General features: G+C 71.3%; 35 protein-coding genes, 1 tRNA gene and 2 pseudogenes. 33 read left to right on the forward strand and 5 right to left on the reverse strand.

Annotated elements, in window-relative coordinates; all coding sequences use genetic code 11:
* The first annotated feature begins 115 nt into the window (after nt 1-115).
* The 5 genes and pseudogenes from ACZ4FH_RS33310 to ACZ4FH_RS33330 all read left to right on the forward strand — a co-directional run.
* The gene (locus tag ACZ4FH_RS33310) at nt 116-715 is read left to right on the forward strand and encodes a type II secretion system F family protein (RefSeq protein WP_467309506.1); all 600 of its coding nucleotides are present in this window, start codon (nt 116-118) and stop codon (nt 713-715) included.
* A gap of 245 nt (nt 716-960) precedes the next feature.
* A complete protein-coding gene (locus tag ACZ4FH_RS33315; RefSeq protein ID WP_467309507.1) occupies nt 961-1560 on the forward strand; it encodes a type II secretion system F family protein in 600 nt (199 codons plus the stop codon).
* Nucleotides 1561-1622: 62 nt separating this feature from the next.
* Complete coding sequence (locus ACZ4FH_RS33320) at nt 1623-1820, forward strand: DUF4244 domain-containing protein (RefSeq protein WP_467309508.1); 198 nt, start codon at nt 1623-1625, stop codon at nt 1818-1820.
* Nucleotides 1807-2241, forward strand: a complete 435-nt coding sequence (locus ACZ4FH_RS33325; protein ID WP_467309509.1) for a TadE family type IV pilus minor pilin — start codon at nt 1807-1809, stop codon at nt 2239-2241. The genes ACZ4FH_RS33320 and ACZ4FH_RS33325 overlap by 14 nt, the downstream gene beginning before the upstream one ends.
* Before the next feature lie 17 nt (nt 2242-2258).
* A pseudogene (locus ACZ4FH_RS33330) lies at nt 2259-2627 on the forward strand (Rv3654c family TadE-like protein); the annotation flags it as partial.
* 198 nt (nt 2628-2825) lie between these two features.
* On the opposite strand, the gene ACZ4FH_RS33335 reads toward ACZ4FH_RS33330, so the two are convergent.
* The gene (locus ACZ4FH_RS33335) at nt 2826-5270 is read right to left on the reverse strand and encodes a DEAD/DEAH box helicase (protein ID WP_467309510.1); all 2445 of its coding nucleotides are present in this window, start codon (nt 5268-5270) and stop codon (nt 2826-2828) included.
* 78 nt (nt 5271-5348) lie between these two features.
* Between ACZ4FH_RS33335 and ACZ4FH_RS33340 the strand changes: the two genes are divergently transcribed.
* From ACZ4FH_RS33340 to ACZ4FH_RS33410, 15 genes are all read left to right on the forward strand, one after another.
* Nucleotides 5349-5702, forward strand: a complete 354-nt coding sequence (locus ACZ4FH_RS33340; protein ID WP_003967428.1) for an STAS domain-containing protein — start codon at nt 5349-5351, stop codon at nt 5700-5702.
* A 376-nt stretch (nt 5703-6078) separates the two neighbouring features.
* On the forward strand, nt 6079-6546 hold the full coding sequence (locus ACZ4FH_RS33345; RefSeq protein WP_467309511.1) for an ATP-binding protein: 468 nt from the start codon (nt 6079-6081) through the stop codon (nt 6544-6546).
* Between the two features lie 379 nt (nt 6547-6925).
* Nucleotides 6926-9361, forward strand: coding sequence for a sodium-translocating pyrophosphatase (locus ACZ4FH_RS33350; protein WP_467309512.1), 2436 nt, complete (start codon nt 6926-6928; stop codon nt 9359-9361).
* A 303-nt stretch (nt 9362-9664) separates the two neighbouring features.
* Nucleotides 9665-10276 (forward strand): small secreted protein, encoded by a 612-nt coding sequence (locus ACZ4FH_RS33355; RefSeq protein ID WP_383648546.1) that lies wholly within the window; start codon nt 9665-9667, stop codon nt 10274-10276.
* A gap of 73 nt (nt 10277-10349) precedes the next feature.
* Nucleotides 10350-11885, forward strand: coding sequence for a DUF7059 domain-containing protein (locus ACZ4FH_RS33360; RefSeq protein ID WP_467309513.1), 1536 nt, complete (start codon nt 10350-10352; stop codon nt 11883-11885).
* Entirely contained in the window at nt 11882-12889 is a 1008-nt protein-coding gene (locus ACZ4FH_RS33365) for a helix-turn-helix domain-containing protein (RefSeq protein WP_467309514.1), read from the forward strand. Before ACZ4FH_RS33360 ends, ACZ4FH_RS33365 begins: the two co-directional genes overlap by 4 nt.
* Nucleotides 12890-13012: 123 nt before the next feature.
* A complete protein-coding gene (locus tag ACZ4FH_RS33370; RefSeq protein WP_467309515.1) occupies nt 13013-14119 on the forward strand; it encodes an ABC transporter ATP-binding protein in 1107 nt (368 codons plus the stop codon).
* Complete coding sequence (locus ACZ4FH_RS33375; RefSeq protein WP_467309516.1) at nt 14116-14907, forward strand: ABC transporter permease; 792 nt, start codon at nt 14116-14118, stop codon at nt 14905-14907. Before ACZ4FH_RS33370 ends, ACZ4FH_RS33375 begins: the two co-directional genes overlap by 4 nt.
* A gap of 149 nt (nt 14908-15056) precedes the next feature.
* Nucleotides 15057-15932 (forward strand): ABC transporter permease, encoded by an 876-nt coding sequence (locus ACZ4FH_RS33380; RefSeq protein WP_467309517.1) that lies wholly within the window; start codon nt 15057-15059, stop codon nt 15930-15932.
* A 291-nt stretch (nt 15933-16223) separates the two neighbouring features.
* Complete coding sequence (locus ACZ4FH_RS33385) at nt 16224-16421, forward strand: hypothetical protein (RefSeq protein WP_383648558.1); 198 nt, start codon at nt 16224-16226, stop codon at nt 16419-16421.
* A 336-nt stretch (nt 16422-16757) separates the two neighbouring features.
* Nucleotides 16758-19622, forward strand: a complete 2865-nt coding sequence (gene topA / locus ACZ4FH_RS33390) for a type I DNA topoisomerase (RefSeq protein WP_467309518.1) — start codon at nt 16758-16760, stop codon at nt 19620-19622.
* A gap of 156 nt (nt 19623-19778) precedes the next feature.
* The gene (gene tmk / locus ACZ4FH_RS33395; protein ID WP_467309519.1) at nt 19779-23249 is read left to right on the forward strand and encodes a dTMP kinase; all 3471 of its coding nucleotides are present in this window, start codon (nt 19779-19781) and stop codon (nt 23247-23249) included.
* 409 nt (nt 23250-23658) lie between these two features.
* The gene (locus tag ACZ4FH_RS33400) at nt 23659-24864 is read left to right on the forward strand and encodes a DNA polymerase III subunit delta' (RefSeq protein ID WP_383648564.1); all 1206 of its coding nucleotides are present in this window, start codon (nt 23659-23661) and stop codon (nt 24862-24864) included.
* A gap of 125 nt (nt 24865-24989) precedes the next feature.
* Nucleotides 24990-26540 (forward strand): alpha/beta hydrolase, encoded by a 1551-nt coding sequence (locus ACZ4FH_RS33405; protein WP_467309520.1) that lies wholly within the window; start codon nt 24990-24992, stop codon nt 26538-26540.
* 121 nt (nt 26541-26661) lie between these two features.
* Nucleotides 26662-26735: transfer RNA gene (locus ACZ4FH_RS33410), tRNA-Thr, on the forward strand.
* 122 nt (nt 26736-26857) lie between these two features.
* Here ACZ4FH_RS33410 and ACZ4FH_RS33415 read toward each other — a convergent pair.
* Nucleotides 26858-27559: a hypothetical protein gene (locus ACZ4FH_RS33415; protein ID WP_467309521.1), complete on the reverse strand. Its 702-nt coding sequence runs from the start codon at nt 27557-27559 to the stop codon at nt 26858-26860.
* A complete protein-coding gene (locus tag ACZ4FH_RS33420; RefSeq protein WP_467309522.1) occupies nt 27556-31620 on the reverse strand; it encodes a CHAT domain-containing protein in 4065 nt (1354 codons plus the stop codon). Before ACZ4FH_RS33420 ends, ACZ4FH_RS33415 begins: the two co-directional genes overlap by 4 nt.
* 350 nt (nt 31621-31970) lie before the next feature.
* Here ACZ4FH_RS33420 and ACZ4FH_RS33425 point away from each other — a divergent pair, with 350 nt between their 5' ends.
* From ACZ4FH_RS33425 to ACZ4FH_RS33485, 13 genes are all read left to right on the forward strand, one after another.
* The gene (locus ACZ4FH_RS33425) at nt 31971-32801 is read left to right on the forward strand and encodes a hypothetical protein (RefSeq protein ID WP_467309523.1); all 831 of its coding nucleotides are present in this window, start codon (nt 31971-31973) and stop codon (nt 32799-32801) included.
* Nucleotides 32802-32943: 142 nt separating this feature from the next.
* Nucleotides 32944-34008: a hypothetical protein gene (locus ACZ4FH_RS33430; RefSeq protein WP_467309524.1), complete on the forward strand. Its 1065-nt coding sequence runs from the start codon at nt 32944-32946 to the stop codon at nt 34006-34008.
* Nucleotides 34005-37877, forward strand: coding sequence for a CHAT domain-containing protein (locus tag ACZ4FH_RS33435; protein ID WP_467309525.1), 3873 nt, complete (start codon nt 34005-34007; stop codon nt 37875-37877). The genes ACZ4FH_RS33430 and ACZ4FH_RS33435 overlap by 4 nt, the downstream gene beginning before the upstream one ends.
* A 185-nt stretch (nt 37878-38062) precedes the next feature.
* Complete coding sequence (locus tag ACZ4FH_RS33440) at nt 38063-39823, forward strand: recombinase family protein (protein WP_467309526.1); 1761 nt, start codon at nt 38063-38065, stop codon at nt 39821-39823.
* A gap of 832 nt (nt 39824-40655) precedes the next feature.
* Entirely contained in the window at nt 40656-40892 is a 237-nt protein-coding gene (locus ACZ4FH_RS33445; RefSeq protein WP_467309527.1) for a hypothetical protein, read from the forward strand.
* Between the two features lies 1 nt (nt 40893).
* Entirely contained in the window at nt 40894-41394 is a 501-nt protein-coding gene (locus ACZ4FH_RS33450; RefSeq protein WP_467309528.1) for a hypothetical protein, read from the forward strand.
* Nucleotides 41395-41640: 246 nt separating this feature from the next.
* On the forward strand, nt 41641-41847 hold the full coding sequence (locus tag ACZ4FH_RS33455) for an HNH endonuclease (protein ID WP_467309529.1): 207 nt from the start codon (nt 41641-41643) through the stop codon (nt 41845-41847).
* Nucleotides 41848-42597: 750 nt separating this feature from the next.
* Nucleotides 42598-43128, forward strand: a complete 531-nt coding sequence (locus ACZ4FH_RS33460) for a phage terminase small subunit P27 family (protein ID WP_467309530.1) — start codon at nt 42598-42600, stop codon at nt 43126-43128.
* 273 nt (nt 43129-43401) lie between these two features.
* Complete coding sequence (locus ACZ4FH_RS33465; RefSeq protein ID WP_467309531.1) at nt 43402-43611, forward strand: hypothetical protein; 210 nt, start codon at nt 43402-43404, stop codon at nt 43609-43611.
* Nucleotides 43595-44116 (forward strand): DUF6879 family protein, encoded by a 522-nt coding sequence (locus tag ACZ4FH_RS33470; RefSeq protein ID WP_467309532.1) that lies wholly within the window; start codon nt 43595-43597, stop codon nt 44114-44116. Before ACZ4FH_RS33465 ends, ACZ4FH_RS33470 begins: the two co-directional genes overlap by 17 nt.
* On the forward strand, nt 44106-44939 hold the full coding sequence (locus tag ACZ4FH_RS33475) for a helix-turn-helix domain-containing protein (protein WP_467309533.1): 834 nt from the start codon (nt 44106-44108) through the stop codon (nt 44937-44939). The genes ACZ4FH_RS33470 and ACZ4FH_RS33475 overlap by 11 nt, the downstream gene beginning before the upstream one ends.
* Nucleotides 44940-45026: 87 nt before the next feature.
* The gene (locus tag ACZ4FH_RS33480) at nt 45027-45395 is read left to right on the forward strand and encodes a hypothetical protein (protein WP_467309534.1); all 369 of its coding nucleotides are present in this window, start codon (nt 45027-45029) and stop codon (nt 45393-45395) included.
* 11 nt (nt 45396-45406) lie between these two features.
* Entirely contained in the window at nt 45407-45619 is a 213-nt protein-coding gene (locus ACZ4FH_RS33485; protein ID WP_467309538.1) for a DUF7848 domain-containing protein, read from the forward strand.
* A gap of 299 nt (nt 45620-45918) precedes the next feature.
* Here ACZ4FH_RS33485 and ACZ4FH_RS33490 read toward each other — a convergent pair whose 3' ends face one another.
* The gene (locus ACZ4FH_RS33490) at nt 45919-46044 is read right to left on the reverse strand and encodes a hypothetical protein (protein ID WP_467309535.1); all 126 of its coding nucleotides are present in this window, start codon (nt 46042-46044) and stop codon (nt 45919-45921) included.
* 27 nt (nt 46045-46071) lie between these two features.
* Nucleotides 46072-46157 (reverse strand): annotated as a pseudogene (locus ACZ4FH_RS33495) (IS5/IS1182 family transposase); the annotation flags it as partial.

A 46157-nucleotide genomic window follows, 5' to 3' on the forward strand; every position in this document is an offset into this window, starting at 1 on the left:
GAGCGGGCGTGGCCGTCTCCTGGGGTGGTCGGCGGGAAGGCGGGAGTGGGTGTGCCTGCCGATCGGTCTGGCCCTGGCGGTATGCGGTGCGTCTGTGTTGCCGGTGGTGCTGGGGGTGGTCGCGATTCCGGTGGTGCGGCGGTGGCTGCGCGGAAGGAGGCTGCGCCGGGAGGGGGAACGCCGGGCGGATGTCGTGGTCGACCTGTGCGGCGCGGTGGTGGGTGAGCTGAGAGCGGGCGCGGAGCCGGGGCGGGCCCTGCTTTCCGCCGTGCGCGGGGTCGGTGCGGGGGACGCGTCATGGTCCGGGGTGTTCGCCGCGGCGCGGTTCGGGGGCGACATCCCCGGCGCGTTGGGCCAGGCCGCGCGCGAACCCGGGCGGGAGGGGCTCGTGGGTGTGGCCGCCTGCTGGCGGGTGGCCGCGGACGGCGGCGCGGGCCTCGCGGCCGGACTGGACCGGCTGGAGAGCGCGTTGCGCGCGGAGCGGCGCGGACGCGAGGAGCTGAGGGCCCAGTTGACCGGGGCCTGGTCGACCGTCGTGGTGCTGGCGCTGCTGCCGGTCGTGGGCATCGCGTTGGGAACGGCGCTCGGGGCGGACCCGCTGAGGGTGCTGCTGCACCATCCGGTCGGACTGGCCTGCCTGGTGGTGGGCGGAGCACTCGAAGCGCTCGGCCTGGCGTGGGCCGCACGGATCGTACGGGCGGGGGAGGAGCCATGAGCGGTGTCGCTTCGGCCGAAGTTGTCCACAGGGTGGGGACAGCGGCCCTGCTGCTGGGCATGTGTGCGGCGTCGGCCCGTGTGCTGGTCCGGCACCGGACCGGGCGCAGGGTACGGCGACGGGGAGCGGCGCTGTTCTCCGTCGCAGTCGCTGGGGCTCCGGAGGCGGGGCGCGCGCGGCCGATGAACCTGGCGCCGTGTGGAAGGGGGTGGCGGGGAGCGGCTTCGGGTCTCGGGTCGTGGCCGGTGTTGCTGGGCGTGGTGCTGACGGGCTGGTTCCTGATGGGTGGCCTCACGGGATGGGCGGCTGGGCTGCTGGCCGCCTGGGGCGCCCGGCGATGGCAGCGCACCCACTACGGGGAAGCGGCCTCGGCGGAGGCCGAGCGGGCGGCGAGAACGGCCGAGTCGCTGCGGCAGATGCCGATGGCGGCGGATCTGCTGGCCGCGTGCATCTCCGCGGGGGCCGGTCCTCGGGAGGCGGCCGAGGCGGTCGGTACGTCCCTCGGCGGGCCCGTGGGGACGCGGCTGGCCCGTACGGCGGCGGAGATCCGGCTCGGGAGCGATCCGGTCGCCGCCTGGGGGCGGTTCGGCGAGATACCGGGTGGATCGGCGCTGGCGCGCTGTCTGGAGCGGTCCGGAACGACTGGTGCGCCCGCGGCGGAGCCGGTCGCCCGTCTGGCCGGGGCACTGCGAGCCGAACGGGCGAGCGCCGCCCTGGCGCGGGCCCAGCGGGCCGGCGTGCTGATCACCGGCCCGGTCGGGCTCTGCTTCCTCCCGGCGTTCCTTTCCGTCGGTGTGGCGCCCGTGGTGGTCGGACTGGCGGGCGGGCTGCTCCGGACGGGGTGACCTGAAGGGCCGATTCAGAAGCAATTCGTACGGACAACTACGTTTCACGGGGGTTTGAAATCATGCGGATGATCATGTGCTGGGTCCGAGCCACGACGCGGCGAATGCGGACGGACAGCGGAATGACGACATCGGAATACGCCGTCGGAACGATCGCGGCCTGTGCGTTCGCCGCGGTGCTCTACAAGGTGGTGACCAGCGCACCGGTGATGGCGCAGATGCAGGCGCTGCTGAAGGGCGCGCTCGATGCGAAGTTCTGAGCCGGTCGGGGGAAGCGCGGCATGCCGGTCGGCGGTGTCCGCACGGGAGGGCCCCTTCGGCGGTGACGTGCGGCGCCGGGACCGGGGTGCGGTGACGGCGGAGGCGGCCATGGCGATTCCCGTACTGGTCCTCTTCGCACTGGCCCTTCTGTGGGCACTCATGGCGGCATCGGCGCAGATCCGCTGTGTGGACGCGGCACGGGCCGGTGCGCGGGCGGCCGCCCGTTCCGAACCGGAGGCGGCGGTACGAGAGGCCGCCCTGTCGGCCGCGCCCGGACGGGCCCGGGTCGAGGTGGTGCGGGCCGATGGCCTGTGGCGGGTCAGGGTCGCGGCGCCGGCACCCGGCCCCGGTCCGCTCACCGTGACGCTGGACGCGGAGGCCGTCGCCGCGGCCGAGGACACGGTCGGGGCGGCGCCATGACGCGGCTCGGGGAGTTCATGACCGGGCGGCAGCGGACGAGCGGCCCCGTGGTGTCGCGGTGGTCGGGGGCGTGCGGTGAGCGGCGGGACCGGGGAGTCGCGACCGTGTGGGCCGCGGTCACGGCGGTGGCGCTGTGCGCGGTGTTCGCCGTGGTCCTGGCGCTGGGGGAGGCGGTGGCGGCCCGGCACCGGGCCGGGGGCGCCGCCGATCTGGCCGCGCTGGCGGCGGCCGACCGTGCCCTGGAGGGCGCCGAGCCCGCCTGCCGGTCGGCCCGGGAGGTCGCCGAGGCGCAGGGGGCCGAGCTGGTGCGGTGCGCCGTCCAGGGGGAGATCGCGGATGTGACGGCCCGGGTCCGTCGTGGCCCCTACGCGCCCGAGGTCAGGTCCCGGGCGGGTCCGGCGTCGGAGACGCCCGCCGTGCCTCCACCGGCTGTGCCTCCGATCGCCGGGGAACCGGTGGCAGCGTGGGGCGCCCCCGCCCCGGCCGACTCTTCGGGGCGGCGTCTCGGAGGACTGCGGGCCACGGGCGGCCGGTGCCCCGGGGGTCTGCGGCCCCCGGGGGCGGCCGGGTGGGGGCCCGGGACGTCACGCGTGCCGGAGGAGTTCGGTGAGGAGGCGGACGGCGCCGCGCTTGTGCAGCGGCTCGTTGCCGTTGCCGCACTTGGGGGACTGGATGCAGGAGGGGCAGCCCGCCTCGCACTCGCAGGAGGCGATGGCCTGCCGTGTCGCGGTGAGCCACTCGCGGGCGGTGTGGAAGGCGCGTTCGGCGAAGCCCGCGCCTCCGGGGTGGCCGTCGTAGACGAACACGGTCGGCAGCAGGGTGTCGGGGTGCAGGGGCACGGACACCCCGCCGATGTCCCAGCGGTCGCAGGTGGCGAAGAGGGGCAGCATGCCGATCGACGCGTGCTCGGCGGCGTGCAGCGCGCCGCCGAGGATCTCCGGATTGATCCGCGCCGCGTCGAGCTGGTCCTCGGTGACCGTCCACCACACGGCGCGGGTGCGCAGCGTGCGCGGCGGCAGGTCCAGTTTGGTCTCGCCGAGCACCTCGCCGGTGATCAGCTTGCGGCGGAGGAACGAGACGACCTGGTTGGTCACCTCCACGGAGCCGTAGCACAGCCGTCCGTCCCCCCAGGGGACCTCGGTGTCGGTCTCCAGGACGGTGATGGCGGTGGTGTCGCGGGCGGTCGTCGAGTACGGCGGCTGGGCGTCCTCCACCAGGGCGACCGAGTCCTCGAGGTCCAGTTTCCGGACCAGATAGGTGCGGCCCTGGTGGAGGTGGACTGCGCCCTCGTGGACGGCGGTGTGCGCGGCGGACTCGTCGACGGTGCCCAGCAGCCGGCCGGTGCCCTCCTCGACGATCTGTACGGGCCGGCCCCCCTCGCCGCGGATGTCCGTCAGGTCGGAGGCGCGCTCGCGCCGGGTCCAGTGCCATCCGGCGGGCCGTCTGCGGAGCAGCTTCGCGGCTTCCAGCTGCGGCATCAGCTCGGCCGAAGCGGGACCGAAGAGCGCCAGATCGGCTTCGGTGAGCGGCATCTCGGCGGCGGCGGCGCACAGGTGGGGGGCCAGGACGTACGGGTTGTCGGGGTCGAGGACGGTGGATTCCACCGGCTGCTGGAACAGGGCCTCGGGGTGGTGGACCAGGAAGGTGTCCAGCGGGTCGTCGCGGGCCACCAGGATGGCGAGCGCGCCCTGGCCCGAGCGCCCCGCGCGTCCCGCCTGCTGCCACAGGGAGGCCCTGGTGCCGGGATATCCCGCGATGACGACGGCGTCCAGGCCGGACACGTCGATGCCGAGTTCGAGGGCGGTGGTGGCGGCCAGGCCGAGGAGGGACCCGGAGTGCAGGGCGCGCTCCAGGGCGCGGCGTTCCTCGGGGAGATAGCCCCCGCGATAGGCGGCGACACGGGCCGGGAGGGAGCGGTCGACCTCGGCGAGGCGTTCCTTGGCGATGACGGAGATCAGCTCGGCGCCGCGCCGCGAGCGCACGAAGGCGACGGAGCGCACGCCCTGGACGGTCAGGTCGGTGAGCAGGTCGGCGGTCTCGGCCGTGGCCGTGCGCCGGACGGGTGCGCCCTTCTCGCCGTGCAGCTCGGTCAGGGGCGGCTCCCACAGGGCGAAGACCATCTCGCCGCGCGGGGAGGCGTCGTCGGCGACCTCGGTGACGGGAAGGCCGGTGAGGCGGCCCGCGGCGACCGAGGGGTCGGCGGAGGTGGCGGAGGCGAGGAGGAAGACCGGGTCGGCGCCGTAGCGGGCGCACAGACGGCGGAGCCGGCGTACGACCTGGGCGACGTGCGAGCCGAAGACTCCCCGGTAGGTGTGGCACTCGTCGATGACGACGTAGCGCAGGGCACGTAGGAAGGAGGACCAGCGGGGGTGGGACGGGAGTATCCCGCGGTGCAGCATGTCGGGGTTGGTCAGGACGTAGTTGGCGTACTGACGCACCCATTCGCGTTCTTCCACCGGGGTGTCGCCGTCGTAGACGGCGGGCCGGACGCCGTTGCCCAGCGGGGCCGCCAGCGCCCGGACGGAACGGCGCTGGTCGGCCGCCAGGGCTTTGGTGGGGGCGAGGTACAGGGCGGTCGTCCCCCGGCCGTTGGGGGCCTCGGAGCCGTCCAGGAGGGTGCTCAGGACCGGGGCCAGATAGGCGAGCGACTTGCCCGACGCGGTGCCGGTGGCGATCACGACGGACTCGCCGTCGAGGGCGTGCTCGGCGGCGAGTGCCTGGTGGGCCCACGGATGGCCGATTCCGGCCGCCTGAATCGCGGCGATCACTTCCGGACGGATGCGATCGGGCCAGACGGCATGGGTTCCCGCGCGCGGGGGCAAGTGCTCCGTATGAGTGATGCGCGCGGACCGGCCCGCCCCTGCGGCGAGCCGGTCGAGGACCGTGTCGGGAGAGGGGCTGGAGCCCGCGCTCCCGGGCGGTCGACTGGGGCGGTGATTCTTGGCCATCGGCACCGAGTGTGTCACTGGCGAGACGGACAATGGTCCCAAGGCGTCGTGCATGGCTGCCCGTAAGTGATTGAATGCCATCGCGGCTGGCGATCCGTCCCCTGACTCCGTCGGGGAGACCGAGGGGCGACCGCTCGATAGCAAGGTGCTGGAGGATCCGTGGACCTGTCCTTGTCGACTCGCAATGTGTCCGGCCCTGGTGGCGACCGTACGGTCGTCGAGGTCGGTGGCGAGATTGATGTGTATACCGCGCCCAAGCTGCGCGAGCAGTTGGTCGAGTTGGTGAATGACGGCAGCTACCACCTGGTTGTCGACATGGAAGGCGTCGACTTCCTCGACTCCACCGGTCTCGGCGTGCTCGTGGGCGGCCTGAAGCGCGTGCGGGCGCACGAGGGCTCGCTGCGCCTGGTGTGCAACCAGGAGCGCATTCTCAAGATTTTCCGGATCACCGGTCTCACCAAGGTGTTCCCGATCCACACCACGGTCGACGAGGCCGTGGCGGCGACCGACTGACCCACGGCTCGCGGTCGGACCGGCTGTGGAGCCGGTCCGGCGGTGCGGTCGGCACACCGGCCGTTTCGACCGGGCCGCCGGGTGGGCACGGCTGCGTGCCGGCACTCGGCGGGCGGGTTCGGTGCGCCCGCTGAAGGGTGCTCGTCAGCGCCCGTCACCGGTCGCCCGTCACCCGATCGGCGGATTGCGGCCGCATTCCTTCGTGGGTGCGGCGGTCGGTCCGGCACTGTTGCGGTGCGCCCGGCCCGTGTCGGCCGCCGGCAGTCGTCGGCAGGGGCCGCGGGCCGGACGGCAGGGCCTCCCAGGCAGGGCGGCGAACCGGGCGATGCTCCCGGGGCCCGCCGACGCAGACATACGAACGTTCGAGGGGGATCGCATGGCCACCGTTGAACTCCGCTTCAGCGCCCAGCCCGAACACGTCAGGACGGCCCGCCTCGTGGCGGCCGCCGTGGCGCGCCGGGCCGGAGTCGACGAAGCCGTGCTCGACGAGGTCAGACTCGCCGTGGGGGAGGCCTGCAGCCGGGCGGTGGGGCTGCACCGCAGCCATGGCATCACGGCCCCCGTGAAGGTCGTCCTGATCGAGGAGGAGAAGTCCTTCTCGATCGAGGTCGGCGACGAGGTGCCCGGTCCCGGTGCCGACGGATCCGTGTCCGGTGGTTCCGGAAGCCGTGACGCGGCCACCGGCGGCGGGCTCGACGAGCCGGACGCCGACGGCGATGGCGAGGACGAGATGGGCCTGGCGGTCATCAGCGGACTCGTCGACGACGTGGAGGTCAGGTCCGGGGCCGACGGCGGGGTCATCCGGATGAGCTGGCCGAAGACGCCCGCGACCGTCCTGCCCTGAGCGCCCCGCCGGGCGACCCGGGAGGCCCGGGACCGGTCCGCGGCGCTCCGCGGTACGCGATCCCGGGGAATCCGTCCGATGCCGTCGCCGAGGTGGACCGGACGCCGACGCGGCCCGACGGCCGCCCCGAGGGCGCCGACGACCGCCCCTGATCCATTTTCCATGAGGCCCTGCTGAGCAGGGCCTCTTTTCATGAACGCGCTATCAGCGATCATTCATGAATGCGTTGGGCCCATTACTGCATTCGGATCAATGGGCGAACCCGATCAATTGCCGTTCGGTGGACGAAGGCCAATGGTATTTACCGCACACTGTTTTGATCGTGTTCCTCTCCCTACAATCCGTCCACGACTTGAGCGCTGAGCGTCAAGGAGGACGTATGGCGGGGTCCGGCACCACATCACTGGCAGAACCGACGCAGTATTCCGCACTTTCCGACCCATCCGACACTCTGGCTTCCGCGGTACTCACCGATGACAATCGCGTCATCGTGATCGTTGTCGCGGTCGTCGCCGTCGCCGCGCTGATCGTCGCCCGTCTGCTGGTGAGGCAGGTGCTGGCGGCGGGCGAGGGCAGCGAGCGGATGAAAGAGATCGCGGCCGCCGTCCAGGAAGGCGCGAACGCCTATCTGGCACGGCAGTTGCGCACCGTCGGCGTCTTCGCCGTCGTGGTCTTCTTCCTTCTCCTGCTGCTTCCGGCCGACAACTGGTCCCAGCGCGCGGGTCGTTCGGTGTTCTTCCTGGTGGGTGCGCTTTTCTCGGCGGCCACCGGATACATCGGGATGCGACTCGCCGTGCGGAGCAATGTCCGGGTGGCGGCCGCCGCGCGTGAGGCGACTCCGGCGGAAGGCGAACCGGAAAAGGATCTCACCGCCGTTTCGCACAAAGCCATGAAGATCGCTTTCCGTACGGGCGGGGTGGTCGGCATGATCACCGTGGGGCTGGGGCTCCTCGGTGCCTCCTGCGTGGTCCTCGTCTACGCGGCCGACGCGCCCAAGGTGCTGGAGGGCTTCGGGCTCGGGGCGGCGCTGATCGCGATGTTCATGAGGGTCGGGGGCGGGATCTTCACCAAGGCCGCCGATGTCGGTGCCGACCTGGTCGGCAAGGTGGAACAGGGCATCCCGGAGGACGACCCGCGCAACGCCGCCACGATCGCGGACAACGTGGGCGACAACGTCGGGGACTGCGCGGGCATGGCCGCCGACCTCTTCGAGTCGTACGCCGTCACGCTCGTCGCCGCGCTCATCCTCGGCAAAGCGGCCTTCGGGGACTCGGGGCTCGCCTTCCCCCTGATCGTGCCGGCGATCGGGGTGATCACCGCGATGATCGGCATCTTCGCGGTCGCACCGAGGCGTTCCGACCGCAGCGGGATGACCGCGATCAACCGCGGGTTCTTCGTCTCGGCCGTCATCTCGCTCGTGCTGGTGGCCGTCGCCGTCTTCGTGTACCTGCCGTCCTCGTACGCGGAACTGGACGGGGTCTCCGACGCCGCCATCACCTCGCACGGCGGCGATCCGAGGGTCTTCGCGCTGGTCGCCGTCGCGATCGGCATCGTGCTGGCGGCGCTGATCCAGCAGTTGACCGGGTACTTCACCGAGACGAGCCGGCGCCCCGTCAGGGACATCGGGAAGTCCTCGCTGACCGGGCCGGCCACCGTCGTCCTGGCGGGCATCTCCCTCGGCCTGGAGTCGGCCGTCTACACCGCGCTCCTCATCGGCCTCGGTGTCTACGGGGCCTTCCTGCTCGGGGGCACGTCGATCATGCTGGCGCTGTTCGCGGTGGCGCTGGCCGGGACCGGGCTGCTGACCACGGTCGGCGTGATCGTCGCCATGGACACCTTCGGTCCGGTCTCCGACAACGCCCAGGGCATCGCCGAGATGTCCGGGGACGTCACCGGTGCCGGCGCGCAGGTCCTCACCGATCTGGACGCCGTGGGCAACACCACCAAGGCCATCACCAAGGGGATCGCCATCGCCACCGCGGTCCTGGCGGCGGCGGCGCTCTTCGGCTCCTACCGCGACGCGATCGCCACCGCGGTCGACGACGTCGGGGCCTCGGCCGGGGAGATGGGGCTGAGCCTCGACATCTCGCAGCCCAACAACCTGGTGGGGCTGATCCTCGGCGCGGCGGTCGTGTTCCTCTTCTCCGGACTGGCCATCAACGCGGTGTCCCGGTCCGCGGGGGCCGTGGTCTACGAGGTGCGGCGGCAGTTCCGCGACCATCCCGGGATCATGGACCGTACGGAGAAGCCGGAGTACGGGCGGGTCGTCGACATCTGCACCAAGGACGCGCTCCGGGAACTGGCCACGCCCGGACTGCTCGCGGTGATGGCGCCGATCGCGGTCGGGTTCACGCTCGGCGTCGGTGCGCTCGGCTCGTATCTGGCGGGCGCGATCGGCACCGGCACGCTGATGGCGGTGTTCCTCGCCAACTCGGGCGGGGCCTGGGACAACGCCAAGAAGCTCGTCGAGGACGGCCACCACGGCGGCAAGGGCAGCGAGGCCCATGAGGCGACCGTCATCGGGGACACGGTCGGCGACCCGTTCAAGGACACGGCCGGCCCGGCGATCAACCCGCTGCTCAAGGTGATGAACCTGGTGGCGCTGCTCATCGCGCCCGCCGTGGTGCAGTTCAGCTACGGCGCGGACGCGAGCGCGGGTGTGCGGGCGCTGGTGGCGGTAGTGGCCCTTGTGGTCATCGTGGGCGCGGTCTACGCGTCGAAGCGCCGGGGCATCGCGGTCGGGGACGACGACGGCACGGACGGAGGGGACGGAGCCGGTCCCGGCAGGCCGGGCGATCCGGCGGCCGTCGGCTGACCGGACCTCAGGGGCCGGGTGTGTGCGCGTGCTTGACCGTGCGCCCACCCGGCCCTTCCGTTTGCGGGCATCAAAGGAGGGCGCGGGCCCGGGACATGGAGCGCGTCTCGTCGGAACCACCCGCACGAGTGGTGATTCGGGCGGGTGTTCCCGGATCCGGGGGCCGTGTGGGTGAGTTGTATCTCCCTCGTTCTCCTTGGTGCAAATGGCTGCAAAAGCCGATCCATCGGACGCCCGGCACCCGGATGGAGGCCGTTCGCCGTGTAAGTTCCGGGGCCGAGAGCCTTGGAAGGGACCAATCCGGTGAACAAGAAGTGTGCGGCCGCGCTGTCCGGCGGTGCGGTACTCGTGCTGATGCTGTCGGGCTGCGGCGGCGACGACAGCGACGACAAGGTGAACGACTGGGCCAAGAAGGTCTGCGACCAGGTCCAGCCCCAGCTGCAGAAGATCGCGAACGCCAACGCGTCCATCCAGCAGCAGACCGCCGACAACAGCAAGCCCGCCGACGTCCAGCAGACCGACTCGGCCGCCTTCCAGCAGATCTCGCAGGCGTACAAGGCGCTCGGCACCGCGGTCGACTCGGCGGGCCCGCCGCCGGTCGACGACGGCGAGACGACGCAGAAGGAGGCCGTGAAGGAGCTCAACGCCTCCTCCGCGGCCTACGCGGACCTGCAGAAGAAGGTCGACGCGCTCGACACGAAGGACCAGGCGAAGTTCGCCGACGGCCTCAAGGGCATCGCGGACGAGCTGAACAAGATCAGCACCAACGGCGACCAGGCGCTGAAGAAGCTCCAGTCCGGCGAGGTCGGCACCGCCATGGCCAAGCAGGAGGGCTGCCAGAAGCCCACCGCCTCGGCTCCGCCGTCGGCCGGCGCGTCGAAGGAGGCCTCTCCCTCGCCCAGCAAGAAGGCGTAGCGCACGGGCGCACGGCCCGGCCGGACCCGCCGGTCCTGCCGGGCCGCTGCCGTTGTCAGTGGGAGCCCTCACAATGGGTGATGTGAGTAAGACCAGCCTTCCCGCCGCAGCCCACGCGTCCCGACTCCGCGAAGCCCTGCTCGCCGCCGACTTCACCGCCGACGGCCTGCTCGACCTGCTCGGCGCCCCCGCCTATGCCGCGCTCGCCCGCAGCGAGACGGTGCCGGCCCTGCGGGCGACCCGGGGGGACTCCCCGCTCGACACCCTCGTCCGCCTCTTCCTGCTCCAGCGCCCGGTGCCGGCCGAGCGGGCGGCCGCCGTGCTGCCGCTGGAGGAGTGCCTGGCGGACGGCTGGCTGACCTCGTACGAGGGAGAGGTGCGCGCCACCGTCGACGTCCGGCCGTACGGCGGTCCGGACGGCCAGGACTGGTTCATCGTCTCCGACCTCGGATGCGCGGTCGGCGGGGCGGGCGGCATCGGCTCGCGCGAGGAAGGCGTCGTCCTCGGCATCGGCGGGGCCTCCACCACCCTCGCCGGAATCACGGTCCGCCGCCCCGTCGCCTCCGCCCTCGACGTCGGCACGGGCTCCGGCATCCAGGCGCTGCACGCCTCGCAGCACGCCACCAGGGTCACCGCCACGGACCTCAACCCCCGCGCCCTGGACTTCACCCGGCTCACCCTCGCCCTGTCCGGCGCCGCCCCGGCCGATCTGCGCGAGGGCTCGCTGTACGACCCGGTCGCCTCGGAGACGTTCGACCTGATCGTCTCCAACCCGCCCTTCGTCATCTCGCCCGGCGCCCGCCTCACCTACCGGGACGGCGGCATGGAGGGCGACGAGCTGTGCCGGACCCTCGTGCGCCGGACGGGCGACCGGCTCAACGACGGCGGCTACGCGCACTTCCTGGCCAACTGGCAGCACACCGGGGACGAGGAGTGGCAGGACCGGGTGCGTTCCTGGGTGCCGGACGGCTGCGACGCCTGGATCGTCCAGCGCGAGGTGCAGGACATCACGCAGTACGCGGAGCTGTGGCTGCGCGACAGCGGCGACCACCGCACGGACCCGGCGGAGTACGCGGCTCGGTACGACGCCTGGCTGGACGCGTTCGAGGCCTCGGGCACGAAGGCCGTCGGCTTCGGCTGGATCACCCTGCGCAAGTCCGCCGCGGCCGGTGCGGGAGCGCCCTCGATCGTCATCGAGGAGTGGCCGCACGCGGTGGAACAGCCCCTCGGCCCGGCCGTCGAGGCCCACTTCGCCCGCCAGGACTATCTGCGCGAGCAGGACGACGCGGCGCTCCTTGCCGGTCACTTCACGCTGGCCGCGGAGGTCGTGCAGGAGCAGGTCGGCATGCCCGGGGCGGAGGACCCGGAGCATGTGGTGCTGCGTCAGAACCGGGGCATGCGCCGCGCGACACGCGTGGACGCCGTCGGTGCCGGGTTCGCGGGCGTGTGCGACGGCTCGCTGCCCGCGGGCCGGATCCTGGACGCCATCGCCCAGGTGATGAACGAGGATCCGGTGCTGCTGCGCGACCGCACCCCGCAGGCCATCCGGCTGCTCGTCGAGGAGGGCTTCCTGGAGCCCCTGCCCCCGGGCGGGCGGGCGACCGGATGATCCGTATCGAGCTGGACGAGGCCGCGCTCGGCGCGACGCGGATCACCATCAGCCCGCTGTGGGACGCCTTCTGCAGCCTGCACCTGGTCATGCCGCACCGCACGCCCTCCTGGCCCTACGAGGAGTGGGCGGCACAGGCCCGCGCGGTGCTGCGCGAGGACGACCGGACGGAGCCGCTCCGGCTGCTGATCGACGGGCCGGACCAGTTCCCGGACTTCCTGCTGCCGCGCCCGTTCGGGGCGACCGCGGTCGAGACGGAACTGGACGCGGTGCGCGCCACCCCGGCCGCCGTCGTCCGGGCGGGCGTCGCCGAGCACTACGCGGGGCTGGAGGACCACCCCCTGATCCGCCCGTATCTGACGGACCCGGAGGCGGCCTGCGCGGCCCTCGCCGACGCGTACGCGGCGTACTGGGAGGGGGCCATGGCGGCGCACTGGCCCACCATGCGCCGACTGGTCGAGGACGAGGTGCTCATCAGGGCCCGGACCTTCGCCACGGAGGGGATCGACGCGCTCTTCACCGGTCTGGAGAGCCGCGCCCGGTGGACGCCGCCGGTGCTGGAGCTGACCAAGCACATCGACGCCGAGTACCGGGCGGGGGAACGGCGGCTGCTGCTCGTGCCGCTCGTCTTCGCCGAGGGCTGCCGGCTCTACTCCACCGACGACCCCGAGGTGCTCGCCGTCTCCTTCCAGGCCCGGGGCGCGGCGGCGCTCCGCGAGCGTCCCGCCGGACGTCCCGAGGGCGGGGACCGGCTCGGGCTGCTGCTGGGGCGCGGCCGGGCCTCGGTCCTGCGCCAGCTCGGCGGTCCGCTGACCACGGCCGGGATAGCCGACCGGCTGGGGCTGGCACCCAGCACGGTGTCGGAGCATCTCTCCGTCCTCGCCGAGGCGGACGTCGTCACCCGGCACCGGATCGGCCGCAGCGTGTACTACCAGCTCACGGACAGCGGCCGGGCCCTGCTGGCGCTGCTCTCGGGGGAGGACGTCCTGCGCGCCGTCTCCTGAGGGAGGACGCGGGCGGAACGGCAGACGGAGGCGGGGCCGGGTGCCGGGACGGGCGGGCCGCGAGGATTCGGTGGTTCCCGAATCGATGGCGGGTGCCCGGCGGGGGGTCCTAGCGTCGCGGCCATGCTTGCGATCGAGGCGGAGAACCTGCGCCGCACCTACATCAGCCGGACCGGCTTCCTGCGACCGCGCCGGACCGAGACCGAGGCCGTGCGCGGGGTCACCTTCGAGGTGGCGCGCGGCGAGCTCTTCGGACTGCTCGGTCCCAACGGTGCCGGCAAGACCACCACCATCAAGATGCTCAACACCCTGCTGCTGCCCACCTCCGGCACCGCGAGGGTGCTGGGGCACGACGTGGCGGGCGACCCCGTCGCCGTACGCCGCAGGATCGGCTACGTCTTCGGCGGGGACCGGGGTCTGTACGACCGGCTCTCCGCCCTCGACAACCTGCGCTACTTCGCCGAGCTGTACGCCGTCGAACCCCGTGAGCAGAAGCGGCGGATCGCCGAACTCCTCGATCTGGTGGGCCTCACGGGCCGGGAGAAGGAGCGCGTCGAGGGGTACTCGCGCGGGATGCGGCAGCGGCTGCACATCGCACGCGGGCTGCTGCACCGGCCCGATGTCCTGTTCCTCGACGAACCGTCCATCGGCGTCGACCCGGTGGCCGCGCGCGATCTGCGGCGTACCGTCGCCGATCTGCGGGCGGCCGGCACCACCGTGCTGCTGACCACGCACTACATGGCCGAGGCCGACGAGTTGTGCGACCGGATCGCGGTCATCGCCGGGGGAACCATCCGCGCCCTCGGCACCCCGGACCGGCTCAAGGCGCGGGTCCAGGAACGGGGGGTGCTGGAGATCGAGGCGTACGGGGCGGGGGAGGAGCATCTCGACCGGATCCGGAGGCTGTCCGGCGTGCACGGGGTCGCCGCCGAGGACCGGGGCAGCCGACAGGCCGTCATCGTGCAGACGGAACGCGGGGCGGAGCTGCACACGCAGGTGCTGGCCGTGCTGGACGGGGTGCGCGTCGGAAGCGTCGTCACACGTGAACCCACGTTGGAGGACGCCTATATAGCGATCGTGGAGGAGTCCGAGGCGAAGGACGCGGCGGGATCAGGGGCGGAACCGGAAACGGAACCGGAAACGGAGCCGGAAACGGAACTGGAATCGGAACGGGGTGACGGGGCGGTGTCCGTGAGGTCCGGCCGGTCCGGGGGCGGGGTCGCCGTATGAGGCCGGTGCGGGCCTTGCGCCTGATCGTTGTCGGGGTGCGTACCCATGTCTCGTACATGAGCCGTTCACCGATCGAAATCACCTTCGCCGTCCTCGTTCCGCTGGTCTACGCGACGCTCGCCGTCTATCTCTTCCGGGCCGCCGACGATCCGGACCGGCTGCTCACCGCGGCCGTCGGGGCGGGGCTGATGGGGATCTGGTCGTCGGTGCTGTTCGGCTCCGGCGGCGCCGTGCAGAACCAGCGCTGGCTGGGCACGCTGGAGACCCTGGTCGCCTCGCCCACACCGCTCTGGCTCGTGCTGCTGCCGATCACCCTGGCCACCGCCGTCATCGGCACCTACGCCATGGGGGCGACGGTGGTCTGGGGCGCGGTGCTCTTCGGCGTACCGCTGGACTTCGCGCATCCGCTGCTGTTCCTGGCCGCCGTGCCCGTGTGCGTGCTGGCGCTCGGGATGATGGGGCTGCTGCTCGCGGCCACGTTCGTCCTGCTGCGGAACGCCAACGCGCTGGCCAATCCGATGGACGCGCCCGTGTGGCTGCTCTCCGGGATGCTCGTGCCCGTCACCGTGCTTCCGGACTGGACGCGTCCGGTGTCCTGGGCGCTGCCCACCACCTGGGGGTCGAAGGCGGTGCACGCCGCGACGTCGGGCGGGGCCGGGAGCGCCGGGGTGCTGGTCCCGATGGCCGTGGCCGTGGGGCTCGGCACGGCGTACGCCCTGCTCGCCGTGCTCGTCCTCGGGCGCGTCGAACGGCGGGCACGGGCGGCCGCCACCCTCGCCCTCGCCTGAGCCGGGGCCCGCCGGCCCGACCGTCGGCCCGCCACCAGCCCCGCCGTCCCGCCGGGCGGCAGTCCGCCGTCATCGCCTGAGGCGGGGTCGGCCCGCCATCCCGCCGTCCCGCGTTCCTCTGTCGCGTTCACACCAGGAGTTGACCCGTCATGTCTGCCCTCACACCGGTTCCGGCCGCCGCCGCGGGCCCGGAGGTCCCTCCCGCGCCCGGGGGGAACGCCCCGCAGGGGCTCGTCGCGAGGACCGTGTCCGCGCTGCGGCTCGTCGTGGTCGGGGGCGCGCTCTCGTACCGGGCGCTGTTCAACTGGACGACGCCGCCCATGTTCATCGGGACCCTGCTGGTCGGACCGCTGCTGCAACTGCTCTTCTTCGTCTTCCTGGGGCGCCAGCTCCAGGTGGCCGACGACCGCTTCTACCTGCTCGGCAACGCCGTCGTCTCGGCCTCGACCGCCTGTGTGTACGGCGGCACGATGGCGATCGCCAACGAGCGCCGGTACGGCACGCTCGGAGCGGTGCTGCTGAGCCCCCGGAACAGGGCTCCGCTCTGGTTCGGGCGCGCACTGCCGTATGTACTGAACGGCCTTGTCATCAGCGTTTTCACGCTGTCCGTGGCATGCCTGCTGCTGGGGCTGCGGATTCCGGTTGGGGCCCTGCCCGGACTGGGTGCGGTGCTGCTCGCGGCGGCTGCCGGATGCTCCGCCTTCGGGCTGGCGCTGGGGGCCCTGGGGCTGCGGTTCCGCGATGTCTTCCTCATCTCGAACGTGGCCAGTTCCGTACTGCTGCTCCTGACCGGAGCCAATGTGCCGCGAGGGGAGCTGCCCGGCTGGATGCGGGCCGTCGGGGACGTCCTGCCGATGACGCACGCGGCCGAAGCCGCACGCGAGTTGTCCACGGGGGCCGGACTCGACGGCCGGGGACTCGCCGCCGAGCTGGCCACGGGGGCGGGGTATGCGGTCGTCGCCGTCGTCCTGCTCGCGGTGTTCGAACGCGGCAGCCGCCGCCGGGCCACGCTCGACGTGATGTGAGACGCGGTCCCGCCGGCCGTCCATCCGGCCCCGTGCCCCCACCTCGCACCACCGGCCCCGCCCGTACCACCGGCCCCGGCCGCACGCCCGACCCGTCGGTTCACTCGCCCGACCCGCCGCCCGCCCCCGCCCGGCTCGCCCGTTCACTCGTCCCGGCCTCGCCGCCGGATCGCCCGTTCACCCGCTGTTCGTGTCCGCGACGTTCCGCGGTGGGACTCTCCCCGGGCATCGAGCGGCGGCGGGCGGGCGACCGGATCCGGCCGGGCCGCGGGGGACCGGGAGTGTGGGCGTATGGAGAGCGGACCCGCCGTCTTCGCCGGAACGGCGTTCGCGCTGTTCGGCGGCGCACTGCTGTGGTGGACGGGGGCGCGCGCAGTACGCCGCGCGCCGGTGGCGCACGGGGTGAGCCCCGTCGCCTCCACCGTTCTCGCGACTGTGTTCGGCGTACTTTTTCTCGTCCTCGGCGTGTGGTGCCTCACCCGGATCTGAACCGCCACCGTCCCGGCCGCCCCGCGCGGGGACGCCCTCCGCGGCCCCGTACGCCGCTCCGGAACACGCCCGGACCGTCCACCGTTCGCATCCGGCGCCCGCAGGGCGGCCGGGCCCCCGCGAAACCCGCAGGCAGACGCCGTGCGCCGGGCGGACCGAGCGGGCCGGGCGGCAGGAATGGCGGAAGTCGGGTTACCGTTCGAGTGGCCGTTGCGGGCTTTTGCCGTTTGACACGGGGGCGGGTTGTACCGTCACACTCCGCAGCGACAGCACTGTCGGCAGCGTCGTCACGCTGCCCTGAGGCCCACCGAGCGTCGACCGGAGAGAAGAGCGAAGTTGTCCCCGACCAGCGAGACCGCACAGGGCGGCCGCCGACTCGTCATCGTCGAGTCGCCTGCCAAGGCGAAGACGATCAAGGGCTATCTCGGGCCCGGATACGTCGTCGAGGCGAGCGTCGGGCACATCCGCGACCTCCCGAACGGCGCCGCCGAGGTGCCGGACGAGTACACCGGTGAGGTGCGCCGCCTCGGGGTGGACGTCGAGCACGACTTCCAGCCGATCTACGTCGTCAACGCCGATAAGAAGGCCCAGGTCAGGAAGCTGAAGCAGCTGCTGGCCGAGTCCGACGAACTCTTCCTCGCCACCGATGAGGACCGCGAGGGCGAGGCCATCGCGTGGCACCTCCAGGAAGTCCTGCGGCCCAAGGTCCCGGTCCACCGGATGGTCTTCCACGAGATCACCAAGGACGCCATCCGGGCCGCCGTCGCCAATCCGCGCGAGCTCAACCAGCGCATGGTCGATGCCCAGGAGACCCGCCGCATCCTCGACCGCCTCTACGGCTACGAGGTCTCGCCGGTCCTCTGGAAGAAGGTCATGCCGAAGCTCTCGGCGGGCCGCGTCCAGTCCGTCGCCACCCGGCTCGTCGTCGAGCGGGAGCGCGAGCGCATCGCCTTCCGCTCCGCCGAGTACTGGGACCTGACCGGAAAGTTCGCCACCGGCCGCTCCGGCGACGCCTCCGACCCCTCGATGTTCACCGCGCGCCTCAGCGCGGTCGACGGCCGGCGCATCGCCCAGGGCCGCGACTTCGGTCCGGACGGGCAGCTCAAGGCGTCCTCGGCCCAGACCCTGCACCTGGACGAGACGAACGCCCGCGCCCTGGCCGCCGCGCTCGCCGACTCCTCGTTCGCCGTCCGGTCCGTCGAGTCGAAGCCGTACCGCCGCTCCCCGTACGCGCCCTTCCGCACCACGACCCTCCAGCAGGAGGCGAGCCGGAAGCTGGGCTTCGGGGCGAAGGCCACCATGCAGGTCGCGCAGAAGCTGTACGAGAACGGCTTCATCACCTATATGCGTACCGACTCCACGACCCTCTCGGACACCGCGGTCTCCGCGGCCCGTGCCCAGGTCACGCAGCTGTACGGCGCGAACTACCTGCCGGACAAGCCGCGCACGTACGCCGGGAAGGTCAAGAACGCGCAGGAGGCGCACGAGGCGATCCGCCCCTCCGGCGACCGCTTCCGCACCCCTGCCGAGACCGGCCTCACCGGCGACCAGTTCCGGCTCTACGAGCTGATCTGGAAGCGGACCGTCGCCTCCCAGATGAAGGACGCGACCGGCAACTCGGTCACCGTCAAGATCGGCGGCCGGGCGAGCGACGGCCGGGACGCCGAGTTCTCCGCGTCCGGCAAGACGATCACCTTCCACGGCTTCATGAAGGCGTACGTCGAGGGCGCCGACGACCCGAACGCCGAGCTGGACGACCGCGAGCGCCGGCTGCCGCAGGTGGCCGAGGGCGACGCGCTCTCCGCCGACGAGATCACCGTCGACGGCCACGCGACCAAGCCGCCGGCCCGCTACACCGAGGCCTCGCTGGTCAAGGAGCTGGAAGAGCGCGAGATCGGCCGCCCGTCGACGTACGCCTCGATCATCGGCACCATCCTCGACCGCGGCTACGTGTTCAAGAAGGGCACGGCCCTGGTGCCGTCGTTCCTGTCGTTCGCCGTGGTCAACCTGCTGGAGAAGCACTTCGGCCGGCTCGTCGACTACGACTTCACCGCCCGCATGGAGGACGACCTCGACCGCATCGCCCGCGGCGAGGCCCAGTCCGTGCCGTGGCTGAAGCGGTTCTACTTCGGTACGCAGGACGGCGACGACGTCTCCGGTGCCGGCGCGGCCTCCGACGCGGGCAACGGCGACGGCGACCACCTCGGCGGGCTCAAGGAGCTCGTCACCGACCTCGGCGCGATCGACGCCCGGGAGATCTCGTCGTTCCCCGTCGGCAACGACATCAAGCTGCGCGTCGGCCGCTACGGCCCGTACATCGAGCGCGGCGAGAAGGACTCCGAGGGCCACCAGCGCGCGGACGTCCCCGAGGACCTGGCGCCCGACGAGCTGTCCGTCGAATACGCGGAGGAGCTGCTGGCCAAGCCCAGCGGCGACTTCGAACTCGGCGCGGACCCGGTCAGCGGGAACCAGATCATCGCCAAGGACGGCCGCTACGGCCCGTACGTCACCGAGGTGCTGCCCGAGGGCACGCCGAAGACCGGCAAGAACGCGGTGAAGCCGCGGACGGCCTCGCTGTTCAAGTCGATGTCGCTGGACACGGTGACGCTGGCCGACGCGCTGAAGCTCATGTCGCTGCCGCGCGTCGTCGGCGAGGACGCCGAGGGCGTCGAGATCACCGCGCAGAACGGCCGCTACGGCCCGTACCTGAAGAAGGGCACGGACTCGCGGTCGCTCACCTCCGAGGACCAGATCTTCGACATCACGCTCGACGAGGCCCTCGCCATCTACGCCCAGCCCAAGCAGCGCGGGCGGGCCGCCGCCAAGCCGCCGCTGAAGGAACTGGGCACGGACCCGGTGAGCGGTGCCCCGGTCGTCGTCAAGGACGGGCGCTTCGGCGCGTACGTCACCGACGGCGAGACGAACGCGACCCTGCGCACCGGCGACAGCGTCGAGGACATCACCCCGGAGCGCGGCTACGAGCTGCTCGCCGAGAAGCGCGCCAAGGGACCCGCCAAGAAGAAGACGGCGAAGAAGGCCCCCGCGAAGAAGACGGCGGCGAAGAAGACCGCGGCCAAGAAGACCGCGGCCAAGAAGACGACCGCCGCGAAGAAGACGACCGCCAAGAAGACGGCGGCCAAGAAGACGGCCACGACCGCGAAGAAGACGGCCGCCGCGAAGGCCACGTCCACCGAGGAGTGATTCCGGCGGCCCGGAATCCGGGCCTCCGCGTGCGGGCCGGGACAGGACGGTCCCGTCCCGCACGGCCCGCCCGGCGCGGTACCGCCGTGCCGGGGCGGTGGGCGTATGTTCGGACGCGGACCCCGGGCACCGGTCCGGTCCCGATAGGCTGGGCGGATGACGCGAGCCGAGCAGCCAACGGTCGTGAGCCCCACCTCCGACACACTTGCCGCAGACTCACGCGAGCGCGCCGTACGTGCCCTGTTGCGTGTTCCCCCGCTGAAGCGGTTGTGGAGCGCCCAGCTCGTCGGCAGTACGGGCGACGCGCTCGCCCTGCTGGTGCTGGTGTTGCTGTCGCTCCAGGCAGCGGTTCTCGAGGGCTCCTTCGGATCCGGGTACCGCGGGGCGGCCTTCGCCGTCGCCGCCGTCTTCGGGGCCCGGATTCTCTCCACCCTGCTCTTCGGAGCCGTACTCCTGGGGCCCCTCACCGCCCTCGTCGCACCCGGCGGGGCGCTCGACCGGCGCTGGGTGATGATCGGCTCCGACGGTCTGAGGCTCGCCCTGCTGGTCGTCGCCCCCCTCTGGATCGACTGGATGCCCGACAGGGCACTCATGATGATCCTCATCACCGTCTTCCTCACGGGCACCGGTGAGCGCCTGTGGACGGTGGCCAAGGAGAGCGCCGCCCCCGCGCTGCTGCCCGCCCCGCCGATCGAGGGCGCCGCGGTGCGCCCGCTGCCCGACCACCTCGACGCGCTGCGCCGGCTGTCGCTGCGGACCGACTTCGCCGCCGTGCCGGCCGCGGCCGCGGTGCTGCTGGTCGCCACCTTCGTCGGCAATCTGCTCGGATCGGGACTCGACTGGTTCTCGTTCCACCAGGCGGCGCTGGGGTCCTACGTCGCGGCCGGACTGTTCTCGGCCTCGCTGTCGACCGTGTACTTCCTGGAATTCCCCGGTACGCCGACGCCCCGGCCCCGCTCGCCCCTGGAGGGGCTGCGCCGGCCGTCCGCGTCCGGCACGCCCGACCGGGGCCGCACCGGAGCGGTGCCGCTCGTCGTCGGGACCTGCGCGGCGGTCGCCGGGGCGATCGCGGCCGCGGCCGCCGTCGCCGTCCTGCACGCCGTCGACCTGGGGGGCGGCCCCGCCACCCTCGCGCTGCTGATCCTCGCCCTGACCGGCGGCACCGGCGTCGGCATCCGCACCGCCCAGAAGGTGCTGCCGACCCTGTCGCGCCGCCGCCTGCTCTCGCTGGCCACCGCCGTCACGGGCGTCGCGCTGCTGGTGATGGGGCTGGTCCCGGACACCACGACCGTCGTCCTGATCGCCGTACTCGCCGGATACGCGGCGGGCGTCGCCGCGAACACCGGCCATGTGCTCGTCGACCAGGAGACCGAGGAGTCCCGGCGGGCCCGGACCACCGAACACCTCCAGGCCGTCGTCCGGGTCCTGATCGGGCTCGGCGCGGTCGGCGGCCCACTGGTGGCCGCCGCCATCGGCACCCACCGGCTCACCCTCGGCGACTTCGTCTTCGCCCACGGCGGAGCGGCCTTCACCCTGATGCTGATCGGCGCCCTGCTGCTGCCCGTCGCGGTGATCGTCCTCGCCCGGACGGACGACCGGGCCGGTGTTCCGCTCCGCCGCGATCTGCGCGAGGCGCTGCGCGGCGGCGACCCGGCGGTCGCCCCCGCCGCGACCGGCTTCTTCCTCGCCCTGGAGGGCGGCGACGGAGCCGGCAAGTCCACCCAGGTCGAGGCGCTCGCCGACTGGATCCGCGCCAAGGGCCACGAGGTCGTCGTCACCCGCGAGCCCGGGGCGACCCCCGTCGGCAAGCGGCTGCGCTCGATCCTGCTCGACGTGTCGTCGGCCGGGCTCTCCAACCGAGCCGAGGCGCTGCTGTACGCCGCCGACCGGGCCGAGCACGTCGACTCGGTGGTGCGTCCGGCGCTGGAGCGGGGCGCGGTCGTCATCTCCGACCGGTACATCGACTCCTCCGTCGCCTACCAGGGCGCCGGCCGCGATCTGGCGCCGACCGAGATCGCCCGCATCTCGCGCTGGGCCACCGGCGGGCTCGTCCCGCACCTGACGGTGCTCCTGGACGTCGACCCGGAGACCGCGCGGGAACGGTTCACCGAGGCGCCCGACCGGCTGGAGTCCGAGCCGCCCGAGTTCCACGCCCGCGTGCGCTCCGGCTTCCTCACGCTGGCCGCCGCGGACCCGCTGCGCTATCTGGTGGTGGACGCGGGCCAGGAGCCCGAGGCGATCACCACCGTCGTACGGCACCGGCTCGACCAGGTCCTGCCCCTCTCCGAGGCCGAGATCGAGGCCCGCGAGGAGGCCCGCAGGGCCGCCGAGGAAGAGGCCCGGCGCAAGGCCGAGGAGGAGGCCGCGCGCAAGGCGGAGGAGGAGCGGCTGGAGCGCGAGCGCCAGGAACAGCTCGCCAAGCTCCGCGCCGAGGAGGAGGCCCGCAAGGCCGCCGAGGAGGAAGAGGCCCGCAGGCGCGAGGCCGAACGCCAGGCGGAGGAGGCCCGTCGCCAGGCCGAGGAGGCCCGCCGTCTCGCCGAGGAGGAGCGGGCCAGGCTCGCGGCCGAGGAAGCGGCCCGCGAGGCCGAACAGGCCCGGCTGCGCCGCCAGGCCGAGGAGGAGGCCCGGCTCCGCAAGGAGGCCGAGGCCAAGCGGCTGGAGAAGCAGCGCAAGGCGGAGGAGGCCCTGCTGAGGGCCGAGGCCGCCCGCCGCCAGGCCGAGGCGGAGGCCGCGGCCGCGGCCGAGAGCGCCCGTGCCCGTGCGGAGGCCGAGCGTGCGGAGGCGGAGAGCGCTCGTCGCCGCGCGGAGGCGGAGGAGGCGGCGGCTGCTCGTGCTGCGGAGCGGGCTGCCTCGCCGTCGGAGTCGTCCGGGGCGTCTGGGGTGTCCGGGGCGTCTGGATCGTCTGGGGCAGCGGGGGCAGCTGGATCGTCCGGGGCGGCCGGTGCATCCGGTACGTCCGGTGCGTCCGGTGCGTCCGTTCCGGACAACGAGGTGACGGTTCCGACGCCGATCGTCGATCCGGACGCCGTCCGTCGGGACGGAGGCGTGCGGGGCGGTGCGGAGGACCGGGACGGCACGGCCGGCTCGGACACCCTGAAGCAGAACACCGTCGGCCCGAACGAGGTCACCCAGCCGGTGCCCTCGCCGGGGAGCGGTTCGTCGGCGTCCTCGTCGGCGGGCCGGGGCGCGTCGCCGGCCGCCGCCCGGTCGTCGGACGAGGACGAGACGACGATGATCCCCCGGATCTCCGACACCTCCACGCACCCCGGTGCGGCGGACGAGACGACGGTGCTTCCGCAGGTACGCGAGCCGGGCCGGGGTCCGGTCCGGGACAGCGACCCCGCCGACCGGGTGCCGCGCGGCATCTTCCGGGACGAGCACCCGGCGCCCTCCGCGGCGGAGAGCGAGAACGAGCGGACCCGGGAACTGCCGCAGATCACCGACCCGGAGGCCGGGCCGGACGCGGACCGGGACCGGCGCGGTTCCTCCCGCCGGCCGCGTCGCCCCCGTCCCGACTGGGCGGAGGAGACCCCGCTGGACGATCTGCCCTCGCTGGCGGACGAACTGCTCGGCGACCACGACGACGACGGCCCCGAGCCGACGGGCCGGGGACGCCGCAGGCGCTGACGGCAGGCCGGGGCGGCACGCGTGACCGCCCTCGCCCGGCCGGGACGGCCCTCTCCCGCCCTACGGCGGGCGGGGGTCGTACGCCGTTCAGGCGGCGGGGCGGGCCGTCTCCTTCCACACTGCGGGCGGGGACGTCTCCTTCCACACGGCGGGCGCGGAAGCAGACCGGCGCGGAAGGCGGCAGGGGCGAAGGAGACGAGGGCGGGCGGCCCGACCGGACTGTTCGACCGGGCTGTCTGTTCGGGCGGCCCGACCGGACTGTCCGACCCGTCCGCCACAATGGAATCCGGACCGACGAACCCGGACCGACGAACGACGTCACGGCGGCAGCCGGGGCGCGAGCCACCGCGGGACACGCGGCCGTTTCGGGCGGCAGCGGGCCCGCACACCACGGGAAGGGCGGTGACCCATGTCCGTATGGGACGACCTGGTCGGCCAGGACCGCGTGCAGGAGCAGCTCGGTGCCGCCGCCCGGGACGCCGATGTGCTGGTCAGCGCCCAGGCGTCGGGCGAGCCGGTGCCGCCCGGCTCGAAGATGACCCACGCCTGGCTGTTCACCGGCCCGCCGGGCTCCGGCAGATCCACGGCGGCCCGCGCCTTCGCCGCCGCCCTGCAGTGCACGAGCCCGGACCGGGCCCTGGGCGGTGCACCGGGCTGCGGTTTCTGCGACGGCTGCCACACGAGCCTCATCGGTACGCACGCCGACGTCGACGTGGTCCGCACGGACCTGCTCTCCATCGGTGTGAAGGAGACCCGCGAGCTGGTCCGCCGCGCCCAGCTCTCCCCAGCGGTGGGCCGCTGGCAGGTCATCGTCATGGAGGACGCCGACCGGCTCACCGAGGGCGCGGGCAACGTCCTGCTGAAGGCCGTGGAGGAGCCCGCTCCGCGCACGGTGTGGCTGCTCTGCGCGCCCTCGCTGGAGGACGTGCTGCCCACGATCCGCTCCCGCTGCCGCCACCTCAGCCTGCGCACCCCGTCGGTCGACGCCGTGGCCGACGTCCTGATCCGGCGCGACGGCATCGAGCCCGAGCGCGCGGCCGCCGCCGCCCGTGCCACCCAGGGGCACATCGGCCGGGCCCGCCGCCTCGCCACCGACGAGGGCGCGCGCGCCCGCAGAGCCGCCGTCCTGAAGCTGCCGCTGCGCGTCGACGACATCGGGGGCTGCCTCAAGGCGGCGCAGGAGCTGATCGACACCGCCAACGAGGAGGCGAAGCAGGCCTCCGAGGAGACCGACGCCAAGGAGACCGAGGATCTGAAGGCGGCGCTCGGCGCGGCGGCCGGGGGGCGGATGCCCCGGGGCACGGCCGGCGCGATGAAGGAGCTGGAGGACCGGCAGAAGCGCCGCAAGACGCGTACGCAGCGCGACAGCCTCGACCTGGCCCTCACCGAACTGACGGGCTTCTACCGCGATGTGCTCGCCCTGCAGCTCGGCTCCGGGATCGCCATCGCCAACACCGACGCCCAGGACGCCCTGGACCGGATCGTCCGTTCGTCCACGCCCGAGCGCACCCTGCGCCGGATCGAGGCGGTGGGCGCCTGCCGCAAGGCCCTCGACCGGAACGTGGCGCCGCTGCTCGCGGTGGAGGCGATGACGATGGCCCTGCGCGCCGGCTGAGGACGGGATCCACCCCCTCCCCTCCCGCAGCACAGCGCCACGGCCGACGCGTCGGCCGGAAGCGCTGAATCACCCGAAAGAGCAGGGAATCGGGCGAGCCGTCGCCGGACGGTTACGCTCCGGAGATGCACTCCAGGCGCCCGCTCCGTACCTTCGCCCTCGCCCTCGGCACCCTCGGCCTCCTCGCCTCCGGTTGCAGCGGCGGCAGCTCGACGACGGGTTCCCCGTCCCCGGCGCGGGCGGGTTCGGCGTCGCCCTCGGCCGTACCGGAGGCGCTCGAACCGTTCTACGCGCAGCATCTGAGCTGGCGGGACTGCGGTGTCCCCGGATTCCAGTGCACGACGATGAAGGCCCCCCTCGACTACGCTAAGCCCGAGGGCGACTCCATCAAGCTCGCGGTCTCCCGGAAGAAGGCCACCGGGCCGGGCAAGCGCATCGGCTCGCTCCTGGTGAACCCGGGCGGCCCCGGCGGCTCCGCGATCGGCTACCTCCAGGGGTACGCGGCGATCGGATACCCCGCGCCGGTCCGCGCCCGCTACGACATGGTGGCCATCGACCCGCGCGGCGTGGCGCGCAGCGAACCCGTGGAATGCCTCACGGGCCCGCAGATGGACGCGTACACCCAAGTCGACCAGACGCCGGACGACCGGGCGGAGATCGCGAAGCTGAGCGGCGCCTTCGAGACGTTCGCCACGGGCTGCGAGAAGCGCTCGGGCGAGATCCTGCCGCACGTCTCCACCGTGGAGACCGCCCGCGACATGGACATGCTGCGCGCCCTGCTGGGCGACGAGCGGCTGCACTACGTCGGGGCCTCGTACGGGACGTTCCTGGGCGCGACGTACGCCGAGCTGTTCCCCGGCCGCGTCGGGCGGCTCGTCCTCGACGGGGCGATGGACCCCTCGCTCCCGTCGGTCGAGATGAACCGCGACCAGACCGCGGGGTTCGAGACCGCGTTCACCTCCTTCGCGGAGGACTGCGTCAAGAAGAAGGACTGCCCCCTCGGCACCGGATCGGCCGACGACGCGGCGGACCGGCTGAAGCGGCTCTTCGCCGACCTGGACGCGAAGCCGATCCCCACGGGCGACTCCCGCCTGCTCGGGGAGTCCCTCGCGACCACGGGCGTCATCGCCGCCATGTACGACGAGACGGCCTGGCCCCAGCTCCGCGAGGCACTCGCCGGCGCCGAGAAGGGCGACGGCTCCGGCCTGCTCTCCCTGGCCGACAGCTACTACGAGCGCGAGCCCAACGGCACGTACACCAACCTCATGTACGCCAACGCCGCCGTGAACTGCCTGGACCTCCCGCCCGCCTTCACCTCGCCCGAAGCCGTCACCCGCGCCCTCCCCACCTTCGAGAAGGCCTCCCCGGTCTTCGGCCGCGGCTTCGCCTGGGCCGCCCTGAACTGCGCCCACTGGCCCGTCCCGCCCACCGGCACCGCCCACCGCATCAAGGCCGAGGGCGCCGCCCCCATCGTCGTCGTCGGCACCACCCGCGACCCCGCCACCCCGTACAAGTGGGCCCAGTCCCTCGCCGGTCAGCTCTCCTCCGGCACCCTCCTCACCTACGAGGGCGACGGCCACACCGCCTACGGCCGCGGCAGCGACTGCATCGACACCGCCATCAACACCTACCTCCTCGACGGCACCCCGCCCAAGCCCGGCACGAAGTGCACCTGACCCCACCCCACCCCCTCCCTTGACCAGCCCGAACGCCCCCGAACCGGCCTGGTGCGGAGCACCCCCGGAAACTGTGTAGACTTGGCGACGCTGCTGATCGCACCATGGTGCGACAGGGCGTGCCGCCTTAGCTCAGTTGGCCAGAGCAACGCACTCGTAATGCGTAGGTCTCGGGTTCGAATCCCGAAGGCGGCTCGGATCAGCCCCAGGACTCACTCGCCGTGACCTGGGGCTTTTTCATTTATCCGTAGTTTCTGTTCGTCTCGTCTGGCTGATCTGCGTGCGCCGGAGGATTTCCATGATCGTGGGCGCCGCGATTACCGGAAGTCGATGGTTCGCAGGGCAGGGGGTAGTACGGCCCGGTAGGGGATGAGGCCGAGGCGGCGCTGTTTGACGGTCGCGGCCAACGTGATGTGGGCCCGTGCCGGCACACCGGCGGGAACGCGGACGATGAGGGCGAGTGACTCGTCGCCGACCAGGGGGGTGCCACTGGTGGCGCTGAACCGCCACTCCGGGTCGCTGTCGCGTTCGCCCATGCCGACCACGAACAGCTCCTCACGACCGCCCTGTTCCGGCGTGTACTCCACACCGGCTTCGACGAGCATGAGCTTGGCGGTCAACTTCAGTTGGGTGGAAGGCGTCACAGGGAAGGCTCGCTTCTTCGGCGAGATGGACCAGGCGATCGGCTGCAGGTCGGCCGGCTCGCCGGGGGCCTCCAGCCGGATACCGATGCCCGCGTCCACGAAGGGAGTTCCGTCGGGGGAGGGACGGAACGAACAGACCAGGCTGAGGAGCAGGTAATCGTACTGGCCGGCCTGCGACTCCAGGAAGTCCGCCCAGTCCTCGTCGCCCTCGGCGGCCTGCGCGGCGGTGAGGGGACGTACGACCGGGGTGCCCAGTGAGATCCGCCCTGTCAGGGAGGGCTGGGGGGTGGGCGTGCCCAGGAGGAGGGTCGGCACGAGGTCGATGTCGTAGGCCGGTGCTGCTGCTGCTTCGGTCGGCTCGTCGAGAGGGGTCATTCGATGGCTCCGGGGGAGGGATCGGTGGTGGTGCGCCAGTCGCCGATGAAGCAGAAGGCGCCCCAGTCCCGGTAGGCGGGGTGGCGGGCGCGGGTCGCGGACTGGGCGGTACGGAAGGCGCGGCGCCGGTCCGGGTCGGCGGCGAGCTGTTCGTACAGCGTGCCGAAGAATTCGGTGGCCACGCCGGGGGCGACCGGCCAGAGACAGCCGATGATGGCGGCGGCACCGGCCGAGAGGAAGGCGGCGGGCAGGCCATGCAGGTTGTCGTTGATGTCGAAGCGGCCGAGGGCCGACTCGCAGGCGCTCATGGTGACGAGTTCGACGCCGCGCAGGTCGGAGGTGAGGATGTCGTGGGCGAAGACCCGGCCGTCGTCGCCGTTGTCCGGATCCGGCGCCAAATACAGGCACTGGTGCCACGGTGCCCACTCGTTGTGCGACCCGTGGGCCGCCACGTGTACGTAGCGGGCTCCGGGGAGCGCTTCGAGGAATCGGCGGGGCGTGGCAGCCGCCCCGAGAACCTGGTCGGCGTCGCCCATTGAGGTGGCGATCCGTGCGGTGTGGGCCTCCAGGGAGTCCGTGCCGCCGCTGTCGAACGCGAAGGCGGCCAGCGCCTGACGTGGCGAGTGCGAGGTGGGCCGGGCCGGACGGCTGAGGAAGGACAGGCTGGGCACCTGGGTGACGGTCCAGTCGTCGGCCACCAGGCGGCTGTCGGCGGAGAGCAGGTGGAAGGGGAGGTAGTGGAGTGGGCCGTTCGGCCAGACGCACAGATGGGTCTTGCCCTCGTGGAGCCAGGAGGGCAGGGCATCGGTGAACCCGGCCAGGTAGGTGCGGGAGTCGTGGGTGAGGAGCTGCTGGGCCGTGCGGGTCACGTGGCGGTGCAGTGGGTCGGCGGTGATCTCGCGGCGCAGTTCCGCGATCTGTGGGGCCGCGTGCGACACGTTGAGGGTGTGGCCGGCCTTGAACACCCGGTACAGCCCGCCCTCGATGTCCGGGAACACCGTCGTGCGGCAGGAGAGGCCCTCGCGGGTCATCGCCAGCCCTTGCAGGGCCATGACGGGGTTGGCCGAGCCCTGGTGGTGCACCTGGCTGAGGAAGAGCGAGAGCAGCACCGTCTCATCGGGCAGCAGGGCCTGGATTTCGTCGACGTGCAGCAGTGGGAGGTGCGCGGGCTGCCGGGACGTGCGCAGTTCCCGGCTGACCCTGCGATCAGCGGCACGCTGCAGGTTGCGCACTTCGGCCTCGGCATCGCTGTCCGGTTCGGCCTCGCCGGAACCCAGGTAGAACAGCATGGCCGCCTCGGCCCCGCCGGGCAGTTCGAAGTCGGGGAGCGGGCCGGGCAGCGCGGCCTCCTCTAGTTGTGCCCGAGCGAGGATCCGGTCCAGTGCCGTCGTGAACTTCAGCGGGCCCGGGTGGTCCGCGGCGATGGTGAAGTCCATGCCTTTCGCGGCTTGGTGCACTGAGGACAGGACGGAGAGGTCGACCGTGGTGTCGGTCAGTTTGAAGGTCAGCGACTGGTAGAGGTCCCGCAGTTTCCAGTCCACCGTCTCGTCCGTTCCGTGGCGTAGGAACACGGATGCCGGGACCAGCGCGTGGGCCGCTCGATCGGCTTCCCTTCCGTCGCACGCGTGGGCACACCCCAGCCCGGCATCGAGGGAGGCGAGGGCGAGATCGATCTGACCGCACAGGCTGAACTGGAAGGCGGCGGATGCGAAATCCTGGGCGGCGACCTCCGGTTGCTGGTCCCTCTCGGCACGCACGCCCAGGTCATGAGCGAGTACGGCGTCGAGATAGCGCAGCGCGTCGGCGTGCCGCAGGAAGAGCCCCGACTCCAACCGCCGCGCTTCTTCGAGGAGATCGCGGGCAGCGTCACCGGTCTCAGCCGGATCGGCATGGGCCGCGAGATGAATGAATGTCGCCGCGAGTCCGGCGGAGGACCACCCCTCGGCCGATGCGCGGGACCGTACCTCGGCGGCGACTGCGTCCACCGGCACCGGCTCAGGGAAACAGGCCAGCCGGTCGTCGGCGAGGCAGTGCACCTCGCGGGCCCAGCGCAGTCGGCGGTGGGAGTCCAGCGAGAGATCCGGCAGTTCGCGGTCGGCCGCGTCGAGCAGTTGAGCCTGCAGGTCGAGCCGGTGGGCCTCGTCGGCGAGGGTGAGTGCCTCGGCGAAGACACATGAGGCCTCGTGCTCGCCCTGCCGCGACCGGACGGCAGCGAGGGGGACGGGAAGCAGGCCGGGCAGTCCGTCGGGGAGGGCGACTTCGCCGGACAGGTGCAGGATGCGGAGCGTGTACAGACGGGCCAGTGGATCGCGCCGCGGGTCCAGGATGTCGAACGCCTTCCGGGCGGTCAGCAGGATCTCCCGGTCGTACGACTCCTCCCGCATCCCGGCGAGGAAGGACAACGCCTCGGCCAGGGACTTGAGGACTCGCCCGAGCGCATGCCCCGACGACAGATCCGCGGCATCTCCGAGGTACTCGACCGCGGCCGCCGCAGCTTCCGCGGGGGACGGCATGTCCGGGCCCGCGGCGTGGGCGGGGTCGTCCGGGTAGAGGGACCGATATCGGTCCTGACGGTCCCGCCGGACGCCGAGTGCGCTGTCGAAGCCCATCCCCGGCACGTCGCCGAAATAGGGACTGAGGTGCAGCAGTCCGGCAGCGAAGAGGGTCTCGGCGAGCTCGTCGGTCTCGTCGCGTTCGCGCAGTACTTCGATCTGAGTCCGCACGGTGTCGTGGGCGCGTCGGAACAGCATCCCGTCGGGACGCCCGACCAGGCTCAGACGCGCGGCCTCGACATACGCGTCGGCAGCCCTCCACCAAGGGCTCTCGGGCACCGTTCCCCACCTTGCGGAGGCGGCCACCAGAGCGAGGGTGAGCGCGGGCACCGCGTCCTGAGGCGCGCCGGAGCCAACGAGGCCCATGGCGCCGGCCACCACCGCGTCGACAGCCTCCCGCGAGAGCGCGAAGGCCGGGTCCACGGCACGACGGACCGCGTCGGCCTCCGGAATGATCCGCGCGACGATCTTCGAGCCCAGCTCGGCGAGGGTCCGGGCTTGGCGCGCTTCGTCTGCCGCGAGCGACGGGGCGGCTTCTGCCACCTCACCTTTCCCCTCCTCCTCGGGGCCCACAACCGTACGGGCGAGGAGGAGCTGCATGGCCTTGCGGAGGCTCGTGCGGTGGTCCGACTCCCGTCCCGAGGCCGTCTGGAGGTCGACCGCCAGGCGCAGCCAGGAGACGGCTTCCCGCAGCAGGCCGACCGCTTCCGGACGGGAGGTCTCCTCAGCACGGCGGCCGAGAGACACGCCGATGCTCGCTGCGGCATCTGTCTGCTCGGTGGAGCCTTCTGCCGCCTCGGTGAACGCCGTACGCGCGGCGTACTCCGCCGCGGCAAGGTCGGCGTGGTCGGCAGAGAGCCCGAATCGCTCCATGTGGGCGCCCGCGAGGCTCACGCGGCGTCGGGCCCGCCGGGTGGGCGACTCCTCGGGAAGCGCGGCCACACCGGTGAGCAGTTCGACGGCGGAGTCGGCATCGGCCAGCCGGTCGGCGAGCGGGCGGTCGGCGACCATCGCCCGGTAGCGGAGGGCGAGGCCCAGAGTGGTGTCGCGGTAGGGGCCGGCAGGGGAGCTGTGGAGCAGGGCCATCGCCTCGTCGAGTACGGACGGATCGCCGCCTTCCTCGACATCCAGGACGAGATCGCTTGCGTGGTCCACAGGGTCCTGCCACGGATCGTGCCCGGTCTCCTCGGTGAGCTCGGACCACAACGCGCGGGGCACACGCCGGTGATCGACCAGATACAGAAGGCCGAAGACATGCATCGCCATCTTGTGATCGGCGGTCGACAACGCAACGTCATCGTGGGCGAGGGACCGTGCCCAGTGGTACGCCGCGACTGTGTGCAGGACGTCGGTGTCCACCGCCCCTCGCTCGTCCAGGGCTTCGCCCGCGACCGCCATCAGTTCTGCGGCGGCCTTGACCCCCGCACCGTCGAGTACGACATCCGGCACCTCGCCGTTACCGAAGGCCCTGACCCTGTCGGCCAGTTCTCTGAGCAGCGCATCCCCCACCCCAGTAACCTCCTGAGCGCCCAGAGTAGGCCAGCCGGTACCGGTAGGAGGCCACGGTTGGGCGTCTCACCCCTCTCGAAGTCTCTCAAGGGCGGAGGGCACGGCTTCAGCGCCGGTCCACGGGGATGCTTCAGGGGATTCCAGGGCATGTCGGGCATAGATGGCCTTTGCATCGTCATACGTGTCGGTGTCACGTGGTCGGGGATTCACCGGCATACGGGGTACATATCCGGTCCGGCGGTCGTAGCCTGTCGCGGGAAGGGTGGCAACGTCCCGTCTGAGCAAGGCTGTTGGTCATGCGGGCGCGGCTGCGCCGGGGCCGGGCGGGATCGTCGGTTGAGAGGTGGGGCATGGCGTCCATCCCTGAGATGTACACGCGTGAGATGCACACGAACTTCGAGTACCTCGCCTGCTGGCTGCCGTCGACGCGGATGGCGGTCGGGGACGTGGGGGTTCTTTCGGGGCACCGGTTCAGGAAGCTGACGACCCTGGCCGAGCTGGGCATTCCGTTCGCCGGGGGCGAGGACAGTCCGTTCGCCGACATCAACTACGCATCGGCCGACTGTGTCGCGGTGGACACCGGGGCGCGGCTCGGGGCGTCCGCGGAGGATGCGCTCTGCGAGGTGTCCGTCACCTTCGCCCGGGACGGGGCGACGTTGTTCCAGGCGGCGGGGTGTGTGCAGGAGACGGTGGGCAACATTCCGGCGCTGGAGTCCGCGTTGCGGGCGCGTCACGAGAGCGGGGACTGGCGGCTGGAGTACGTGGTGGTGACCGAGGTCGTGCGGACCGGGCCGACCGTGATTCTGGTTGCCGAGCGGAAGGGTGCGCGGCTGGATCTCCAGGTCAGCACGGCTGCTCTGACCGGCCCGTTGCCGTTCGCCAGGGCGACGGCGAAGTACGCGGTCGCCCGCCGGCAGGGGATCGCGGCGGACGTGCTCGTCCCCGACGGTGCCACGCCGCTGTTCAACGCGGTGCAGCTGCGCAAGCGGCCGCTGCGTGGGTACGACCTGGTCTTCCGCGATGACGACGACGAACTCGCCGGAGGCGGAGGCGGGGGCGAGGGCGGGGGCCGGGACGCGGACGAGTGGGGCGAGGGGGACGAGCCGGACGAGACGGAGCTCGTCCGTGTCTCCTGGGCCGACCTCGGGGAGGACGGCACCGGGACGTCCGAGGACGTGTGAGCCCCTGTCCGAGAGCGGCCGCGGGTGAGACGTGAGCCGTACCGGCGAGGAGACAGCCGTGAGCCGTGAGCCGTGAGCCGTGCCGCCGGGGAGGCGGCCCTTGAACCCTGAGTCGTACCGCCGAAGAGACAGCCGGTGAGACGTGAGCCGTACCAGCGAAGAGGCCGAGGCCGAGGACGTGCCGCGCACGGGTGCGTTGCGTAGGTGTGTGGAGACCGCGCGGGTGCTGGCCCGGGACGACGGGGGGCCGGTCGAGGTGCGGCATCTGTTCTTCTCGGTGGCGTGCGACAGCGCCTCCGACACCCGTGCGCGGCTGGTGATGCGGGCCGCGGCGTGGCACCACTTCCTCACGGACGAGGCCTATCGGTCGGTGGGGGAGGCCGCCGCCGGGGCGGGGGCGGGGGCGGTGCCGTTCGCGCCGGGGGCGGCGGCCGTGCTCGCGCGGCTGGGGTACTGGACGGGGAGGACCGGTGACGACACCGCCGACACCGCCCATCTGCTCATGGCGTGCCTGGAGGCCGGCGGCGGTGACGAGGCGACGCGGGGGGTGGTGCGCCAGATGGGGCTGAGCGTACGGGTCGCCCTGTCGCAGGCCATGGGCGTGCGGCGCGACGTCGCGGCCGACGACCGCCAGTCGAACCACCGAGGGCCCGTGCTCTCGCCGAGCCGGAGCGGCCGGCCGGAGCCGTACCGGTTCCAGGCGCCGCACCGCGCGATCGGGCCGCGCAAGGGGCGGCACATCAGCCGGCGTTCCCAGATGACGAGTACGGCGCACCTGTCCTCGCATGTGCAGGGGCATCTGCTCCGGCTGCACCTCGTGGTGGCGTGGTGGCACCAGCTCGGCATCTTCGCCGCGCTGGCCGTGCTGGTCCGGGCCTCGTGGACGGTGACGCCGTGGTCGGCGCTCTGGCTGATCAGCCTGTCGGTGCGCCGCAATCACGCCACCCCGCCGCTCCGGCTGGGCATCGACGCCGTGCTCGTGGCGGTGTCCGTGGTGCTGGGCATTCCCTGGCCGCTGGTCGCCGCGGCCCTGGTGTGCCGCCTCATCGATCTGCCGGACGGCCGTCTGGCCCTCCTCCAGATCCGCGGGGACGTCGGCGATCCGCTGCTGACGGAGGGCGATCTGCAGGCCGACCGCAGGGCCGACCGCCGCTCCGCCGGTTACTACCGTCTGCTGAAGATCCGACGGGAGCTGACGCCCGAATGAAACTGTCGGCCTTCGACCCCTTCCGCGACGACGCCGTCGACGAGCTGCGCGGCTGGCTCGCCGGGCGGAACCGGGGCGACGACGAGGACGTCGTCGAGTACGCGCTGCCGCTGTGCCTGCTGTTCGGGCGCGGGCAAGGCATCGGCACCCGGCTGCGCCTCCTGGGCCGGGCCGTGCGCTCCTGGCCCTTCATCCGCCGGGGCCGGTCGCGGGAGTCCCGCATCGGGCTGCACGCGTGCGACCTCCACACGGTCCGGGACCGCGTGCTGTGGTGGCGGGCGCTCGCCATCCGGTGTGCGGTCGTGGGGGTGGCGGTGGGGGCCTGTCTGCTGGTGGCGGCCCCCGGATGGGCCGTTCTCTGGTTCGCGGCCGGGACGTGGGCCGTACTGGGGTGGCGCAGGGGAGTGGCCGCCGCGGTGTTCGTCGTGCTCTGCGCCTGGGCCGGCTGGCAACGGCCGGTGCTGCTGGTGCCCGCGGCGGGCGTCGGCGCCCTCGTCTTCCAGGCCCGTCTGATCCTGTCGGTCCAGGAGGTGGGGCTGGTGGCGAGAACGTCCGCCGGCGACCCCGCCGGATTTCTCGGACGGTGGTTCCTCCTCCGCGCCCTCTGGGACCCGGTGGCGGCCTCCGTCGTTCTGGCCGTGGACAAGGCGACCGGCGACGACCGGGCCCGGACCGCCTGCTTCACCGACGGCGCGCCGGGTGACGTACCGGACCGGCTGCGCCCGGTCGTCGTGCAGTGCCGGGCCCTCGCCGCCGTGGCCGGCCTGGAGTTCCGTACGGCGATGGTGCTGTCCGAGGAGGCCCGCGCCCTGGCCGCCGGGGGCTCGTCCGGCATCCGCGGCTGGTGTGCGCTGCAGGCGGGTGACGTCCTGTTCGCGGCGGGCCAGCCGGCCGCGGCCGAGGTGCGCTGGCGGGAGGCCCTGGACCTGCTCGGGGGCGCGCCGCGCTGCCGTTACTGGGCGGCCGAGGCCGAACTGCGGATGATCGAGGCGCTCACCGCCGACCTCGCCGACCCCGCCCGGTGCGTCGAGGGCCTGCGCATCGTGTGCCGCACCCGGCACACCGCGATCCGCACGAACAACATGCTGCTCCTCTCCAGGACGGAGCGGTATCTGCTGCGTCTGATGCACGAGGCGGGCAACACCGTCGGCGTGGTCGAGCAGTTGGCCGACCAGTACGAACGAACCGAGGGCAAGCCGGTCCACGAGGCGTCGGTCGCCGAACACGCGGCGGAACTCCTGCTGTTGGCGACGCTGTACCTCGATGTCATCGAGAACCCCGACCGCTACCCGGACACCATGCGCGTCGACGAGGACGGACAGCACGAACGCTACGACTACGCCGCCTCGTTGATGGACAACGTGCTGAGCCAGCTCAGCAGGTCCAAGACGCCCCACCTCCAGGCCCAGGCCCACGCGGTGCTGGCGTACATCCAGCGCGCCGTCGGCATGCGCGAGGAGGCCCTGGGCAACGTTCTCGAAAGTCTCCACGCCATCCAGCACGTCCGCTACCAACTGCCCACCACGCGGTGGCGCGCGCACTGGATCGCAGCCCACGCCCATGTCTACGCCCTCGCGCTCGACCTCGCCGTCGACGACCCGGCCCTCGTCGCGGAGCTGCTGGAGACCGTGCGCTCCCAGTCGGTCCCGGTCGAGTCCGACGCACCCGGTGCCCGGCTGCGCGCGGTGCTCGACGCGCTGGCGTCGAGCACCGGGCTGCCGCCCGGGGCCGGGACGGCGCCGGAGGACGGGCCGAGCGACGACCGCGGCCGCACCGACCCGCTGCTGACCGACCGCGCCGTCCTCGTGGAACGGGCCTCCTGGGTCGGCGGTGCGGAGGCGAACGCCGTCGACCTCGACGGTGAACTCGACCTGATGATCCCGGGCGGATGGTACTGGAGCTACGCGCGGGCCGGGGAGTGGATCTACCACGCGGTGCGCACGCCCTCCGGCGACTGGCACGCCGAGCGGCACCCCCACGACCGGTTCGCCGACGCGTTCAAGGACCTGCTCCTCCGTCTGCCCGTCGCCGTGCCGGGCGCGCCACCGGCCGGGCGCAGGCTCCGCGGCAGCGCGTTCGCCGCTCCCGGCGCCGACGATCCGGTCCGGGGGTACCAGACCGCCGGGCAGGTGTGGGACCGCGTCTTCGGCGGACTGGGCCCGGCGCTGATCCCCACCGTGCTCAGGGACGCCCTCACCGCCTCTCGCGCACCGGTTCCGCTGGCCCTCGCCCCCACCGGCGCCCTCGCCCTCGTACCCGTCTGCGCGCTGCCCGTCACACCGGGGCGCGCTGTCATGGACGCCGCGCAGCTGTCGTATCTGCCGTCGATCGCGCTGCTCTCCCAGCGGCGGCGGCTCACCGTCCGGGAGGGCGGCGACCCGGTCCCGCGCGACGGGGCGCCGCCCTCGCGCGTCCTCTCCGTCCTTGCACCGCACGCCTCCTCCGACCCGAGGACGCACGATCTGAAGCACGCGATCGCCGGAGTGCCCCCGGACAGCGAAACGGCCCCCCGCCCCCTCACCAAGCGGGGATTCGCCGACCTCGTGGCACGCCACGGCACCGACGACACCGTCCTCCATCTCGCCGGCCATGTCGTACGGCCGGACCGGGAGGACCCGGGAGGCACCGGTTTCCGGTTCGCCGACGGACCGCTCGCCCTGCACGACTTCTACCGGACCGACGACTCCGGCGCCCCGCTCCACTCCCTGCCCGACCGCGTCGTGCTGGCCGCCTGCGCGAGCCTCGGCCTCTACGGCCGTCCGGACCACGGCCACGGACCCGCCCCGCTCGACACCCCGGAGTGGCTCGGCCTGGGGGCGGCGGTCATCCACGGCGGCGCCCGGCACGTCTACTGCACGCTGTTCCCCGTGCCCGACGCCGAGCACACGACCCGCGTGGACCTGGCGCTCGTCGACGCCCTGCGCCGCCACACGGAACCCGCCGCGGCCCTGCGCGCCGTCCAGCGTGCGGAGTTGCGGCGCTGGCGCGACGGCAGCGGCGCGTTGCCGCTCGCGTTCCTCGCGTACGCCTACGTCGGCCTCGGCGCCGCCCCCGGACGGGAACCGGCCGCGCCGCCGCACGTCCCCCTCCCTCCGGCCCGCCGCCCGCAGGAGCCCCGGCCCGCGCCGGAGCCCCCGGTCCGCCCCCGGCCCGCGGCCCGGACCACGTACGAACCGTTCATGATGATGTCCCGGCACACCGCCGACGGCGCGGGTCTCTCCGACCGCCTGCACCCCCGCTTCGGCCCGGACCGCCGGCTCCTGCTCACTCCGTACGACGGGGAACCGCCCGCCCCCGTGGCGGTCCGCGTGGCGTCGTGGAAGAAGGAGAGATTCCACCTCGGGGCCCTGGGGATGAGCTCCGAGACCGAATGGCGGCTGCACGACGTCAGCCTCCACCTCACCGGGGCCCGTCTGATCGTGGTCGTCGACGAGCCGGACTCCCTGGGCCGGACGCTCGCCGGGCACATCCGGTACCCGTGGATCACCACCGTGTCGTACCGCCCGAAGCAGAGCTTCCTCAACGACTGCGAGCTGGTGGTCGTCTGCCAGCAGGACAACGGGCCCGACGAGCTGGACTTCTACCGACTCACCCTCGTCCTGCCCCGGGAGGCCGACAGCGGGGACCTGGCCCGCCGACTGGTCCGGCGCCTGGCGCGCCACCACCTGGACCACGGCGGCCTCCCGGCCGCCGCCCGCCCCCGCTTCGAAGCCCTTCTCGACCCCCCGCGCCTGCCGGACCCGGAGAAGGGCCGCCACGCGTCGTACTTCCTCCCCGCGTTCAGGAACTACCCGGAGGGCGTCGAGTACCTCGGCGGCGGTCCGGCCGAAGGCACCTGGCTCGGGCCCGATCTGACGGCCGGGGAGTGAACCGCCGCCCGCCGGGCGGGGCAGGCGGTGCCGGTCAGCCCTTCGGCTCGGACAGGACGCAGAACTCGTTGCCCTCCGGGTCTCCCAACACTCCATAGGTCATGTTCTGGAGTGTAACCATGGCGGCATCGACGCTGGTCAGGGACGTTTCCGAGGCTGGAACCCTCTCGGTCCCTACAGGGGGCATGACCCATGCACCCCGGAACCCCCTCGCGGGCACGGTCTACGAAACGCGGACCCTCCGGGGTGTGCGGTGCGTACGCCTGTCCGTTCTGACCGACGAGACCACCAGCCCCGAGCGGCAGCGCGAGGCCGACGACCGCGTTGCGGCAGAACTCAACATCGACTTTGGGTCCGGTGACGCGCTCCGCGAGGCCGTAGACCTGGACGTGAGCGCGTCCACGTTCGGCCCGTTCGACCGCCCTCAGCTCGGACAGTGGCTCAACCGGCCCGACGAGTACGACGCGCTTGTCTGGTGGCGTTTTGACCGGGCCATCCGGTCCATGGCGCACATGCACGAGCTGGCGAAGTGGGCCCGCGATCACCGGAAGATGCTCGTGTTCGCCGAGGGCATCGGCGGGGGCAAGCTCGTCTTTGACTTCCGGAACCCCATGGACCCCATGGCCGAGTTCCAAATGATGATGCTCGCCTTCGCCGCACAGGTGGAGTCGCAGAGCATCAAGGACCGCGTTACCGGGGCCATGGCAGCCATCCGCCGGATGCCGCTCCGGTGGCGCGGTGGCGGTCGTCCGCCGTACGGCTACATGCCCGCCCCCATGCCCGCCGAGTTCGGCGGTGTCGGCTGGACGCTCGTCCCCGACCCGGACGCCGTGGCGGTCATTGAACGCATCGTGCGTGAGCTGCTGGAAGGGGCAACCGTCTCCGCCATCGCGGCGGGTCTCAACGCCGACTCCATCCCCAGCCCGCGCGATCACTGGGCCATCAAGAAGGAGCGCGAGACGGGCGGGAAGACCGGCGGGGCCAAGGGATCTCACGTCGTCCGTGACGTGTTCAAGTGGACCCCCGCCGTCATCACGCGGATGCTGCGTAACGAAACGCTGCTCGGCTGGAAGATGCACAAGGGCCGCCCCGTCCGGGACGCCGAGGGCAACCCGGTCATGGCCACCACACAGCCGATCATGACCCGCGAGGAGTTCGACCGCATCGGGGCCGTGCTCGACTCCCGCAGCATCGACAACCGCGAACGGTCGGACACGGACGCACTGCTGTTGCGCGTGATCCACTGCGACTCTTGCGGGGGCCGGATGTACCTGTCCAAGCCCACCCGGAACGGCGCGAGCGTGAGCGACTTCTACAAGTGCAACAGCCACGCCCGGGGTGACGCGTGCCCCCTGCCCGCGAACGTGCGCGCCGATTGGGCGGACGACTACACCACCGCCGAGTTCCTGCGGGCGGTCGGGCCGGTCCAGACGACACACGTAGTCGAGATCCCCGGGTACGACCCGGAGCCCGAGTTGCGCGCAACCGTCGCAGAGTTCGAGGAACACCAGCAGCAGGAAGGGCGCCAGAAGTCCAAGCACGCCGCGCGGGCATGGCAGGAACGCGCGGACGCGCTCGACAACCGCATAGCCGAGCTGGAGTCCCGGGAGAAGACCGAGCCGCAGCGCATCGTTACGAACACGGGCCGGACGTTCGCCGATGAGTGGGCCGAGAAGGACGCGGCGGGCCGGCGGGCAATGCTGATTGAAGCGGGGGTTCGGCTGGACGTGCGGCGCGGCACCCGTGGCGGATGGCGGAAGCTGGACACTCGGCGCGTGGACTTCACCATGTCCGGGGAGCTGGACCCCGCCGCAGAAGCCCTCGCGGGTGAGGCATCAGCCCTTGAGTCCGTGGCACGCGGAGACTCCCCGACCGAGGGCGCGTCCGTGCACCTGGTCGAGCCCGCCACGGTCGCCGAGCCCGCCCGGGAACTGGTCGCCGCGTAAGCCCCAGACACGCCTCCTACGCCCCTCCAAGAGCCCCGGAGGGCCCCGTGCCCGCCGGGGCTCCGGTGTGCCCGCAGGCAGGCGTACGCGCCTTCGCTCGTCGGCGGGGCGGCTGAACAGCGGGGGCGAAATGGTGTTGAGGGTGTCGAACTTCGACTGTTTTTGGGGAAGCCAAGAAAAACCTAGAGAGAAGAGAGACTGGGGCCCCTGTCGTCACCCTCAACACCCCTTCGCCGCTCTGCGTCCGCTGTTCAGTCCGTGCCGACGATTCCGGACCATTCAAATGTTACTTGCATCACACTTGATGTCTGATTCGTCCGACCTGAATCGTTTTGCGGACAACCTTCGGTCCCTACTGCCTGTGAACCAGGGAGCGGCCCACACTGACGGACCGCTTACGCCACTCCGCCTGCCCGAGAGGAACCATGGACACCACGCGACACATAGAGGTCTGCGCGCTGCTGCGACGCGCAGAGAGCGCCGCACAGAACGCCGTGAACGGCGACCAGGCCGCCACGCGTACGACACTTGCACTCGTCACCGACGCACGGCAGCGAGCTGAGGACACGGGGCCTGGCATGTGCGCACACCCGGACTGCTCCAACGAACTCAGCTACGTCGGGCGGGGCCGCCGTCCGCTCTACTGCTCGGCGCAGTGCCGCACGGACGTCTACCAGGCAACGCAGATGGCCGCGCGGGCCCTGATCAAGCGCCCGCAGAGGGCTACCGCATAACACGCGCCGTTGCCCAAAAGATCACAGTTTCACTCACGAGCCCCTGCCGAGCCTCACGCAGGGGATTTTTCATGCCCGGAAACAATAAAGGAAATGACATGAACAAGTACCTCAGCCGAACTGGATTCCTGGACGGAAAGCTCGACAAGGGGCAGAGCCGAGCCGACGCGTTCAAGTGGGACGCGCGCATGGAAGAAGTCGCCGCGCTGCGCGACTCGCGCCCCGACGTGTTCGAAAGCCTCGGCACGACCGTGCGGATGAGCCTTGGCTACTACGAGAACGACAAGAAGGTTGCCGCCGAGCATGGCCGCGACGTGACGAAGGGTGCCAACTGACGTGACCATCAACGAAATAGAGAAGGCCGCCGAGCGTGTAGCCAAGCTCCAGGCTCAGGCAGAAAAGATCTCCGCCCCGCTCGCGGATGCGCAGGCCGCATTGGAAGCGGCGCAGGAGGCGGAAGCGGCTCGCCGGGCCGAGCGCGGGGCGGTGTATGACCGCGAGTTCTCCAAAACGTGGCATTCCCGAGCCGACGAGGCGGCCCACTCCGGCGATGATGCCCGCAACCGATTCTATGAACTGCTTGCCGAAGAACCTTGGTTCGCCGCCTATGTCGAATTCCGGGCAGCCCGCCACAAGCGTAGGCACGTTCTGGACGAAGCCCAGCGAGCACAGCAGGCATTGCAGGAAGTCGTGACCGTCCCCGAACAGCGATTCTATGCAATCGCCCTCCTGAGCAATATCGAGGACCATGCCGAAACGATGGCTTCGGAAAAGGCTGCCGAGTTTGCCGTCGAACTTCGGAAGACCCGGGATGAGTTCCTGGACAGGAAGGAGTGATGATGGCGGTTGACGCACTCGACCCCGGGCCGAACGGAGATTACCCACACTTCCCCCGAGATGAGGAGGGGCGGCCCGCTTGGGCCGATACTGCAATGGACGCAGAGACCGTGATGCCGAGGGGAGTTCAGCGAGTTCGGCGTGCTGGCCGGCTCATGGCTATTGACCTCACGCCCCGGCACCCGGACGGCACTCCGATTGATCCCCCGGTGATCCCACCGAGTGGCCCCACCGAGAAATAGAGCGGTGTGCCCCGTCCTCCTGGTTCATCGGCAGGAACGGGGCTCGGCGTGGTGTGACTGGTGCTTGGGCGACTTTCCCTCGGACGGGGTGGACGTGGACCACGTCCGGCCCCTCGCCCTCGGCGGTGAAGACGTGGACTCGAACGTTCAAGTCCTGTGCCACGGGTGCCACCAGCTCAAGACGGCAACGGAGTTCGGGCACGTGGCTTAGCGCTGTGTCCACCACGTTCCAGTCACCCCGCCCAATGCGGTGGCCAGAGCAACGAGCCACCCGGGGACGCGCTGGATGGTCACGTGTACCACCCCACAGCGGAGTTCAAAAACAGGCGGCGGTGTGTCTGCGTTCTTCTCCTTCATGACGGACATCGAACGCATTGCGCACCAGCCCTGCAAACCCTTGATCGAAATTGATCACTTACGACAGTTGTCTCTTCTTTGGTGTCGTTATGGTCGACGAGCCTCGCTAGATTTTGGGGAGAACCATGCCGCGTAGACCCCGCCCCCCGTGTTCTGTCCCCGGGTGTCCCGAGCTGACCCCCCGCGGTGGCCGCTGTGAGGCGCACCGTCGAGAGGCCGAGCAACGGCGCGGTACGTCCACCGAGCGGGGCTACACGACCCGGTGGCAGCGCATCCGTGAGGCGTTCCTGTACCGGCATCCGTGGTGTCTGCTGTGCGGTCGCACGGCGACGGTCGCTGACCACTTCCCGTTGTCCCGGCGTGAGCTGGTGGCGCAAGGGGTCGCCGAGCCGGACGCGTTCAACCGTCTTCGTCCGCTGTGCACGCTGTGTCACAACAGGGAGACCGCTAAGCGGCAACCGGGCGGTTGGGCTGCCGCGAACGCGAAGCCAATTCGGACATAGGGCACGGCCCGACCAGGGGGGTACTCCCCATCCCTCGCCTGCCAGATCGGCAGGGAGGACGCAAACTCTCGCCGCTACTAAAGCAGTTTGCGCGAGCCTGCGTGCTGCTCGAATATCGAAAGGAATTTACTTTGGCTGACCCCTGGCGCAAGAAGCCCGCACTGCAAGTGATCCGGGAGGGCAATCCCGGAAAGCGCCCCATACCGCAGAGTGCTGCCGTACCTCCCTCGGAACTGGCCGAGCCAGATTGGCGCGAGACCTTCCGACCAGTGGGCGACCCGAAACAGGAGTCTGTGAACGCTCGTTGTCGTTTCGTTGCCTCACACGAATGGCAACGCGTTGTCCCCGTCCTGAAAATCGCGGTCGGGCTCGGTGAGGTGGATACCACGGTCCTCAAGGACTACTGCATATCCGCAGCGCGTATCGACCAATGCGAGCGCGAGCTGTCAGAGCACGGCTTGCTCGTTCGGGGTGAGCGAGGGTGGCAGAAAAACGGCGCCACCACCATTGCGGGCCAATACCGCGCACAACTTGCCCGCTACATCAGGGAGTTGGGCCTCTCGCCCAGCGCCCGCACTGCCATCGCAGCCTCCGAACCGGACGATGGCGACGACTCGGACGTGTGGGACTGACCCCAAGGCGAAGCAGGCAGCGGCCCGCCCCGGACGCTCCGTGGGCTGTCGCACCTGTCTGGGGCCGGCCTGCACACCCCTGCCCCCGATAGCTGCCCACTGGGTGCTTGTCGGGGGCTTCTGTCGTTCTGGCAGGTCCGGCCAGCGAACGTCACTGTTCAAGATCCTTACCCGACAACGCGAATATTGGCGTTGTCGCATAGACGCCCCCGCCTGCCCCTCGTAATGTCGTACTCACCAGCCCCAACCGGGGCCACGACAAGGGGGTTTGGCATGGCACGCGAGGAACTCACCCGCTTGACCGGCAACGTGAATGACCCGGAGTGCAATCAGAACGACTGCCCCAACCTCTATCGAACGGCCAAGGGCTCCATCATCGTTCAGGGCGACCTGTCGAACGTCTTCACACCTCCGACCGGTGAGGCCCTGGTCGAAATTCCCGAAGCAGTCTTGAAGGAGGCTTTCCGTGCTCTTGGATGGTGAGGCTTGGCAGGCGAAATTCCGCGACTTCCGCTCAGAGGCGTGGAGGCTCGAAACGCTGCCCGCCTACAACGTCCCCCAAGAAGCTGAAGAGATTCAGCGGTTCCGTGCAGGGGAGCGCATCGACCCACGCGCACATTCCAACGATTACACGGAAGACCTCAAGCGGTTGCGCAGGGAGGGAAGATCGAAGGGGCGCGTCCATGTCGTCACACGTCCACTCTCTGAATACCTCCGGTACGAATTCATGTACTATCTGGCGCACGCGTGGGCGGGTGAGGATATCCGCATCATGGATGTGACCAATCGAACTAATCCGCTGTCTGATGTTCAAGACTTCTGGATGTTCGACAGGTCGCAGGTCGTGCTCATGAAATACGAGGCTGACGGAACACAGATCAGCCGAGAGGTCTACGAGGGCGACGTGAAGCCCTATATCGAGTACCAGCGCATCGCGCTGGCAGAATCGGTGCCCTTTGAGGAGTATGTGAAGGGCCTTGACGCTTAATCCAGAGGAGCTAGGTCAATCCAAGGCTGACCTGGCCGAAACGCTCAGAGGGCTCCGCAAGCGGGCCGGGATCACTCAGACCCGGCTCGCTCAGCGCTGTAATCTGTCCCAGACCAAGGTGAGCAATATCGAGGGCGGGAAACTTACGCCCAGCCTTGTAGACGTAGAACTGATCCTACGGGCCTTGGACGCCCCGCCTGAACTTGTCGCACAGGTCACGGCACTTGCTCGGGTTGCCAACACTGAATGGCAAGATGTTTGGTCCCAGCGCCGTACGGGCCTGGAGAAAAAGCAGAACGAGCTGGCAGGGTTCGAGAAGTCTTCAACGGAATTTCGATACTTCCTCCTGTCCATGGTGACAGGTCTCTTGGCAACCCCTGAATACGTGAGAGCCAGTCTCGCCGGCATCCCCGGAGACCACAGCAAAGCCATTACGAAGAAGCTGGAGCGGCAGGCAGTTCTTTACGACACCTCAAAGCGGTTCACGTTCATTCTGACTGAGCAAGCGGTTAGGTGGCCCTACGTTCACGGCGCCGCTATGGCCATGCAACTCGACCGGCTGATCTCTGTGAGCCACCTCCCCAATGTCCGTATCGGTGTTATCCCGCTGGGCGGCCACATGCCCGTGTGCCCGTTGAATACCTTCACCGTTTACGATGCGCGCACGGCCACGGTCGAGACTTCCACGGGCGCAATGGTTTTTCGTGACCATCGGGACGTGTCTTCGTACCTCAAAGAGTTTTCCGTGTACGAGGGTTATGCACTGTTTGGCGAAAAGTTCAGAGTACAACTGGCGAAGTGGGCCGAAGCATTCCGCTCATGACTTTTACCCGACCACGCAAATATTGTGCGGCACGCCTCACCACTTCCTCTACCTTGAGTGCAGCACGGAGAAGGTGGAGGGAGAGAAGTGGGAAATCAGGAGAGCGGCGGGCGGAACGTGATTCGCGTATTGCCGTGGAAGACTCCGGATGGCAAGGAATGCCTGCTCCAGAGTGACGATGCCGGGGGCGTGCTCAGCCGTCTGGCGGATGACATGGAGGTCGCGCAACTCGGCATTGGCGAGAAGGTGCTTCTCCATGCTCAGGAACTCCTGTCGAACCCTCGCGCCACGGAACCTGAAATGCGTTACCTGGCACGGCAGTTGGCTGAGTGTCTCGGGGACGCTCTGCGTGTCGCCGGGAGTCGTGGTGCCCGTCTGGGAATCGACGGCATCGAGGAGGACGACGAGGACGACGCTGAGGAAGGGCCGGAGCTGCCTGCTGAGGCGTTCGGATGACCCGCACCGTCATGCGCTTCGTGGACCACACCATCGCGCACGTGCCGGATGGCGGGATCACGGCTCAACTCTTCTGCGCAGCAGTAGAATGCGGTGAGGACTCTGGGCCCCAAGGTGTCCCGGACGATGCCCAGGACTGGGCCGTTCGCCATACGGGCCGGACTGGGCACGACCTGTTCCGGCGCGAGTACACCGACCATGGCCGCGTAACCCGCCACGAGTAGCCCCCTCTCCGCCAACGCGGTGATGGGCATCGACCGATGGGACAAGCCTTGAGCAAGGGGCAGAACGTGTCTCCGTCTGAGCTGACGGGCCCAGGCTCTCGCTCCCGTCCGCCCTCGTATGCGGGGTGCCGCCCTCGGCGGTGAGTGGTGCCCGCGCCGGGCCAAGGAACCCGGCGCACCCCTTCCCCTGGTCTCCACCGTGATCGCGGCGACGCGACAGAGGCAGGGCGCTCGCCGGCTCATCTGCGGCGGGCTTAGCGGCCCCGTCCGTGTGCTGCCCCCGTGGCACATGGACGGGGCTACTGCACGTCCTGACGCTCGTCCTCGCTGCGGTCGCGCACGTACGTGCCTCGCTGCGGCACGGTGTAGACGTACCCGAGTTCGCGCAGGTACCGCACCGCGCGGCGGGCGGTGTCCCGAGCCACGCCCCACCGCTGGATCAATGAGCTTCTTCAGCGTTGCCGCTCCAGCGTGAGGATGGCCTTGGCGATTGACGTCATGCGGTTGGGGCTGCATCGGGACCTGCGGAAGATGCGCC

Source organism: Streptomyces sp. NPDC024555 (genome assembly GCF_055559335.1).

Coding starts and splice junctions, on each gene's coding strand:
- ACZ4FH_RS33320 (WP_467309508.1), top strand. CDS start 1,623: ATGCGGATGATCATGTGCTGGGTCCGAGCCACGACGCGGCGAATGCGG.
- ACZ4FH_RS33325 (WP_467309509.1), top strand. CDS start 1,807: ATGCGAAGTTCTGAGCCGGTCGGGGGAAGCGCGGCATGCCGGTCGGCG.
- ACZ4FH_RS33335 (WP_467309510.1), bottom strand. CDS start 5,270: ATGGCATTCAATCACTTACGGGCAGCCATGCACGACGCCTTGGGACCA.
- ACZ4FH_RS33345 (WP_467309511.1), top strand. CDS start 6,079: ATGGCCACCGTTGAACTCCGCTTCAGCGCCCAGCCCGAACACGTCAGG.
- ACZ4FH_RS33350 (WP_467309512.1), top strand. CDS start 6,926: ATGGCGGGGTCCGGCACCACATCACTGGCAGAACCGACGCAGTATTCC.
- ACZ4FH_RS33360 (WP_467309513.1), top strand. CDS start 10,350: ATGGGTGATGTGAGTAAGACCAGCCTTCCCGCCGCAGCCCACGCGTCC.
- ACZ4FH_RS33365 (WP_467309514.1), top strand. CDS start 11,882: ATGATCCGTATCGAGCTGGACGAGGCCGCGCTCGGCGCGACGCGGATC.
- ACZ4FH_RS33370 (WP_467309515.1), top strand. CDS start 13,013: ATGCTTGCGATCGAGGCGGAGAACCTGCGCCGCACCTACATCAGCCGG.
- ACZ4FH_RS33375 (WP_467309516.1), top strand. CDS start 14,116: ATGAGGCCGGTGCGGGCCTTGCGCCTGATCGTTGTCGGGGTGCGTACC.
- ACZ4FH_RS33380 (WP_467309517.1), top strand. CDS start 15,057: ATGTCTGCCCTCACACCGGTTCCGGCCGCCGCCGCGGGCCCGGAGGTC.
- ACZ4FH_RS33385 (WP_383648558.1), top strand. CDS start 16,224: ATGGAGAGCGGACCCGCCGTCTTCGCCGGAACGGCGTTCGCGCTGTTC.
- tmk (WP_467309519.1), top strand. CDS start 19,779: ATGACGCGAGCCGAGCAGCCAACGGTCGTGAGCCCCACCTCCGACACA.
- ACZ4FH_RS33400 (WP_383648564.1), top strand. CDS start 23,659: ATGTCCGTATGGGACGACCTGGTCGGCCAGGACCGCGTGCAGGAGCAG.
- ACZ4FH_RS33405 (WP_467309520.1), top strand. CDS start 24,990: ATGCACTCCAGGCGCCCGCTCCGTACCTTCGCCCTCGCCCTCGGCACC.
- ACZ4FH_RS33415 (WP_467309521.1), bottom strand. CDS start 27,559: ATGACCCCTCTCGACGAGCCGACCGAAGCAGCAGCAGCACCGGCCTAC.
- ACZ4FH_RS33425 (WP_467309523.1), top strand. CDS start 31,971: ATGGCGTCCATCCCTGAGATGTACACGCGTGAGATGCACACGAACTTC.
- ACZ4FH_RS33435 (WP_467309525.1), top strand. CDS start 34,005: ATGAAACTGTCGGCCTTCGACCCCTTCCGCGACGACGCCGTCGACGAG.
- ACZ4FH_RS33440 (WP_467309526.1), top strand. CDS start 38,063: ATGACCCATGCACCCCGGAACCCCCTCGCGGGCACGGTCTACGAAACG.
- ACZ4FH_RS33445 (WP_467309527.1), top strand. CDS start 40,656: ATGAACAAGTACCTCAGCCGAACTGGATTCCTGGACGGAAAGCTCGAC.
- ACZ4FH_RS33465 (WP_467309531.1), top strand. CDS start 43,402: ATGGCACGCGAGGAACTCACCCGCTTGACCGGCAACGTGAATGACCCG.
- ACZ4FH_RS33485 (WP_467309538.1), top strand. CDS start 45,407: ATGCGCTTCGTGGACCACACCATCGCGCACGTGCCGGATGGCGGGATC.